We start from the raw sequence: 50,844 nt of genomic DNA on the forward strand, positions 1-50,844 counted from the left end.
ACAACATGGAGAACCACTATTAAGTACTACTACTTATCACGAAATTGCACCCCACATCGTATTAATGGCTTTCTTGCATCGTGTTGTCAACGGTGGTGGTTCCTTGGAACGGGAATATGCTATTGGCAGCGACAGGATGGATCTATGCTTAAAATATAAAACCGTCACCCTGGGAATCGAACTCAAGGTATGGCGCGAAAAGAAACGTGACCCCCAAGCAGAAGGAATAGAACAATTAGAATCATATTTGGCCCGTTTGGATGTAAATGAAGGTTGGTTGTTTGTCTTTGATAGACGCAAAAGTGCCCCACCAATTGAAGAACGTTTATCTACACAAGTTCTTMMCACMYMWWAWMMSYGWKATWWYMSYKWTWYKYGYKYKWSMMMAMMMMRMKCTYKWGMRSAGAGMKYKKGRGMRCMSMGARWRGGAAAAGAAGCAATTGAGTTTGGCGGCATTAAACGTAAGCATAATCAATCAATAATCCGTCGTCCTCCTGCACCCTGCTCCCTGCTCGGTGCCTTCTTCACATTATGGACATAGTTACAGCTAAAACCCTTATATTACAGGACTTTAGACACTCCATTCCACGAATTCCGATTTCCGGAGATGTTGCAAATATGTTGATATTGATTTAAATTAAGATTCCGAATTCATATCGGTTAATAAATAATCCAATTACAATATCGTGCATGAGAGTAGATTTAGAAAAGCAAATTGTTTTCCGAGCTAATCTTTTAATTCGAGTTCTTAAATTTAAGTGTTTGTTTTCTATTCTCTGCATATTATACTTACTGACAACATGGATTTCTGGAGCCAAGCAACGTTTATATGTGCCTAAAGCGTCCGTATAAAATCGAGTGATACCAAACGGTGAGAGTAAAGATTTGAGTTCGAGGAACACTTCATCTTTACGTAATCCAAACGTATAAGCTAAAACTTTACCAGTTCTATGATCAATTGCATGCCACAGCCAGCGTTCCTGAGACTTATTCCCTACATAACTCCACATTTCATCTATCTGGGATTCTTGTAGTTCCTGCTTTTCTTCTGGTTGAACCAATTGAATCTCGACTGTAACTTGTTCTGGTTTTAGTTGCTTTAGCAATGGTAAATTTACTTGCTGTATTTGGTTTTTCTTTTTTTAATTCTTTGAGTACAGTATTGGTGCTAATCTTTAAAACTCTTGCAGTATCTCTAACTCCACTGCCATTGACAGCCATATCTATGATTTTCTTTTTTACTTCTTTCGACTGACCTGCGTAAGAGTAATCTAAAATGAATGTTCTACCGTCACAAGGTTCTTCTCTGCATAAAAATCGTTGCTTACCTTGTCGGGTTTTACCATTTCTTACAATATCAGTGCCTTGACAATGAGGACAGTGAAGTATTTGTGTAATCACTTGTATTAACAATATTTTTTCTTCCTATACAGATTAGCACATCAACACCTTTAGAACACCTCCGAAACAGGAGAGGTGAAACTTAAAATTGCTGAAGCAGAACTGATTTCGACGAGTTCTCTAACCAGTAATGAATGGTATTACCTTGCTTGGCGTTACGATCGCACCACCAATATACATACGCTGTTTATCAAAAATGAAACCGTTTCCACTAGCGAAACTCTCGACACTTCGGGAATTTCTGAGGGTATACCGTTGAATTTAGGTGTATCGGGAGAAGAAATTGCCGAACTGCGAATTTGGAAAAATGCCCGAACTGATGAAGATATTGAGCAAAATTGGAATCAGATCATTTCAGAAACTAGCGATCTGACGGCACATTGGCAATTCGATCACGATCCGCGAACTCAGCTGGTTGATAGAACAGCAAATGCCTATTCTGCCTTAATTGAAACCAACGCCGAGATTGATGCGAAATGGGTTGAAGTTGAGGCTACCCCAGCCTGGACTCGTCAATCTCATGCTCTGCTTCTCAACGCCAACTCCGGTGTTACTCCAGACTTTATCGAACTGTCAACCTATTCAATTGCAGAAACCGGAACGATTGAACTTTGGGTACAGTTTGCATCCATGGGAAATGCCGTGTTACTCGATGCTTCCAATGAAACATCGCCGTTCCTGTTGGAAGTTCTCGACGGATTTGTGCAGTTCAAAGTGGCAGATACCTCAGATCTTGAATCGAGTGTTCGCCTTATGCTGCCAGATACAACGTCGTTCCACCATATCACCATCGCTTGGCAGTTCGACAGCACCGAAGGAGTAACGCAAATTCGACTTACTCTCAACGAACTCGAAGTTAGTTCTCAACAAACTGGTAATGGCGTTAAACCCGGCTTTGTCATCCCCTATCTCGGATTGAACCAGGGTGAAGATCTCAATGCAGTACAACCGTTTTACGGTGCGATCGCGCAGTTGCGAGGTTGGGATAGGATACAATCTCCTCAGGATTTACAACGATTGCAAGATGCTGACCTAGAAGGAAACGAAGACGGTTTGGTGACCTATTTACCCTTCGACGAAGGGACTGGAACGACAATTAGTGATATCGTTTCTGGGCATAACCTCAAACTCAAAGCTTTATCCGTTCTTCATCCCAACCCACAATGGAGAGTCATCGATTACGCCTTACAATTCGACGGCGTTGACGACTACATTGAAGTTGATAACTACACCCCAACAAAAGCTGGATCAATCGAACTTTGGGTGAAATTCTCTCCCAAACGCGATCAAGTTTTATTCGATGCCTCCATTGAGGTGAATAACAACAACAGAGATAGTAAGTACTTCATTCTCGATGTTGAAGATCAAAAACTGCGGTTCAACTTAGAAGATAGAAGTGATGATAACTTTAGAGCAGAAATAGATCTTAGGAATGTTTCACTGTCTGAATTCGACGTGCAATGGCATCACATCGTTGCCGTTTGGGAATATAAGCACGACCAAGAACTCAACGCCATATTATATTTAGACAATTTCGAACCGGAAGCGAGTGAACGCAACGACAGATCCAGACAAGGCGATAAAGATAAACCGAATTTCAACACCCTCTATATCGGCCAAAACCGCAGCAATTATGAGGTAGTGGAAAATGATCCACTAGAAGGACAAGTGCGCCAGGTGCGTATTTGGGATCGGATGCTTTCAGAAGAAGAAATTCAACAACTTCAACAATTGCCTTGGCAAGGAATTTCCTCTGGTTTACTTGTCAATCTTCCCATTGATGAAGGAACGGGAACGATACTTCGCAACCTCACCGGAGGTAGTCCAGCAAGCTTACATACAGGTCAAAATACCGACAACCCCAATTCAAAATGGCTGATTGTTGATCGCGCCTTAGAATTAGTTGGTTCGGAAACCTTTATTGATAGTGCGACGGTTCCAACAACTACTGGCTCGATCGAACTTTGGGCGCAATTCTCCCCCACAGGGTCTAAAATTCTCTTCGATGCTTCTAGTGAAAATACCGTTTTTCGCCTTGATGTCGCTAACGGACAACTCCGATTTTACGTGGGAAGTGAAAATGGCGCACAACTCGATCTCACCTCAGCTTCGGTCAACTTCGAGCTAGGATGGCATCATATTGCTGTAACTTGGGATTGGGATTCTCAAGTACAAAGCCTCAAGACACAGCTTTATCTGGACGATGGGGTTAACATCATCCACGAAATAACCTTATCTGAACTAACTTTACAAAATTTCTACCTGGGAATTTCTCGCCTTGAAGCGCCAACCTTAGAAGAATATCGCGCTTTCGACGGCAGCATTAGCCAACTTCGCCTATGGAACTATGTGCGATCGCCTGAGGAATTGAGACAATTCCGCTATGCCGAACTTATGGGAATGGAAATGGGACTGTTAGTATATCTCCCCATCGAGGAAGGTCAGGGTAATCAGTTGGAAAATCTAGCCGGAGGCGGTAACGCCAGCTTGAAATTGGGAGTTTTCGCGCAGCCGGACTGGATACAGCGACGCTTTAATCTGTTCCAATTCAATGGCGATACTGTTGTATTACCACCAGCGGCAAGCCTGGGTCTTGTCAGTGATGACTTCACCATTGAAGCTTGGGTGAACTTACCCGATGTGACAGGTTCCCATCCGATTTTGAGTTCCGTTACCAGTAAACTCGACCCCATCTCAGAAGCATGGAGTTTGAGTGTTGAGAACGGTCAACTTCGCCTTACCCTAGAGGGACAAGAACTCCTCACCAGCGATCTTTCCCTTTCTGCCAACACTTGGTATCACATCGTCTGTCGCTACAACCAAGGTACATTTACCCTTTCCCTTGGCGAAAAAACTAGCACAGGACAAACCAGCACACAAACTCTTACGGTCGACCCAGTTGCGATTGACCGAACCTTCTACATCGGCGTTTCTCGTCAGTGGGATGCTAACGCGGGAACTTGGAATGATAGCTTTTTCCAAGGATTCATCGACGAAATTCGCATCTGGGACACTGTTCGCACTGACGAAGATTTGCAACAACACCGCGATCGCAGGTTGCGAGGAGACGAAGATGGCTTAGTAACTTACTGGATTTTCTCAGATACTCAACACCGTACCCTATTTGATATTTCTGGTAATTATAAACTTGCATATTTGTCAACAGTTGCCGACGATAATTCATTTACCTCCGCACGTCCACCAATCTACACCCCGCGCCAATCCCCGATTCTCGATGGCTACAACGACTATCTCGCCTTGGGAAATACGACTGTTGATTTAACCCAACCCCACACCATTGAATTCTGGTTTGCCGAAGACGACGAACCGAACCAATGGCAATATATCGCGGCAGTTTATGGGGATAACGGAGCAATTTCGCAGATTTTCCACAGGGATAAAGGTGTTTCAGGGTCTCAACCCCCATTAGAATCTCAGCCGTCTTCAGTCTTAACTGACAAATTCAACGCTTTTCTTGCTAATGTCAGCGCAACTGAACATCCCGATCGCGTCACCTCCGGACAAATCGCAGAATTCCGGCTTTGGAATACGGCACGCACAGCCGAGGAAATCCAAACTAACTTTAATCGCTATCTTACTGGACGAGAACCAAATCTTTGTGGTTACTGGCATTTAGATGATGGCGAAGGCAGCCAATTACGGGAGACAACCGAATATTTACCCCCCGCCACCCTAGTTATCGGTTTAGAAAATACCGCCGAAAAATGGCAACCGTTTCCCCCAACCCTCAACGGTTCTGTCCTCAACGGTTCTGTTTCGGCGTTGTATTTAGATGGCAAAGATGACCGCGTGATTTTGTCCGACGTTGCCGAACTCAACTTGTCGGGAGATTTCACCGTTGAAGCTTGGGTGAAATTAGGAGAAACCAGCGATCAATCGATGCCGATTTTAGGCAGTGCCACCAACGCCAACACGGACAATCCGCCAATATTGAATTTGGGAATAGAAGCCGGAAAACCCAGCTTTAGCTTCGGCGCGGACACCACCTTCCAATCTGATCTTGCCTTGGATAGCGAATGGCATCACCTCACCTGGCGCTACGATGCTACCACCCAAACCGCAACCATTCTCGTCGATGGTAAACAGGTGGCACAGCGGGAAAACACCAGCGCCTTTGCAGGAGTAGGAGAAGCTTCCATCGGCTATGCACAACAATGGGATTCTGTCAATTCTACCCTCAGGGATAACCCCAAGGGGGTTCACCGAAGGTATCACTACTTCCACGGTTGGATTGGCGAAGTGCGAATTTGGCAAACGGTGCGAACCCCAGAGGAAATTAGTCAAAATTGGAATCGTCCCCTTCTGGTGAGTCAAGCCGTTCTCGCTAACCTAACCGCCTACTGGATTTTTGACGATCGCGCCGACACCCTCATTCTTAGTCAAGTTACCCAAGAGGAGAATTCCTATCAACTATTCTGGATGAGTGACCCAGAACGGGAACAACCGATTTGGAATGAAATCAACGACCACCCGATTCTGCTCAACCCGCTATCTCAAAACGCCTTATCCTTCAATGGAACGCGACAGTACCTTGCCACCGCTGATTTTGCCTTTCCTGAGTCTGACTTCACCCTGGAAGCTTGGATTCGCGTTGATAGTTTGACTCAAAATCGATCCATTCTTTGGTGGGGAGATATTCCTGATACAGGTGCCATTTCAACCCAATTCGAGTTACGACTTTTGACGACAGGAAAACTCGAATTTGAAGCGTTGGGAACAGTTGTTGAAACTCAAGATGCCGTTCAATTGGAAACCTTAACTCACGTGGCGGTAACATTGAGTGGCAATAGCGTCACATTATATATAGACGGAAAAACCCAACCTAACATCACCCCCAGCGCTACAATCCAACGCAACAACTTAATCTTAGAAATAGGTCACGGTTTTAGCGGCTTGTTACAAGAAGTGAGGGTTTGGGATATTGCTAAAACAGCAGAAACATTAGCACAAACAACTTACCATCCCGTCAGTGCAAGCGAGGAACATTTAGTCGCCGTTTGGTCGTTAAGCGTTGTCGAAACCGTCAATTCTCGACAAGTAACACCAAATCTTTTCGCCAACGGTGTTCCCCTGGAACTCGGTGGACTTCTCCATAGTCGCAAACCCTCTGGGGGAGAACCAACGGCGTTTCTCGATGCGCGTCGTTCTGTTCTTACCCTCCCGGTATCGGCAGAAATTACCATTCCTGCGGTCAAAGCGCAAGATTACGAACATCGCGCCCAGCGAACGATTGAGGTTTGGTTCTTATGCAAAAATCCCACCTTGTCAACGCGACAAACGATTTACGAAGAAGGGGATCAAACACGAGGTTTAAGTATATATGTTCAAAGTGGAAAACTCTACTTTGAAGGGGTTAACAACGTTGATAGTGAAAGCGGTTGGCAAGGCAGTATTATCGCCACAGAAAGGATTCAGTCTCGCCACTGGCACCACGCCGCAATTGTATTAGATGGTCGATCTGAATTGCGAGACGATGCGTTTTGTGCCTTACTCGACGGTCACGTTATCGACAAACAACCAGGTTCCCAACTTTGGGGAACCGCAGAGCAACTTCACATCGGGTTTACACCGTCAACAGATAAAAAACCGATCGCTGATTCTCTCAACGGTCAAATTGCCGAAGTTCGAATTTGGCAAACCGTTCGTTCTCAAGCACAAATCCGCGACAATCTGTACGGTCTTGACGATACCACAGTGCCAGAATTGCTCTTTTATTGGAATACTGCGACGGAATTACCCCTCAGTGTGGTTGCGCCAATGATTCTCCCAGAACTCACCGATTCAGGAAGCAGCAATCCGACAATTCCCTTAGTCGAACTCGCCTATCTCCATCAACTACAAAGTGAGTACAATATCGCGATCGACCGTCTTTGTGCGCTGTGGTCTAACCTCAAACATACGGGAGTCGGCGACAGTGAAACCCCCTACGACGACATCTTTAATCCTTCCACCACTTCGACAACTTGGTCTTACGCACAACGTCTGTATTGGCAGGTGAACAGTACTGAATCCGACCAACGGGAAATCCGAACTCGTTTGATGGGTTCGTTGCGCATTTCCTCTCAAGATGACTTGTTAGTCATGGTGTCGGCAATTAGTGGCGAAGATGCGGGAACTGTTATCTTAGACGGTCCTTATTTGACGCAATTGTATCGGATTAAGTTACTTTCAAGTATTTTGGCTCTTTCGATCGAAGAAGTGATACGACTGATCGATCTCCTGAAACTTGAAACGGTACGTACCGAGATACCGGTAGATACCGAGATACCCCTCAATAACCTAACCGAATTTAACATCCAAGACGTACTTACATTGAAAGAACGTAGCGATTGGATGCAGGAAACAGGAATCGATTTATCTGAATACGAATTTCTCGTCTACGATCGCCAAGATAACCGTGTGTCTAAACCGTTCACCGATGCCGACGTTATTGACGGTTCCACCACACTGCTAGATCAATCCCGTGGATTTCTCCTTACTCCCACCAGTTTCGTATCCGAGGAAGTTAGCGAAGCTGCTTCTCGTGCCATTTACGACTACCTCAAACAGCAAAGCAAAATCAACGGACTGACATTATATCTGCCATCTGCCGATGGCAGTACCGGGAATGAAGTAACCGTAAGTGTTGTACTTGATACCAGTTTCACCAAAGGCGAAATCGCTTTAGTCACCACCAAAGACGACGAAGACAAGATAATCCCCTTAACCACCCAATTGAACTGGTTGAGTACATTCCAAGGTCTTGCGATCGACGAAGGCACACTGCAAAATGCTGGACTTATCGACGATAGCGGTATGGTATTAACCGATAATCCCCTCGATTACAGCGTCGAAGCCTTGCGAACAATTGCCGGTTCAGACGACATCGAAACCGAAAAATTTGCTGCGATTCGAGATTTACTCGAGCGCCGCCGTCAAACTCAAAATACGCTACCGACGACAATTACCACCCAACTGGAAACTCTGCAACAAGGGTTGAACGTCACCATATCAGTTGCACTGGCGGATTTACTCGGCACCGATGTCGATCGCCTATCGATGCTACTCAAACTTACCACAGGCAAAACCTACGATCGGGGCACAATTAATGTGGTAGCGGTTTTAACTCAAACCAGTGCGATCGTGGAAAATCAAGCTGTTGACTCCGATTCTGACTTCGCCACCGATCTCGGTCGACTCAACAAAACCCTGTTCCTCCTGCAACAGTTCGACTTCAGTGACGACGAAATCGAACTGTTGCTCAGTCAACCGGAACTATTCGGATTATCCGCCCAGAGTCTTGTGAATCCCTCTTACAGCAATCTCGATCAATTGCACACCTTCGTCGAACTCAAAACCAAGCTCAACGATCCGGGGAACCAACTCGCCAAGGGCTTACAAGACAAAACCTACATCCTCAACTTAACCGAATGGTCTCAACTCGACATCGAAACCCTAACCCCACACTTGGCGAGCGAAGGCGATTACAACACTATTCCCAATCTCGATAAACTCACCGAAGCCTTCCAAATCGTCCAAACCTTAGGTGCAGATGTCAATTATCTCATCGACTTAGCACAAATCAGCGACCTCAGCTTTAGCTTCTACCAACGTCACGCCACAGCACTGTTCGATTTAGTCCGAGCCAAATATGATGAAACCCAGTGGTCGAACGTCTACAAACCCCTTCACGATCTCTTAGCTATTCAAAAACGAGATAGCCTCACTGCTGTTGCTTTAGAAAACCTATCCGCAGAACTCGTTACCAACCAAACTGCCGATATTCTTTACGAATATCTCCTTATCGACGTCCAGATGAGTAGCGAAGTTGAAACCTCTCGCATAGTGCAAGCTACCGCCAGTTTACAGCTTTACGTCCAACGCTGCTTAATGAATCTGGAATTAGGCGTTAATCCCGAACAAATTCCCATCGATGAATGGGAATGGATGAAAAACTATCGGGTTTGGGAGGCAAATCGAAAAGTTTTCCTATATCCGGAAAACTATATCGAACCCGAACTGCGAGACACCAAAACTGAACTGTTTAAAGCCTTAGAAGATGAACTTCAACAAAGCGAAGCCACAGAAGAAAACGTCGCCAATGCCTACACCCGCTATCTAGATAAATTTGCGGAAGTTAGTAACTTAACAATTGTCGGAAGTTACATCGACACCGACAATCTTCCCAAAAATTACGCACTCAAATTCGACGGTACCAGCCACTTTAGCATTCACCCAACACTTGCGACTATCAGCAACCAAATTACCAAACAGTTCACCCTAGAACTGTGGGTTAAACCTGATAGTCAACTTGTCGATGGTGGATTGATGAGTGCATACAATTGGACAAGCAGCGAACAGAAAGGATGGATGTTACGAGCGAATCAGAATAGTTTCTATATCTACCTTTCGACAGCAGACAGAAATCCCCCCGACTCCAGCTTGCTATCAAAAGTTTCGGCTTCCTACACCCCCAATCGTTGGTATCACCTTGCCGCCACCTACAATGGCTCAAAAGTCATACTTTATGTCAATGGAATTGAAAAAGATTCGGTAGAACGAACAGGCGATATCTTCTATCCCAACATCGACAATCCTAACATCCCATTCGTACTCGGGGGTCTAATAGATGAAGATACCAGCAACCTAGAATTCATCGGTGAAATGCGGGATGTTCGAATTTGGAATACTGCCCGTAGTGCTGAAGAAATCAAAGATAGCATGGCGTTTGGTGTACAAAACCCAGCCAACGAAACCAATCTTCTCTACTATTGGAAGATGAACGAAGGTGAGGGAGATACGGTCGAAGATTTCAGGGGAGTTATACAAGGTGTCAAGGAATCTCCTAAAGATTTACAAGTTCAATCAGGTATAACTTGGACATCAGCGCCTAACCGGGATTTAACAACAGTTTCTAACTCCGAAGTTACGAATACCCTCTATCTTGTTGGTCGCAACGAAAACACCCAAGAATACTATTTCCGGGAATGGGTGAACAGCCAACATTGGGAACCCTGGGAAAAAATCGATTTGACCATTAATGCTGAATATGTTTCGCCTGTCTTTGCCTTTAATAAATTATTCCTATTTTGGGCAGAAATTCCCGACAGCATCCGAGCTGAGGACCGCAAGTGGGTTGAAAACAAGTTCATAGATAACGTTAGCAGACCCGTAGACCAAAACGGAAAGGAAATCTTCTTAGGAGAGAAGGCTCAGCAGAAACATTCTCAAGAAGTTCCTGGAGGTCGAACTATTGAAATAGATGACTCCGCCGATGGTAGCGAAATCAACATAGCAAAACCCAGCATCAACTCAGATGATGGTGGAACTCTCAATCCTCAAACGTTAGTTTACAGCGACAAAAACAGCGTTATCGAACAAGTCAACGTCACCATCAAAACTCCCGTTATCAAATATTCCTACTACAACTTCAGCAAAACCTGGGTGCAACCGCAAACTTTGCAGGTGGACGAACTCAAAAGCGTCGAACTTGAAGACTGGCAACAACGCCAACCAAAATGGCAGCGGGTTTATGCTCAACGCTGGCGAACATCGGACGTGGCGTCTCCGGTACAGCGATCTGCCGAACCGTTGATGAGTTTAAAAGTGGCGCAACTTGGACCTAACTCTTACGCAGAAGAGACGTTACCTTCGTTTTTGATGGAGAAACTGAGTTTTTCGTTCTGGTTGCGGGCGAATAATCTCACCGAGACGACGTCGACGACGGAAATCCCGGTTCACACCTTTACTTTATTCAGTTACGAAGCCGACAGCAACAATCCTAATCCTCTGCAAGCTACGCTGACGCATACGCCGTCCGCCATTGGTCAAAAACCGGAAATTATGACGGCGGTGAACGAGTCGCAAACGGCATTTACACAGATCGAAGCTGCTATTCAAGCGATTCAGAGTTTCCGAGCCAGTTTGTCAACTTCACTCGACAATACCAAGTCAACTTTAATCGCACAACGTAGCACTACGAACAACGCGGCTAACGCGATTTCAAATAACTCTGAAAATGCCAAACAACTCGCCAGCGCTACCGTCACAACCATCGACAACACAACAACGGCAATTGACGATGCAGAAACCGCTTCCAATTCAAGCAATGCTCAAGATATTGCCGATTTAGCCAGCAGCGTCGCCACTGTTGCCAATCAAGCAGTGACAGCGGCAGAATACGCTCTCCCCGTTGCCAATTCTTCCAGTAGTGTATCAACAGCACTAACAAACGCCAAGGTACACCTAGGGAATGCTCAACAGGAAGCGAGCAATGCCGAAACCGAAGCAGCATTGAATACACCGGATACATCCAAAATCAACGGACATACAGACTCAGCTATCCAACACACGATTAACTGTTTGAGCGAACTGCTCAAAGTCCTTGCAGAAGCACAATCAGCAGAAGCCACCGTTCACAAGTACCAACGCGGCAATCTCGAACTCAAATTACAGGTTAAAACAACGACAAAAACGGTACTTGAATCTGTCAATTATAATACCTGGCAACAAATTGTATTTGTGTTGGAATACAACTCAACTGAATACCAACTCACCTCCTATATCTATGACAATGTTAGTGATAACTATGTCGCCGAGGGCACCAAACTAACCTTTCAAGTAACACCTCCCTTGGCTAGTGCCGGAATTCTTCAGATTGGGGATGCTGAAAATCCCCCCAGTACCGTTGAAAACGATGGTCAATATCAACCGTTAATGAGTGAGTTTCGCGTCTGGAACTATGTCCGTGAAAAGGCAGATATCGAAGCTGAGCGATTCCAACGCAAATACGGTAGGGAATTTGGTTTAGAATTGCACTTACCTCTCGATAGTCAACCTCAACTCACTCGCGCCACTCAAGACGAGTTAAGTCTGGAAAACCAGTTAAGTCTTGAACAAGTATTTGCATCGTCGGTTCCCGAAAGTACCCGCGAACGGATCGTTTTGATTTACGGTGACGTGATTCAAACCTTGCGGAACAATTTGAAAGATGTCGGATATCAATACACGTTGATTAAAAATTCCGACGCTGGCAATAGCTACAGTCTTTCCCTGGCTGAACCGCAATCGGGTGCGATTGTCGGTATTGAGGAGGAGGCAAAAATCGCGCTCGAGGACTACGTTCAAAATGAAATTTATCCGTTAGATCGCTTCGATCCCCAAGATCGCATTACTGTCCTCGACGAGAATACCAACGAACTCAGTAGTGCGATTACGGAATGGAATAACAACGCCAGCAATACCGTACTCCTAAACAATCGCGATAGTGGAGTGCAACTCAACATCACCGAATCCTATATCCTCGACGTTCACAATCAACCGGGTTGGTTCATTTTAGATATCGGTGACGAAATCTTTTTGGTGCAAATCTCGATCGATGACTGGCGCTTGCAAACGTCGGAAGAACGGTTGCGCTCAAATTCTTCTGCCAATGCAGGAGGTGGCGGGACACAAAAGCAGTTTGATCTGTATTTTGACCGCGATTTTGCCTTAGAAGTGGACAATGGTTCGGTGATTAAATTCAATTTCTTTCGTCTGAATACTTTCGCCGTTCAAACCTTAAGCGAAAAACTTTTCGGTGACGGAATTGACGGTTTGCTCAGTCTTGAGTCTCAAAACACCGAAGAACCAGATTTCTCAAATTTAGCCTTATTAGGATCCGATCTCGATGATCCCAATCTCGACATTCGCATCATCCCACCTAACGGCAACGAAACGACAACTAAACAGACATTAGACAACCGCATCGATTTCAAAGGTGCTTACGGACTGTACTACGAAGAAATATTCTTCCACATTCCCTTTCTAATTGCCAACCAACTCAACGCCAATCAGAAGTTTGCTGAAGCGCAAAAATGGTACCATTATATTTTTAATCCCACTGCCCAGGAAACAAACGTAAGCAGCACCGACTCGTCGAAAGATCGCTACTGGCGTTATCGTCCCTTCCGCAGCCTTTCCTTAGAAACTCTTTCGGAAATGCTGTCTGACGAAGACGCCCTCAATGCCTATCGTAACGATCCCTTTGATCCCCATGCGATCGCACGGCTTCGCATCAACACCTATCAGAAAACGGTGGTAATGAAATATATCGACAACCTGATTGATTGGGGCGATTACCTGTTCCGTCAAGATACACGGGAATCGATTACTGAAGCCACACAACTTTACGTGTTAGCTTTCGCGCTATTGGGACCAACTCCGCAGTCAAAACCTGCCCGTCAGTTAGAAGAGGTGGGAACTTACGAAGATGTTAAAGCAGATTTAGAGCGCAATCAAATTAATACCTTACCAGATTTCCTGATTGAAAATGGAAACAACGCTGCCCCAACGCCAGCCATTCCCTTTAACCCCCACCGCAGTGTGATTACTCGCTTCTGTGTTCCGGAAAACTCTCAATTCCTCGGATATTGGGATGTTGTCGAAGATCGACTCTACAAAATTCGCCACAGTCTCAACATTGATGGTGTTTTCCGCAGTTTGTCTCTGTTCCAACCGCCAATAAACCCAGCAGCACTAGTTCAAGCAGCCGCCAGTGGTTTAGCTGGCGGAATCGGAAGTGCACTAGCTGCCACGAATATCTCCGTTCCCCACTATCGCTATTCCTTTATGCTGGAAAAAGCTAAAGAAATGGTAGAGTATGTCATCGAATTCGGCGGTGCACTTCTGGAAGCCTTAGACAACAAAAGCGATGAAGAACTGACGCTACTGCAACATACTCACGAACTCGATATTTTAGAGCGGACAACTGAAGTGAAACAGTTTCAGCAAGCAGAACTCAATGCTAATCTCACCGCTTTAGAAAAAAGTCTCGAAAGTGCAAAGGAACGGTATCTTTACTACGATGAAACAGTGCGAGGAAATGGCAATCTCGGTCTGATCACTTTGGAACACTTACAATCAGGTGCTAGCATCACGGCTAACGTCCTTCAAAGTAGTGCTGCCATTTCCAAATCTATTGCCGGAGTGTTGGGGGGTACAGTTGATATTGAAGTGGGTGGATCGGGTTTTGGCGGAAGTCCCGTCGCGACAGTGAAATCTGGTGGTAGTAAGTTTGCCAAACCTGTCGATAAGCTAGGCGACGTTCTTGAAATTGCGGCGGGAATTTTCGATCGCACGGCTACCAATTTTGGGACACAGGCCGAATACGTACGTCGAAAACAGGAATGGGATCATAATAAAACATTAGCGCAGTTAGACATTGATGAAATTGAAAAACAAATTGAAGCCACTGTTGCCCAGATTAATGCTGCGAGTCGAGACTTGTTAATTCACCAAACAAGCATCGATCAGAATAAGGAGGTAGGAAACTTCTATCGCACCAAGTTCCTGAATAAAGAGCTTTACAACTGGATGGCAAATCGCCTGTCTTCGCTGTATTTCCAAACCTACAAACTCGCATTTGACGTGGCGAAACAAGCCGAACGCGCCTTCCAGTTCGAGTTCGGAACTGACGAAACCTATATTAGTTTCGGCTATTGGGACAGTCGCCGCAAAGGTTTGCTTGCTGGGGAAGCATTACGGTTAGATCTGGCACGTCTAGAAAAATCAGCCCTCGACCAAGACAGCCGCTATTTAGAAATTACCAAAACCATATCCTTGGCACGTCTCGATGCGATCGCCTTCTTACAATTACGAGATACCGGTCGCTGTCAGTTTACTTTAGGTGAATTACTGTTCGACCGCGATTTTCCTGGTCACTATTTCCGCATTATCAAATCCGTCTCACTCTCAATTCCAGCAGTGGTTGGTCCCTACGAAACAGTAAACGCTACCCTAACGCAAACGGGACACAAAACCCTGATGTCGCCTGATATTACTGGGGTAAAGTATTTACTCGGAGAAGAACAAAATATGCCCGATTCCATTAGAGTTGATTGGCGAGCGAATCAACAAATCGCCATTTCCACAGGTGTGGAAGATAGTGGCGTGTTCGAGTTAGATTTCAACGACGATCGCTATCTTCCCTTTGAAGGAACGGGAGCAGTTTCGACATGGTTGTTAGAACTTCCCAAACAAACCAACCGCTTTGATTTTGACACGATTACTGATGTGGTGATTCACCTGCGGTATATGTGCAAAATTGATAGCGGCTCCTTCAAACAGTCGGTGATGGATTTAGACGCGTTCAAGCAATATCGTGGCGTGCGTTTGTTTAGTTTAGCCCACGAATTCGCCACGAATTGGTATGCTTTCAAGAATCAAACCAACGTACAATCGATAACTCTCTCATTACCGAAAAATACGGTTCCCGCCAACGTCACTCCAACTGAAATCTCGGTTCGGCAGATTTACGACTTCTCCAATGGCGTTTTAACGGAAGTGGGCGATCAATTCGATATTAAGATTTCTGATGTCACAGCCGAACCAATGACAGTCGAGTTAACCGCGAAAAGTAACTTTAAGAAGGAGGAGTCGGAGAACTTGCTGGTGTTGTTAGCTTATACAGGAGATATTTAAAAAATGGGGGTGATTTTGTAGATGAGTTAATGGTATCCCCTCAATAATTCGGGGTAGGGAGTTATTCAAATTGCCACGACCAACCAAAAGGATTAGAAGAAGACTTCTCCTAAATAAGATTTACCAAAGGTGGGATATCTCCAATTTGAGAAATGCGGTCACGCATATATTCAAAAAAACTGATACCCAACTTATGAGTAGTAGCAACAAGAAACATAAAAATATCCCAAGAAGACGGTACCTTGTTGAGTTTGAGTTGCATAACTGATGTTACGTCGTTGCACCATAGTTCTGGCAGCTAACTCTGCCGGAACTATGGTGTAATGGTGTCGAGTACTACGCTTTTCGGAGTCTTGGCAACTTTTGGTGAATCAGTTTTTGTAATCTCAGATATGTTTGCGATGCGATAATGCAGTTGCGTTGGCTAACGTCATAAGCGGCAGACGTATGCGAATTTTGCAAGTTGTGCATAGCATCATCACATGCTTCTTCCACGTAATTCATCGGAATTATACTTTTGTGGAATAGAGTACTCAAAATCTTGTCACACAAGCATTCGAGGTAATTGCTGTTAACTATGTCCATAATGTTAAGAAGGTAGGGAGAAGGGGAGTATCGTCCGGGAATAATCTTGAATATTTTTGTTTGAACACACTGTGTGAACGGAAAGAACGGGACAGAAAATGATTGATGTATATTTATTATCCTTGAGTAGGAATAAAAGCACGGTTCTTCCTTAGTGTAAATGCTTGAATTATCAGATACTGGGATATTTTTGGAAGTTTTGAGATTGTTGTAATGTTCGTAGCTTGATTAATTTTGAGAGGGGTGAGAGAAGGTGTAGGGTAAGATATTGGTAGGTAGTGTAATATATAAAACATGGGGTTATCTGGTTCACAGCGTCAGCAATTGCAAGATGCTTTAATAGATGCTTTCCCTAAAAAGTCATCATTAGAGCAAATGTTATCTTTTCAATTGAATAAAAGCTTAGGTGTTGTTGCTCCAGTAGAAGGTAATTTAAGGGATATAGTTTTTGAATTAATAAAAAAGGCAGAAGCAGAGAATTGGGTCGGAGATTTAGTTGGTGCTGCGAGAGAGGAAAATCCTGGTAACCAAAGCTTAAGAACCAGTGCTGAAAGCTTGAGAGTTTTATTTGAATCAATGTCAACGCCAAAGTTCTCTGAAGCAGTTACTAAACCGCTTGTTAGAGATAGTTTCCAGTTACCTCGCAAATTGAGTATTCAAGAACTAAAACGATTATGCGATCTTTTCTTGCAATGTCAGTCAATGCAAAATCCACTAAGTCGCAAGGATATTATTTTAAATCCAATACCCGTGAATGAAATGCTCAAGCTGCCTTTGGAACAATAATTTCTAAATCTTTTTTCAAATCTCTAATTTCCGATTTATGAGTGGGATTTTTACGTTTAAATTTGGACATTTTGATTTTGACAACACGGGGATTTACACGATTTCTTCGGGGCCGGTCAATTTCTGATTGGGAAATTAAAAATAATAAATATTCGCTTTGGAGGTCTTTTAATTCAGGATTTATATAATTGACAAATTGGATAATATCTATTATTAATTGTAGAGAATTAAGAAAGCTTAATAATAGAGGGTCTTTTTCATATTGATTTGCAGATTGGTACATCAAGTCCCTAACTAAGGAGGCTCGCAAAAATAACTTCCTAAATTGGTTTGATTGAATAGTTCCATTCACCGTGGAAGTTGTCTTTGTGTAAGTTAAGTTGTTTCATTTCTCGGTCAGAGACTTTGATGCCGGTTTTGTAAATGCGTTCGTCAAGTTTGGCTTTTATTTTTAGACCTGTTGAAGTGGTGGTATTACTGATTAAACTTACAACAGTAGCGGTATCGAGCAGGGGTCTAGCACGCCAGTTGGAAGAGATAAAGCAAAACATCCGGTGTTCGATTTTATTCCATTTACTAGTGCCGGGGGGAAAGTGAGAGATATGTATCTCTTTACCAATTTCATTGGCGAATTTTTGTAACTCTTTCTTCCACAAACGATTTCTTGTGCCATTGCTACCACCACCATCGGCGTTGATATATATAGCTTTGGCATTTTGGTAGGTGTGTTGCCCCATCTCATACCACCAACTGCGAATGCTGTTAGTAGCAAATTCTGCTGTGTCACTGCTTATACCAACACTGACCCAGCCTTTATTTTTGGCTAAATCGTAGACACCATAGGGAGCAACTTTTCCTTTTTCTTTATCAAGAAAATCATAAACCTTAACTTCTGGAGACTGACCTTTCTTATGATGTTCACGTCCCCAATTTTTATAGTTACCAATCAACTCTTTTTTCTTGGTATCCACAGAAATCACCGGATGATTTTCTTGTATAAATGACTTTACTTTATTGTTTATGAAACGAAACTGTGCGTCTCTATCAGGATGATCACCACCTTCCTTGGTCTTACGATTGCTTTGCAGAGAATAACCCATCTTTTCCAACAGGGTATGCACACTGCGTTCTGAAATCTGGTAACCCTTTTTCCACAGAGATGAAGCGATATTTAAAGCGCTTTTACAGGTCCACTTGAGTGGATTAGAAGGGTCACCACAGGTGGAATCCTCCAGCATCGCTTCTAAATCTTTCTCAAGATTTGGATAATTGACTGTTAATAATTTCCGTCCACCTCCTGAGGTCCGAATCCTTCCTGACTCCAATCCATCACCATTTTCTATCTCTTTTATACCGCGATTGATGGTTTTGTAATCCAGCCCTGTCGCTCGGTGTACGATTCCTTTGCCTCCATGACCAAGCTTAATGGCTTGGAAGCCAGCCCACTTACGACGGCCCTTTTCGCTCAGTTCAAAAGAAAGAAGCTCATATTCTTTCTTTATATTTGTTTCTAGAATCAGTTTACTCTTCATATGAAGAGTGTACGGGAAATTATTTTTATTAGGAAGTTATTTTTGCGAGTGCCCTTACGGTTCGGACGGGTCCGGTACGCTAGAGCCTATGGCGTTGGCGGAGGGAGCCTCTGACTAACGTCACGCAGGGCGCGCTTACACGAGCCGCTAACCGCTAGATTGCTAACGCGTTGCAAAAAGAGTCAGGAGTCAGGACAAACCCCACCAAAAGCTAGCACACCTGGTTTCTAGGGTTTTAGGTGTATCTCACTTATTTACAATCCACGACAGGTTAGGACATTCGCTTGTCCATAGTGCTATATGTTATGTAATTCGTTATCAAAAAAGTAGGGGAATCTAATTCCCCGTTTATTGTTATTTGAGAGCGACAAAATCACAAATTAACAAAATCACAAATTAACAAAATTACAAAATCACAAATCAACGAAACAATAAAATTGGAATATGACATCTGCGCAGCATTTGAGCTGTTGTACTACCAATCACCAAATGGCGAATTCGATTATGTCCGTAAGCACCCATAATTAAAAAATCAATGTTATGTCTGTCCACATATTCGCCCATGATTTTTTCAGTTTCTCCATCAAACATTTGACAGATAGGCTTAAAATTACCCTGAATTGCTTTTAATTCTGCGGCTTTGAGATATTTTTCTGCAGAGTCCGTATCGTGATTTTTCGCAATTGTAATTATATGTAATTCTAGATCTTTAAATGTAGGAGAACCAACCAAAAACTTGAGGGCTTTATCACAGCTCTTACCACCATCATAAGCAAATAAAACCCGTTTTATTGGACTATAATCTCTAGGAGTGACTAAACAAGGTTTATTAGAAGTACGAATAATTCTCTCTAAGTTTGCCCCTAAATGTTCTGTCGCAAATCCTGCAGTTTCGCCACGTTTTCCTAAAACAATTAAATCTGCTTTTGCTTCAAATTCTTGGAAGCAATCTACTAAGAAGCCTGTACGATGGATTGAGTTAACTTGATTTACTCCATTTTCAATTAAAAATATTTTTGCTTCTTCAAGGATAATTTTTGCCCTTTGATGATTAACTTTTGCTGTTTGACTTTCTAATTCAACTAGTTGTTCGAGAAGCTTTTGATAAGCACCGACACCAATACTACCGCTAAAGTTTTCCGTCTGAGTAGCTTTTTGTTTGCGCAAATCTGTAACATATAGTACTTCAATCGAAGCATTCATACGTTTTGCGATCCATGCAGCATACCCATAACCAATTTGGGAAAAATTGGAACCATCAGTACAAAGGAGTATATTTTTCATCATTGGTTGTTTAGTAATAAAAATTATGTTGAGAAATATATTGAGAAGATATCTTCCAACTTACAAGTTTCAACAAAATATCTCTAGTAATATTTTTTCAACAAGGCGAAAAATTCCCCACTTTGGCTAACCAGAGGAACTGAGGGTGCTGAGGAGAAATTCAGAAAAGATAAACTTTTCCCCTGATATTATGATATCTAATCGGTTTCTTTGCTTCCTCTGCTTCCCCTGCTCTCTGTGCTTTATCTAACTCCTTACCCCTGACTCCTTAGTTGCTAATTTTTGTACTCTAAGGTCTTCCAAGTCTTGTACTTTGTCATGAACAGCTAGCCTATCAATTAGGGTAGAACTTGCTTCATTTAAACCAAATAACTCTACTTCAGTACCTTGACGCCGGAATTTAAGCACAATTTTATCAATTGCAGCAATAGCTGATTGGTCCCATAGATGAGCGTTAGTTAAGTTGATTTTGACATGCTCAATATCTTCACGAAAATCGAAAGCGTTTAAAAAGTCATTCACAGAGACAAAAAATATTTGTCCAGCTACGCTATAGGTTCTGCTAGTACCGTCAGGATTGAGATAACTATCAACAAACACTAATTGGGCAATTTTACGAGAAAAGAAGATTGTACTTAGGGCACTTCCTACTAATACACCCATAGCCAAATTCTTAGTCATAACAGTGATAAATACGGTTGTTAACATTACCGCAGTCTCACTTTTAGGAAAAATCCGAATATTTTTCAAAGAAGCCCAATTAAATGTACCGATGGAAACCATGATCATCACTGCGACTAAAGCAGCCATCGGAATTTTCTCTACCCAGTCTCCTAACACTAACATAAAAAAGAGTAATAATATCCCTGCACTGAAGGTAGACAGACGTTTTCGACCGCCCGACTGGATATTAATTACAGACTGACCAATCATGGCACAACCAGCCATTCCACCAAAAAATCCCGTAATAATATTTGCAATTCCCTGACCGCGAGCTTCCCTATTTTTGTTGCTGGGTGTATCGGTCAGATCGTCTACTACATTGGCTGTTAAAAATGAAGCTAATAGGCCCACCATTGATAGAGCCACTGCATAGGGAAGAATAATCTGCAAACTTTCTAGATTGAAAGGAATATTGGGAATGCTAAAAACCGGTAGTTGTCTAGGTAGTTCTCCCATGTCACCGACGGTAGGGACATCGATCCCCAAACCATTAGAGATGATCGTCAGAACAACAATTGCAACTAAGGGAGAGGGTAATACTTTGGTGACCCGAGGTAATAGATAGATAATTGCTAGACCTCCCGCGACCATCGGATATACTTGCCAAGGGACATTCTGCAGCTGCGGTAATTGAGCGTTAAAAATCAGAATTGCCAGAGCATTGCTAAAACCCACCATCACAGCGCGGGAGACATATTTCATTTGGCGATCAATTTTAATTGCAGCCCAAAGAATTTGGAAAATACCTGCAAGAATGGTGGCTGCAAATAGGTATTGCAAGCCATACTCGGGATAGTCTTTTACTAAGTTAGTAACAAGTAGCGACATACTACCTGTAGCAGCAGAAATCATGGCAATTCTACCGCCAAGAAAAGCAATAACTACAGCCATCGTAAAAGAGGCATACAGACCTACTTTCGGGTCGACTCCTGCAATAATGGAAAAGGCGATCGCTTCTGGAATTAGCGCCAACCCCACTAGTACACCCGCGAGTAAATCTCCCCTGACATTGGAAAACCACTCATGCTTAACAAAAATATTCTTCAAGGGTTCCTCTTTAATTCGGTCACACTAGATCTATAATTCTAAATCATGATTGTAACCATTTAAACTATCAATAATGACTGCAAAACGAAGTGATTTGTGGTAATAGTCAACAAATAGAGAAAAATGTTGTGATTTGATTATAAACTGACATTTTGACTGTTCAAAAACAAACAATAATTCACTAAATTCAAACTTCCCAATTTATCGTTTACTGCCTATTATTGACTACTCTCTATGGCTTCTCCTTACTACTACGTAAAGTTCTGGTTTGGTAGAAGCAAGATAACAGAGGCAAAAACAAGGATGAAAAATATTAGGCTACTTATTGTTATTTAGCTTATACTTTTTACGTATTTTTTTTTGTTTCTTATTTATTTTTTTGGCTTATATTTCAGACCTCCATTATAAATTAATAGATGCACACCTTCAAAGTTATATTGAAACTATATTTAATTCATATGTATCCGTTATTTTATTAATAACGAATTATTATAAAACCTCCTATTTAGTGAGTATAGTTTATCCAAATAGAGAGCTGATTAACTAATTCTGGTTAATAAATTCTAATTTATCGTCTATGGGAATATACCTTGGCTGGGATTTTACGCGCTCCAACCAAGCCTGAATTGATGGAAATTCACCCAAATCAAAGTCACCCTCATCAGCAACATGGGTGTAAGCAAACAAGGCAATATCAGCAATTGTATAACGCTCTCCGACGAAAAAAGAATGGGAACGTAAATGATCCTCCATTACTTGCAGAGCTGCATAACCTTTTTCCTGCTTAGATTTTAGTTCTTCTTGATATTCTTTTCCCCTTTTGAGAATAGAAATCCAAAATCTTGATGTAGCAATAAATGGTTCGTGACTATATTGCTCAAAAAACAACCATTGAAACACCTGTGCGCGTAAAAAACGGTCGTAAGGAAGAAATTCTGTTCCCTCAGCTAAATGAATCAATATGGCATTAGATTCTGCCAAATATCTATTCGGCTCAATTTCTAAAACTGGAATCTTTCCATTAGGACTTTTGTTCAGAAACTCTGATGTTCGGGATTCTCCTGCCAAGATATTTATATCTATTCTTTCAAATGGTACTCCTAACTGTATTAATAAAAGACGTATCTTATATCCATTGCCAGAAGGTAAGAAATCGTACAAACGTAGCCGGTTCATCATCATAAATAGGGTAAACAAGTTATTGAATAATGATCAAACAAAATACAACAATTTATCAATTAAAAAAATATATATACAATAAACTTTATTGAGAATATTATGATGGAAATTAAAAACATTATTTCATAAAATTAATGTAATTAAATCATAAGAGCATAATTTAATTTTTATGACTTAAACTCTAAATATTAAATTGCTATTAGAGGAAATAAAATATGTGTGGAAGATTTACTCTGAGTGCGAATCCAGAAACTATAGCGGAAGAATTTAATATTAAAAATTTTCCCGATTTCAAACCAACATATAATGTCGCGCCGACACAAAATGTACTAGCTGTACTAAATGAAGAGAAAACTCTCCAGCGTCAATTTAAAAAATTACGTTGGGGATTAATTCCTTCATGGGCTAAAGATTTTAGCATCGGTGCTAGGCTAATTAATGCAAGGTCAGAAACGGTCGCAGAAAAACCCGCTTTTCGCTCTGCTTACAAGCGCCGACGTTGTTTAGTGGTCGCTGATGGTTTTTTTGAGTGGAAAAAGCAAAAAGATAAAAAACAACCGTTTTATTTTCTACTTCAAAATCAACGTTTATTTGCTTTTGCTGGATTATGGGAAAAATGGACTTCTCCCCAAGGAGAGGAAGTGCACAGTTGTACGATTTTGACAACTACAGCTAACAGATTATTGCAACCTATTCATCATCGAATGCCATTACTCCTGAAGCAACAAGACTACGAATTATGGCTAGACCCACAAGTACAATCCCCCGTTTTATTACAGGATTTATTATCCCCCTATCCTTCTGAGGATATGAAAAGCTATGAAGTTAGCTCGTTTGTAAATAATCCTAAACATAATAGTCATCAATGTGTTGAAGCCGTTGCTTAAACAGCTGCATCTAACATTTCGCAATCCTTAAAAGGGCGAATTACCAGCAATTTTTTTAGTTAGAGTTAGTAAAAATTTTAGTTAGCAAAAAATTTACTTGAAATCAGCCAACTAGATTACGATCCATGTCCATTTTAAAAACTGGACTTAGATCAGTTACATTAACAATTAAGCAATCTCAGCCACTGATTCAAACATCAATTAAGCAGTTATCCGAAGCTCATAGAGGCGAATATGCCAAGAACCCAGAAAAACGATAATTTTATCGATAAATCCTTTACTGTGATGGCAGACTTGATTTTAAAGCTACTGCCAACTAATAACAAAGCCAAAAAAGCTTTCGTTTACTACCGCGATGGAATGTCGGCACAGTCTGAAGGTGAGTATGCTGAAGCCCTAGAAAATTATGAAGAAGCTTTGTTATTAGAAGAAGATTCTCAAGATCGGGGCTTCATATATTACAATATGGCATTAATTTACGCAAGTAATGGAGAACATGATAAGGCTTTGGAGTTATATCACCAAGCCCTTGAAAATAATCCTCGCTTACCTCAAGCTTTAAACAATATTGCCGTCATCTATCACTATCAAGGCGAAAAAGCCAAAGAAGCTGGCGATGAAGATGGTGGAGAAGCACTGTTTGACCAAGCTGCAGATTATTGGATTCGAGCCATACGCATGGCACCGAATAACTATATTGAAGCCCAAAATTGGTTGAAAACCACTGGTAGAATGCAAGTTGACGTATTCTTTTAATCATTGTCGTTAATCTTATTGGTCATTAGTCCCTAACTTTATTTATTAATTAAGTAATGACTAACGACCATATTCTTTTTGCTGAAATACTAACAGTAAAGATAACGCTAATAATAACATGTGTTTGTTGCAAAAACCCATGTCAATAAAGCAAGAATAAGCAATTAGTCGCTAACACTTACAAATTACCAAACTATGATAGACCGCGAACAAGTACGTAAAGTCGCACATCTAGCTCGTTTAGAATTAACTTCACAAGAAGAAGAACTGTTTACTACCCAGCTGGGAAGTATTCTTGATTATTTTGAGCAATTAAACGAATTGGATGTAGAAAATGTGAAACCAACAACACGAGCAATTGATGTTAGTAACGTTACCCGTCAAGATAAACTCCAGCCTTACCCAGATCGGGAAGAAATTCTCCAAGGTGCGCCAGAACAAGAAGGGGAATATTTTAAAGTTCCAAAAATTATCAATCAGGAATAATTATTTAACAGTTTACAGTTAACGGTTTATAGCTAATGACACCGTTCTACGGGCTTTAGCTATTAGAGATTTTTTAAGAACTTATCCAAATTTCCACGTGCAAGCTAACGCTTACGTGGAAGCAATTGGTGATGTGGTCCCAATTTAAGGACAATGGCAAATATTTTGATTACGTGATCCCCAAATATTGGTGAATATTAGAGAATATTGGGGAATATAAAATTTTAAATACTCTCCGATGGAAAATAGGCAAGTGAATGTAAGTATTGGGTATTATTTGATAACTAGTGTACGCATTAGCATTTTTAAGTCGTTTTTGGAGAGATAAAATATTTCCTAAGATGTAGGAAAATTGTTCGTAGTAATGTAATGTCGGCTACACCTTACAAATCTTGATAATTCTAGTCAAGTATTTCCAGTATTAATTTGTTGCAGAAATCTTCTTACTTGATGATAATATCTGTGATTTTTATAGTGAAAAATCCTGATTATAGTGAAAAATACAAAAATTAATTATTGATGTAAAAAAAATAGTTATACTAATGTCACAAAAATAATTTTAAATCAAAATGCTTTCGGTTTTATAGTATCGAGGACAATATACAAGTGAATACAATTACAACCAATAAAGTAAGATTCAAGAAAACTTTAGCATGTATCGCACTTGGGGTTGGTTTGCTCATGAGTGCTTGTTCTACAGGAGGAGAAGAACAAACAACTGGAGATACATTAGAGAATATTAAGCAGCGTGAAAAAATAGTCGTAGGTGTTAAGACTGATTATACTCCTTACGGATTTATAGATAAAAATGGTAAAAATGCAGGACTAGAAATTGATATAGCAAAATATATTACTAATGAATTACTGGGTTCTCAAGAAAAAGTAGAGTTTGTACCTGTTGTTGCTTCTAACAGGATTGAATTTCTCAAACAAGGGAAAATAGACTTAGTGATTGCAACAATGACTAAAACCCCAGAACGTGAAAAAGTTATTGATTTTTCTGAAGAATACTACTCTGCTGGTACTGGGCTTTTAACTCGCAAGGATAGTGGGATCGAGGAGTGGGACGATCTAAAAGGGAAGAAAGTCTGCGGTATCCAAGGTTCTTTTTACAACAAGGAACTAACACAAAGAGGTATCCAAATGGTAAATTTCCCCGGTACAGCTGAAGCGTACAAAGCACTTCAGGAAGGACGTTGCATTGGCTTTGCTTATGATAACTCGGCTTTTGTTGGGAAATTGTTAGAGCCATCATGGATAAAAAATTGGCATCAACCTTTACCTGTTATTCTTGAAAAGCCTTGGGGTATGGGGATACGTAAAAACGATCAAGCATTTCTAGATGCTGTAAATGCAGCCATTACTAAAATGGAAGCGGAAGGATTTATTGTTGATGGTGAGAAGAAGTGGAAAATTCCGCCAACAGAACATGCTGATAAACGTATGAAAAAAGCACAGAGTAATAAGTAATAAGTAATAAGTAATAAGTAATAAGTAATAAGTAGTAAATTATCAATTACCAATTACCAATTACCAGTTACCAATTAACAATTACCAGCTAAATTTACTTGTACGTCACTATCCAATCATCAAAAATGTTTCTCAACCTTGACTTCTCTTGGTTAAGTGACCCCACTTACCAAAATTGGCTTAGAGAAGGTATTGTTACTACTATTTTGCTATCTATTGTTTGTGTTTTTTCTTCCTTAGTAATTGGTTTCATCGGGGTTTGGCTGCAAGATTTACCTATTAAATGGGTGCGTGGAGCGATCCAAATCTATATCCAGATTTTTCGTAACACTCCCCCTTTAGTACAGTTATTTTTTTTGTTTTTTGTTTTAGCAGCTCTTCTACCAAAGGTTTACGATCCCACAACGGGAGGAGAAAGACCGATTCTTAATTCTTTTAGCAGTGCAGCGATCGCACTTTCACTATTTGCTGGTGCGTTTAATATTGAAATTTTCCGCTCTGGAATTGAAGCCGTACCGAAAACAATGGTAGAAGCATGTGAAAGTTTGGGTTTTTCTCGAAGTCAAAGTTTTTTCTTAGTAATCTTACCTCTAGCTTTTCGAATATCTCTTCCGGCATTAAACAACAATTTAGTTAATCTGATTAAAACTACTACTCTTGCTTCTGCGATCGCAACTCCGGAATTACTTTATTTTGCAGGACAAATATATGCCGATAATTTTGCAACTTTAGAGGTTATGTTATTTATTTGGGTGATATACGTTACTTTAGTCGGAATATTACTTGCCCTGATGCATTGGTTAGAATTAAAACTGCACATACCGGGCTATGGAAATTAAAGATAAAAATACCAATACAACTAAAAACATTAAGCTGACTTGGAAATTAATTTTGGGTTTGATTCTAGTAACTATTTTATTAGTAATTACTATTAATACCTTAATGGTAAATTTATTAACTATGGAGGAATGGCAAACTCTCCTCCGTCGTTTGCCTTATATATTAATTGGTAATCAAGAAAACTGGACTGTTAAAGGTGGTTTTGCACTAAATATCATCATTAGTTTTGCTTGTATGATAATTAGCACTATCTTAGGTGTAATCCTAGGATTAAGTCAGATATCTTCACAGCGAGTAGTTCGATGGTTTGCTTGGTTTCTGACCCAGTTTTTTCGTAATTCTCCTTGGCTAGTCATCCTTTATGTTGTGCTTTATTTGTTCCCATTTCAAATAAATCTAGGTTTTGCTAGGGTTGAGTTTTCCCCGGTTGCAAAATCAATTGTTGGTTTATCTTTAGTGGTCGCAGCCAATATTTCAGAAATTGTCCGGGGTGCTATTCAATCAATCCCTTCAGGACAATGGGAAGCAGCAAAAGCCATGGGTTACACAAATAATCAAATTTTACTATTAGTAATTTTTCCCCAAGCTTTCAAGCGTATGATTCCTCCTTGGATGAATTGGTATGCAATTTTAACAATGGGTACTACCCTTACAAACTTAGTTGGCGTACCGGAAGGATTGACAAGTGTGCGTCAAGTTTTAGAACTTGAAGGGGAACGTTTTGCCATACCACTTTACACTATTCTGATGTTGCTATTTTTCCTATACTGTTACCCAATTGCTTGGTGGACAAGAAAACTGGAACAACGACTTGTGAGTAAATGAGAAGTCACTATTCAAAATTCAAAATTCAAAAGTAATAAGTAATAAGTAATTATCCATTAGCAACTAATCCACAATCCCCAGTCGCTATATATCCCTAATCCCTAGTCCCCAATCCCCAATCGCCAACCCATGACAGAAACACTAGTATCTCTCCGTGATGTACACAAATCCTTTGGCAAAGTTGAGGTCTTAAAAGGAATTTCCTTTGACGTAAACCAGGGAGAAATTATCTGTATTATCGGACCTTCTGGTTCCGGCAAATCAACAATTCTTCGCTGCATTAATGGTTTAGTTGAGATTAATGATGGTTTTATTCGCGTTGGAGATTTTTTCGTTCACCAATTGAAGTCTGACAGGGAAAAAATCCGTCTGCGGCGTATTGTCTCAATGGTATTTCAACAATATAATTTATTTCCCCATCGTACAGCTTTAGAGAATGTGATGATGGCACCAATTCATGTTCTTAAACAAAATTCTAAAGAAGTAGAAGAACACGCCTATCAGTTGCTCAAAAAAGTTAGACTCCAAGGTAAAGAAAAAAATTACCCCGCAGAACTTTCCGGAGGACAACAACAACGAGTTGCGATCGCGCGTTCCCTAGCTATGAAACCTCAAGTTATGCTATTCGATGAAGTAACAGCAGCTCTTGACCCTGAAACTGTCAAAGAGGTTTTAGTTACTATCCGAGAATTATCTGAAGAAGGAATGACTTGTTTGCTAGTAACTCATGAAATGGGTTTTGCTAGAGAAGTCGCCGATAAAATTCATTTTATGGATCGTGGTGTAATTCTTGAAAGTGAAGCACCTGTTGAGTTTTTTAGCAACCCCAAACATGAAAGGACAAAGGAATTTTTGAGTCAGGTTTTATGATTTACATATATATTATCTGATTGCTGTTGAATTCCATAAGCAGCAAAATTTGGAGATTCTCTTTGTTCATCAAAACATAACTAGGGTAAAAGAATCTATCTCCCCAAGTGCTTATTGTCTTTATAGTTTCCCATCTTTATTAAAGATATTGGAACTCTTGATTAACGCTTATGGTTTTTATCAGAAAAGTATTTATTTCTATTAATATTAATTACCTGTCCAACAATAATAAATTACTCACTAAATCCTGACCTTCAAGAACATAAACGCCACTGATAACATTGCAGGGAATATCTATATCACCTCTGGTAAAACAAAGTATCGGAGTCACCCAGCGTACCCGTTTTAGATTTCTCACTTCTTTTGCTTGACCTTTGACTTTACGAAGTAGATCGCCTTCCTGAAAATCATAAGTATTTCTACCGTAGCGCTTTCTTAAACGTCCACCTTCATAAACCTTGGTTCCATCATGGGACTTAACATCGATGACATACCAATTATCTTGGGGAGAATGCAGCACTACATCTGCATCACCGCATTTTTCAATGGGTAAGTTATGCTCTATTTCCCAGCCCTTATATTTCAAACTATCTAATAATTCAGCAATCTCAGCTTCTGCTCTTGCACCACGCTGAGCATCCCTAGACCGTTTCATCAAGTAACGCCCATTTTGGTACAGATAGTAGGAAGCTACGAAACCTCCACATGCAAGTAAAATTCCCAACAAAGAAATCCTGAGTGTACTTATTAACAGGATTGTCCCAATGAGAACAGCCACGGAATAAATGTAACGGGAAATAGCAGACCGATGTCTTGTCTGACTCAACTTGAGTATATACTCCCCTAGTCCTCTTTTTGTCTGTGACAATTTTCTTGGTAGATGGTGTAAACTGACATATTTGAAGCTTACATCTTTTATGAGAATAAAAATCAAGTAATCTAGTACACAATTGGGGATAGCACTGCGTGCCACCTTGCGGTATAGAGCCTGCGGATCTGCCGACGCCGCAGGTGACGGCTCCGGATCCGTAGGTAGCGCAGCTATAGTCAGAGCTTCGGCGTCGGCTAGCCTCTAGCTTCTGGGGACTAGGGGTTAGGGATTGGGAAAGTTTTTAAGCCTGGGAGGAAAAACGACACGGGGTAATTTATTACCCGTTGCATCAATGATTAGTCTTTGGTAGCTACTAAAAATTCTTGAGGAATTTTAGATTGTACGCCTGCAAATTCTGAGGTTGGTTGACCATTTTCATCTAAAATTTTTCTCAGTGTATATCCAAAGTTATCGAAAAGCCCTCCAAACCAAGAATTTTTTCGATCCCAAGTTTTCTCGTCAATTTGAACTAATGAGAACTCAAAAAGCCATTTGGGTACGCGCAATCCTAATATTATGGGAATAATTTGAGCACTTTTCAAACTATCATCGAAATGGATCTCGTAAATTGTATTCGTCAATTTAGCTGAATAAAACAATAGACGTCCGCTATTTGAATTAGCAAATGTCCACTGAAGGGGAGCAAAGACAGGTAACTTTAAGACTTTACTAGTCTCATCCCATGCTGCACCATCAAATTTTATAAAATCATCTGGTAAAGGATTTCCATCCATAAAGAAAATACCCCGCAAAATTTCTGGCAAATTATTTGTTTTCTCTCCTGAAAGCAAATTTGCCAGATTCTCAACTTGCCAAACTTCTGTTTTAAACATAACTTTTCCGTTATTTTTATGGTAATTAAATCTATTTTTGAGAAAAATTATCCAATACCAAGTTCTCAGGCGTAAATGCGCCGAACCGCTTCATATCCCATTCAACTTCAGATGAACAATTCCACTGATATTTCTTGAAAGCATAAAGACAAAATAGCTTAATTAAAGCAATAGATAAGGATTGACCGGGACATTTACGCTCGATATTTTCACCGTTCCATGACAAAATATCACTATAATCCCGTTCAATATCGAAATCATCCGGGTTTTTATACTTTTGCGAATCACGATTAGCTGTAAAAATTGAAGCAACCAGACGGGTTCCTGTTTGAAAAGGGCATTTTTTCCCCGCAAATTCAATTTCCTGTGGGGATTGAGAAAATTGACTAACGAAGCGGACTGGTGGATAAAGACGTGCAGTTTCTAAAATAATCTTTTCAGTTATTTTTAATTCGTCGACCGAACGCGTGTTAGGTGTTTCATTACCATCCCAAACCAAATCTAACTCGGATATTACGTTAGCTTTTAATTGTTCATCTAGACACAAAACCCCAAAAACCGATCCCAGCAAAGCGCTCGTACCTGCAGTCCCTGCAATATGGATGGTATCAAATATATTATTTAATACCTCTTGTTCGCTTAACTGATAATTTGCTCCAATAGTTAAATATTCTTGGTAGCGAGGAGATTTTTTATAAGTTGCAATTAAATTTTTGCGATGCTGAATATGCGATCGCGTCTGACTGTTCAAAACCGTAGTATGAATTGGATTGGGAACAGTAGCCAAACCCAGATTATCAATATAAGCTACCGAAGCATTTATTTCTTCTTCAGATAATTTAATTTCAAATATCAGTTCGTGTAAAAGTGCTACCATCAATTTCGGTATATCGTCTTTTACATGTAACTTTCCCCAACCAACTGCACGAGCTAGGGCTAGATCTACAAGATGGGCTAATATTTCTGTTGTTTGCGATGGGTCCGGTAAAGCTTGCAATATTAAAGCCCTAATACCATCATGTTTTTCACCATTAGTTCCCAAACTCAAGGGGTTACCTAAAAAATAACTGCGAGCATCTATTCTTAAGGGACCAAGATAATTACCTCGTTTTTGGGGAACCGTCTCGACTAATTTCTTCACCCCTGCATAGGAAGTATAAATAATAGCCCGATCCAAACCAAGAAATTTGTCTGAAATATGTTCTTTGCGTTGGTAAAGATAATCTCGCCAATTCTGAATCAATAGTGGTAGATCCGTGAAATAAGCTGATAGGGTTAGAAGTTGACCTAGGGGACTACTAGAACCAACTTTGGCGATCGCTCGTGCAAACCAAAGTTGACGTTCGTGTGCTTTAAGAATTTTGCGTTCGTTCATTTATAAGACTCGGGTAAGGTGGAATTGATACAGATTAATATTTCTAAAATAATATTTCTCAAGCTATAAAGTAATTTTTAGAAAATAATGTTTAAAGAATAATGTTTCAGAGAATAACGATTTATAACCACCAATATAATAGAAACGACCCGTTCCCCCGGAGAAGTTAAGAGGGATTTAGGTCGTCTCTGAAAATATTTATTTTTTACAAATAATTTAGGATTGCTACTTTATGTTGAGGAGATTACCAACTGTATTTAACAATTTGCGCTGAAATCTCTTTACTCTAGATGTCTGTACTTTAGCTATCTCTACGTTAGATTTTTCTATTTCAGGTTTTTTTACTTCAGATTTCTCAGCTTCAGATTTATTTAACAAATTCTTTTCAGTTTGATAAAGAGTAGCATTGTTAGCTATCTCTAAATCCTTTTCGAGGATTGAATAATCATCATGACTTAAAAGAATAGCAATCCCAACATCGCTCATGCTCTGTGATGCTTTGGTTGCTCCTCCCACATAAATATGCCAAGATATTTCCACATCACTCTCAAAAATTGGTTGCTCAATTGCTGTAACAACTCCATCTCGCTTCGGATGAATTGAGTAAGCACTGTATTTCCAATCTTTTTTATCCTTGACTTGAATATTAGAAGAATCACCAATTTGTAATTGCAAATGCAATTCATTTAATTTTATCCCCTGATATTTCTCAAACATTTTTGACGCACAGGTACCAGGACTACCTAAATTTATTTCCATGAGAAGCGGTTCTTCACCATCTTCTGTTAAAAATAAATTGATGTTAACTACACCATTTTTAGGATAACCATGCTCTAAATTTTGTAATGCTGCAATTGAAAATTGTTTGAGTTTCTGGAATTCTGGCTCTTCTTCCCTGATAATAATACTGCTGATTGAATGACCGTAAAGAAAATTGTCATTAAATCTATTGTATTTACAAGCAGCAAAATATTTAGCCTCACCATCTTCGATTGCAACGGTTGTAGTATATGGCTGACCTCTAACTAATTCGTTAAACTCAAATTCTCGATCCGAGTTTATATTATTTTCACACCAAGCTTTGAGTTCATCAACTGTGTGAATTCTTCTGACTTGTTCGCCTTCATTTCTATTAACTGATTTGATAAATATATTATCACCCAGTTCTTGAACAACAAAATTGAGATAGGAAAGTGGTTCTTTACTATGTTGATTGCGATCAAAAATCAGATGTTTTGGTAGTTTAATTGAAGAATTTTTCAGGGCTGATTTGAGAGAACTCTTATTCGTAAACTGGCTGACAACAGTTTGGCGATCGCCATGAGTTAGGTTTAAAGTCTCACGCAACTGTGCTGTTAACAGCATTAAATGCCCGTCATTGGTTACAAACTGACAGTTACTATCTTTGAGCCCATAATCAGCTTTAATCTGCTGATAAGTTTGGAGTATATTTTCCAAATTAAATGGCTCAATCATTCTTACCAGTTCGAAATGTTGATACTGAGAAGGTACAACTTTACTCAACCCTCTTCTACTACAAAGTAAAACTAAGTTTCTCCTGTCAAACTTAATGCTACTAAAGTCAGTTTTCGCAGAAAGCGTATCATGCAGTACAAATACAGTTTTCTGATTGACATCAATCCGATTATTTAAAGAGATAGATTTATCTACTTCCTCACAAAGGGCTGTTTGTACTAATTCGACAATTTCCTCCGAGCATCCCCATGACAGAGTGACTCCAGAACCACCATGACCATAGTTGTAGAAAATTTTGGTGTTTGGAACTCTTTCTAAACAAACATTCTTCTTCGTACATGGTCGCAAACCAGTCCTGACAGGCTCTTGTTCATCTAATGGGAGGTCTCTCAATTCCTCTAAAAACTGCAAACAGCCATCATACATCTGGCGAATAATTGGTATGTCAAGGGACAGTTCTGTACTCCATTTATCTGGCTGTGCCAATCCTCCCAAAACAACCAAATCATCACCTCTAGGAACAATGAAAATGATATCTTGTTCGTTTGTAGAAGAGCGTTCGTGAGAAATACAGTGGGCGTCCTTTACCACACCTCCTTTATTCTTCACCCTGACAAGGGCACCCCTTAAAGGATGCATTGAAGAATCCCCTGTCGTCACAATCGATCCAAGACCTGCACAGTTAACAATTGCCGATACATTGAAACGACGAAGCAATTCTTGTTCGTTTTCAACCACGTTAACAGTGATTTTTTCTTTTAATATTTCACATCCAATTTCAATAGCATGTTTCAGTAACCACTTCATGTAAACATCTGTGTTTACCATTGGAGACATATGTTTATAAGCATCTTTTATGCCTCCTTGGAAATTTAAATCAATACTGTCTTTGACAATCTGCAAGCCTCTTTCAAAGCCATCAACCTTATCCTTCAATTCATTCATTTTGTTGAGGTCGAAGGGTTGATTTTCCAAGACATCCTTGAAGTAGAAATACACATCTCTTAGATAAATACCTGTTTCTTCTGAGCCGAAATCTGCGTGCATTTCCTTGAACTTCTCGTAGGAAGTCATACACCATTCTTTAGAGCGCTCCAAAGATCTGGGGGCACCATGATGACCACAAACTGCTGGTGGCCATTCCCACAAAGCACCTGCGACTACAGAAGTTAAATCAGGAGCAAAGCTATCAGCTGCGATGGTAACATTAAAGCCTGCTTTTTTCAGAGATATAGCAGTTGTTAAACCACTGACCCCTGCTCCAATAACCAAAATGTTTGCGTCCTGAATAAGGGTTAACTTTTCTTTCATATCTAACCCTATATTTTCATTCGATCGCATAATATTAATAACCTCACCAAGGAAAATTCATATTGTTGAATGGCATTAATCTTAAGAACTCTGCAGGGTCAAGTAGGGAACACACATCTGGCAAACCTTTATCTTTAACAATTATCAATTTCACAGGCCTTGTAGAACAAGACTTGCTAATGATGCTTGTCTCTTTCACTTTTAGCCAATACTTCAACACTAAATAAGTAAAACACTAACAAATGTTTGCTAATCCCAGGTTTTATCTTTATGATTAGCTTTTAAAGAAACATGAAGAAACAGTTAAGTTAATACATCTGAAGCTAAATCTTTTTGCCGCATAAGTTTTACCTAGAATTACTATCTGAGACTTTAATTCTGAAATTTAATAAGAACTTGCTAAACATTTTCAATTTTAGAAAATGATTAGAGTTTTTTGAATTTAAAATGGAAACGATTGGATTGATTAAAAGTTACTCCTTTATTTGTGACTTTTTTGACAAATTACCTTAATAATTCCAAAGGCAATAAATGTGTTCGCTAATCATATATTTAGGATTGATTCACTGAGTTTGAAAGAAAACCCGGTTACTTTGAAAGCCTAATCAATTGGCACAGCACATTTTTTACCAATTAGTTACTCCTTGATTTTGTCCAAAGTCTAAATGATATTTTTCAAGTTTATGTTTGATTGAAATGACTTCTTAAGTAATTATCGTACTTTAGATAGATCCAACTTCAGAGATTCTGTTTTAGATATATAAAAGGTACTATAAATTCTTAAAATGTCACTGCCTACTATAACAAGAAGAAAGCTTTATTACAATCCAAATTATGAGATAGTCAAACATGATTTCTCAATCATGCATTCCTTTTTGGTGTAATATTAGACTCTTGATTATGGCATAAATATCAATTAAAATCGCAAATCATTTTAAATGAAAGTGTATTATTTAACTTTTAGTTATCAAAATAATATTCGAATATTCAATCAAAAATAAAATCAATTTAATAATGGCATATATCTTGAAAGCCGATATTAGTTGTATTTTTAAGAGATTAATTAGAATAAAGGTAACGCACCATGGGGTAAATGGTGCGTTATTCTCATTCTTATATACTGATACTATTAAGAACTAAAGAAGGCTTGAGGAAGTTATATTCAACCAAGCGATTTTTGTTACGTAACTCAATTTTACGTTCCACCTGATTTAAATCTTGTTGAAATAGTCTGACAACTTCTTCAGCATGAGGATCGCTAAATTCTCGGTCGTAGTAACCCAAGCGGTCATAACGATAAGCTGATAATCCGTAAATAATTTGTAGTTGATCTGCAGTTTGATTGGGTGGGGGGAGAAACGCCATTAAACTTTTCAGATCCATGTTGGGATTAGAATCCACAGCTTGGTAACCTGCGAGGGGCATATTCGGAACAAATGCCATATATTCATATTGGGGATAATTTACAGCAGAGTGCTGAGGTCCGCATGTAAAAATAATGCCAGTTACAACGTCGATTAATTGTTGCAGATTTTCAAATTGTGAGGGTACCCCTTTTACTCGTCCACCATCAGCAGCAACTAATTCTGCAGCCCAAGCTTGCAGTTCGCGATCATCTTTAATGTCCCCTGGATTTGGATAATATATACTCAAATAATTCGATACAAATTTCTCGATCGCATTCCACAGTAACATTCCATCATCTCTGTAGGGGTAGTGGGGTAAGCGATCAGTATCATCTAAGCCACGATTTGCGATTTCTTTAGGTAAAGCAAATTCGTCTAAGCTCCAAAATTCTTCAGCATTTTTAAAGTAAGCATCCCGGACAATTTGTAGGGATTCTCTTAAGGTTCCCCCAAGGAGATTATCAACGTACCCACCTTGATTAATTAAATTTTTACGGGCTAATTCATTGTTGTGGAGCATGAACCGGAAGTGGGGACGCAGCAACAAACCCAACGGATGATTTTCAGCTAGCTGTCGAGCTGTTACAACTGCGAAAGGTTCCATCACTAGGTGAGTATGACATAAATGGCTACTCATTTCATGATGATTTGCATCTGCAATCTGCATACAAATTTTGGCATATAACCAGTTAAGGTGAGAATCAAAAGGAGTTAAAATTCTACTTCCCGTACCAAGTTCCGGTACTAGTTGAATAGCGATTGGGGTTAATTCTCCGCGATCGCAATAACCAGAATTACGCCAGCAAAATAAGGCTATGGGTGCAGGTAAAGACTTTCGACCCCTAAGATAGCTTCCTCCCCGAACAAATGAAAGACTGGTATAGTCTGCGATATATAGATTTCCGTTGTTCAGTTCTTGCTCTAAATTTAGGGATGTACCAAATTCAGCCTGTAAATCTCGGATGGAAAATGCAAAGTGAGGGGGTAGTTCCTTAATACTGCGTATTACCATAGGATTTACTCCACTTAGCCTTTGTTCGGCAAAGTATTCGTCATTTTGGTAGGTCTTGAGTAATTCCGGTGTTGGTAAAACAGGGAAAAAGTCCTCATAATCTTGGAATTCATCAAAAGGATCCCAAAAAGAGCGAAGTCTAATTCCCAAGGTATTAGCAGATAATTTACCGAAAGTTAAAGGTAAGCGTTCTGCAAGGTATTTAGGGGAAAAAGCCTCATTATTAGGAACATCATCAATTAATGGGAGGGGAGAAAGATAATTGAAGTTAAATTGGTACTCTTCACGATTTTTATTAAGCCAATCTTTCCGCTTCTCAGGGTTAGGGTCATTTTGAGGAAGATAGGGTTTCATTTATTAAGAGCTATAAAGTTTACATTAGACAACAATAGATTACGAGTTATCGAAACTTACTTATCTTATCTTTGAAGAACAGGATAGAGTTCAGATAATTAAAGTTTTCAGGGTATAACCAAGAAAGCGCAACAGCAAAGCTCCGCGCAAAATTGACCTTGAGCCAGAACGGTACCAGTACTTTGTCCTATAAAGTCTTATACCAATTTGGAAAATAATGAGACAGATAGATTTCTTAGGAGACGTTGCAGAGGCTAACGCCGACGCCCTTACTGCTCTGCAACATCTCTACCGGAGAATCTGTTGCAATGATTTATCGAATTGGTATTATATCTGCCCAAATTTAGGGGTTTGGGCTTATCTATCAGTTCAAAGAACTTGGATGAATCCTGATGATGTTACTTAGGTTTAGCATCTACAGAAAATGCACCGGATACTTTAATATAGGTAAATTTTTACTCGTACCTTCAGTAAGGATAAACTTATCTTATTCTAGCTACCGTTCTTGCTGCTCAAGGTATAACAAAAATTTAATACAATATTTGCTGTTTTATTAAGATTAATTTAAATGTAATAAAAATTACTAACGATATTGATATATAAGAATGCATAATGCACTGAAGTCTAATCAATGGTGCGTTACGCTGTCGCTACGTGTTTTTTAAGGGCGAAGCGCAGGCTGACGCCAACAAAAATCAAATATGATTCCTATATGTGGGTTTCGATTACAACTAAAACCCTACCGATCTATCGGGGTTGCGCCAATTTTGGGACGATTTTACCCCTCGCCGATTTATCGTGATGATATTAACCTATGGAATAAATATGATAAAAGTTTAAACAATACCCACTGAACTTTAACACCAATTAACCATTACCCATTACCTATTACCTATTACCTATTACCTATTACCCATTACCCATTACCCATTACCATTACCACATGAAATTTATCGGTATCGACCTGGGCTGGAAATCGCAACCGAGCGGTTTATGCTATCTAGAGTTAATGGATAATAAACTAGAAATCCTAGATCTAGATCGCAAAGAAAGTATTGCAGATATCCTTGATTGGATAGATAATTGCGTTCAAAAAAGTGAAAGTGCTTTAATAGCAGTCGATGCACCCACCCTAATCCCTAATGTAACTGGGAGTCGTATATGTGATAAGCTAACCCACAAGTATTTTGGTAAATATCATGCCGGATGCTATCCTGCTAATCTTGGTTTACCCTTTGCCGAGCGTACCGTGAACTTTGGTTTACAACTCGAATCTCGGGGTTACAGTCACGCACCAAAGATTGAAGCCCAAAAACCTGGAAAATATCAGATAGAAGTTTTCCCCCATCCTGCTATAGTTCATTTATTTGGTTTAGAGCGCATTCTTAAATATAAAAAAGGACGCCTTCACGAACGTCGTTTAGAACTTCTCAAACTTTATAATTATATTCTAGAAATTTTACCTTCCCATTCTCCTCAGCTATCTACTGCAAATCTTGGCAATTTTATTTCTTCTATTCCTACTAAGGGAAGAGAACTCAAGGCTGTTGAAGATAAGCTTGATAGCATTATTTGTGCTTATGTTGCAGTTCACTGGTGGTATTGGGGAGAACAACGCAACCTTGTTCTTGGTGATGAAACTACAGGTTATATTGTTGTCCCCTCACAACTCAAAACTGCTTCTTGTTTGGCGTAATGAACTTGAATTTGAGCTTTAGCTTTAATATCATTTCCGATAAACCACTTGTGATAAGGTTCTTAGTAGCACTTTCGCACCAAGATTTGTCTATGGCGCTAAAGCGCTACTACGAACAAACATATTTTTCAACAAGCAATTAAGCAGACATAATATAATTGGAATTATTCTGCCCAAACAATTAATCTTGGTTCATAAGGATTAGAAAGATGTTTATGTTTTGGTAATACCCGCAGGGATAAACCTTGTAAACCAGAGGTCTTATAGGTTATGTCGGCGGTGTAAATACTCAAGTTACTTGGATCTTCACCTTGGTAATCCATCACGACAGGAACCCCATTAACAATATCACCATCAGCATTAATCGCACCCTGATATAACTCAACTCGTACATCATTGTTTGTCAAGCTTGTTAAATCAATTTTGGCTTTCACTGCTACGGTTTGATTTACTTGGATATCTGGGCTGGAAGATACATCAATGTCTTTGATTTTGATGTTATACCAGTTTTCTTTGAGGTTTTCTTCCCAAGCGGCGACTTCTTTAGCTGGCGTATAGTTATTGGAACTCAGGCTGTAGTAGCGATCGCTAGCAGGAAAATATCCTCTTTGGGCATATTCTGCTAACATCCGCGCTGTATTAAAAAACGGACAGTTCAAGCGAATTGCATCTTTCATTTTAGCAATCCAGCCTCGGGGCAAACCATCGCCATCGCGGTTATAAAATAAAGGCATTACTTCTTTTTCTATGATGTCGTAAAGAGCATTTGCCTCAATTTCATCTTGGTAGTTAGGATCTTCATAGGTTTCCCCATGTCCGATCGCCCAACCAGTAAGAACATAATTGGCTTCATCCCACCAACCATCAAGCACGCTTAAATTTGGTAGTCCGTTCATAGCTGCTTTCATCCCACTGGTACCGGAAGCTTCGCGGGGACGACGGGGTGTATTTAACCAGACGTCGCAACCTGAAACCATCAATCTAGCAATGTGAATATCGTAGTTGGGAACAAATACAACTTGTTTTTCCAAGCCTTGCTCACGAATAAAGCGATTAATATCGCGAATTAGTTCTTTTCCGGGAATATCTTTTGGGTGGGCTTTACCAGCGATTACAAATTGTAACTTACGATTTTTATCACCCAGCAAAATCTTTTTAATTCGCTCTAAATCCCGCATCCAGAGAGTAGCACGTTTATAAGTTGCAAAACGACGAGCAAAACCAATAGTTAAGACTTTGGGGTCGAGAACTTCTTGAGCTTGAGCAATTTCTCGGGGGGATGCTCCCCGATCACGTAAATGTTTTACTAACCGTTGCCGTACATATAAGGTCATATCTAAGCGGCAACGTTCGTGGTTTCGCCACAATTCCTCGTCGGGAATGACTTCCATTTTACCCCACATGGGGCGATCTGCTGGGGTTGAAGACCAATTTGGTCCCAGGTAGCGATCATATAATTCTTGAGTTGATTTAGCAACGCAACTTCTAGCATGGACGCCATTGGTAATAGCCGCGATCGGTACTTCGTTAACGGGTAGATTGCGCCACAAACCTTTAAACATCTGCCGCGATACTTTACCATGTAGCTGTGCTACACCATTTGAGAATACAGCCATTTTTAACGCTAATACCGCCATACTAAAAGGCGATGACAAATCTCCTGTATTTTCTCTTCCTAAAGCTAAAAATTGGTCTTTGGATAAACCAAATATATCCCCATAGTATCCCAGATAGTAAAGTACCTTATCAGGAGGGAATAAGTCGATTCCTGCTGGTACTGGGGTATGGGTAGTAAAAATATTACTTGCAGCGACTACCTGTTTTGCTTGAGCGTAATTTAGCCCTTGTTCTTGAATTAATATCCGGATGCGTTCTAAAGCAGAAAATGCTGCATGACCTTCGTTCATGTGGTAGGCTGTGACGTCATAACCTAAGGCTTTCAACATTTGTACGCCACCAATACCCAACATAATTTCTTGGTGGATGCGCATATCAATATCACCACCATAAAGTTGGTCGGTAATATCGTGGTCGTAGGTTTTGTTAGGTTCAATGTTGGTATCCAACATATAAAGGGGAACCTTTCCTACCTGTACCCGCCAAACTCTAGCATATACCTCACGTCCGGGATAGTTTACTGCAATTCGCAGTTCCGAACCATCTGCATTCCGTTCCAAATGCAACGGCATATTATAAAAATCATTGATGGGGTAGCGTTCTTGCTGCCAACCATCAGCATTGAGGTATTGGGCAAAATAACCCTGCTGATAGAGTAAACCAACACCTACTAATGGTAAACCAAGATCGCTGGCAGATTTTAGGTGATCGCCAGCTAAAACACCCAAACCCCCAGAATAAATCGGTAAACAGTCCGTAAGACCAAATTCAGCCGAAAAATAGGCATAACATTCTTTTGGTTTATCAGAACGCTGTTTTTGGTACCAAGTGTGCTCTTTGAGATAATCTGCTAACTGTTGCGCGGCTCGATCCATTTGAGCCAGAAAACCATCATCTTCAACAACTTCCATCAACCTTTTTTGGCTGATAGTACCGAGCATTAAAACCGGATTATGGCGACTAGATTCCCATAATTCAGGATCCAAGCGATTAAATAAATCCTTAGATTCAGCGTTCCAGTCCCAGTGGAGATTATATGCTAATTGCCGCAACGGCTCTAACCTTTGTGGCAAGGAAGGAGAAACATTAAAAGTGCGAATGGGCTGCATAGATCGGCTAAACTCCAACTACCGCTATGGATATTGTTGACCTTATTCACCTAAACTTGCCAATTCTTACTTATATCTTTGTAAAGAATAGATATTTTTGACCCTATTCACTCAAACTTGCCAATTCGTACTTATATCTATGTAAAGAGATGATAACTTGGTATAGTATCACAAATATTCTTTACAATTAGATTGTATTATTTAACATAAATCAACAGTCATTATACTGTATCGTAAAAAACCTAGCGGCTTCTAGCTAAGTCCACAAGCGAGGATAGGTTAAATAAGTGAGCAAAATTACTTATATATTTACTATTGAGTTAGATTCCTTGTTAAGAGTTTCCTGTTACCTACACTGACAAAATGTTAAATTAATTCTGCTCTGATACTTGTATCTATTTATCCTCTCCTACTTTCTCCAAATAACTTAGAAAGGAATTAGCAAAAATTGCTGCTTGGGTGCGATCGCGCAAATTTAATCGACTTAAAATATTTGTGACGTGATTTTTGACCGTACCTTCAGAAATATAGAGTTTTTCAGCTATTTCTTTATTGCTAGCACCAGATGTGATTAACTTGAGTACCTCTTTTTCTCTGGGTGTAAGTTCAGTTAAACCTAAGGGTGGTTCAGTTTGATTTGAACGATTTTTAATTTCAGAAGAAAACTGATTGAGAAGTTTTTTGGCAATACCTGGTCCTAATTGGGTGTATCCTTTATGAACAGCACGAATTGCAACTGCAACCTCGCCGGAAGGTGTATCTTTAAGAAGATAGCCCGTTGCACCATTCTGTAGTGCCTTAGTTACATACTCATCATCATCAAAAGTTGTGAGAACGAGAACTTTTATATTGCTAAAATTTTGCTGAATTTCCTTTGTTGCTGCAACTCCATCCATTACTGGCATTCTAATATCCATCATCACCACATCAGGTTCGAGTTGGGGAATGACTCTAATAGCTTCTTTTCCGTTTTCTGCTTCTCCAACAATTTGTAAGTCAGTTTCTAATTCTAATAATGCTTTTAAACCCTGACGAATTAAATGTTGGTCGTCTACCAATAATACTTTAATCATATTTCATCACTTTATTGATAATTTCCCACATACAACTTATTATCAGTTATCAGTTACCAGTTACCAGTTAACAGCTACCAGTTAACAATTTATGGCTAACGCCACGCCCTTACGGGCTACAGTTATCAGTTACCCACTACTCATTACTTATTACTTATTACTTATTACTCATTACTTATTACTCATTACTTATTACTCATTACTTATTACTTATTACTTATTACTCATTACCAATTACCAATTACCCATTACCCATTACCAATTTACTAAATTAAAGGAATCTCAACTATTATTTTGCACCCCGAGTTTGGAGCAGTTTTTATATTTAAATTTCCTCCTAATGCTAAAGTGCGATCGCGTATACTTTGAAGACCAAATCCACTAGTATTTTGCTTTACATCAAATCCTTTACCGTTATCTTTAAGAACTAACCGTAAGTTATTTATTGTTGTAGTTATTTTGAATGTAACTGCCGTCGCTTGAGAATGTTTAGAAATATTTGTTAACGACTCTTGAATAATACGATAAATAGCAGTATTAATTTCTATAGATAAAGGATGCTCAATTTTGATTTGATACTTTGGTAAAATATTGTTAGTTTTTTGAAAATCTTCTATAAGTACAGCAATAGCTTCCTCCAGTGATTTATACTGTAAGGTATTAGAGCGTAGTGTGGAAACAGAATTACGGACATCCTGTAAAGCTTGAGAACCTAATTCCTTGGCTCTAGCTAAAAAATATTCTGCTTTTTTAGGATTTAACTCCCATAGTTTAATAGCAGTTTCTAATTGTAAATTTAAAGCTGTAAGAGAATGTCCCAAAGAATCATGAATTTCTCTGGCAATTCGGCTGCGCTCTTCTAAGGTTGCTTGATTTTCTATTTTTAAAGCATACTGACGTAGTTTTTCATTAGCAATTAGTAGTTTGTCTCGACTTTGACGTTCAGATATAATTGCATTCATAAATAAAAGAATAAATAAGAAAGTCAAACCAAATGGGAATATAATATTTATCGGTAAAAATCTAAGTTTTACTTGGGCACAATTCATATATTCTTTACCATGCAAAATATTAATAAAGGTAAAAGAAAAAAGAGCAAATGATATTAAGCTGACTGCAATACGACCAAGCCATTGAAACATTAAACAACTACGAATAACCATAATTATGTAGAGAGGAGCAAATAATCTGATACTTTTGCTCGAAAATATGGCGAGGAAAATTAATAATACTTCCGCTACTATATAAATTATTTTGGTACTTTGATTAGCTTTTGGTAATTTCAAACCTATTACGGCAAAAATTACCAAACAAATCAAGTTTAATATTGGCGATTCGATAGCACCTTGGAATGGTTTATATGTAGAGACTAATGGTGTTTTTATGGGAATAAACTCAATTAAAATTGCAATTGTTAGTAAAGTCCACTCTAAATAAAGTAAAAATTTAAATGGGTGATTTTTAAACGTAATTGAATCATTCATTCTGAAACTTCTCCAATTTAGAGCTTTTACTTTACATTTATTTACTTGTAATCTTTAAATACTTTATTAGTCTGAATCATTACAAGTCCTATTAGTCCTCAAATATCCATTACTAAGGTCATATATGCAGACATGACTTTATCTATAGGTATCTATCGACTATTGGTGACCTTATTCTCATGCGTATATCGGGGTTGAATTTTTATGATGATGACATCAACACAAAATAATCAGCAACCCAATCGATGGAATTCAAAAAAATATCCCTCATTATTACCGCAATTACTCTTAGTGTTGCAACTACACCTTTGGTTGCGAAAGCACAAAGTGAGATAGAAGTACCACAGGTAGCACCAATTCAAGTAGCCCAAATCCCCACAGAAGTACCTCCTAAATTCCAAAAATTAAACTTAACTGATAATCAAAAGTCTCAAATTATTGAAGTTGTTCAACAAGGACGTCAGGAAATACAAGACATTCTTACTCCAAAACAACAACAAAAATTCAAACGTGCGATCGCCAACGGTCGGGAAAAACGTCAAGCTCTTCGCTCTTTGAATCTCAGCAATAACCAAAAACGAGAACTTAAAGCGGTTATGCAATCTCAAAGAAGTGAAATTGAATCTATTCTCACTGACGAACAGAAAGAAGATTTACAGGAACTGAAATCGAATTTTCCCAGACGGGGTGCTGGACTCTTTAACCGTTAATTGAACTAAATTGCACTGGTGCATATTGTCTCTTGACACGCTCACCCTTTTTGGCAAAATTACCTTCCCTTGCTCCTTTTGCATCTTCATTTTTATTCACTTTAAATTTTGACTCGGAGTATAAATTATGTTGACTTTCAAAAGAATATTCTCGATCGCATTCACATCTGTTACCCTCGGTTCCATGATTTTTGCAACTGCTGCAAATGCAAAACCTTCAGTTAGACGGGAAGTTCGCCAAGAAATTCGTGAAGAAATCAGAGACGATCGTCAAGACCGATTTCGAGATCGACGGGATCTTCGTGAAGAAGTTCGTGAAGAAATTAGGGACAATCGTAAGGACCGGTTCCGCGATCGACGCGATATTCGTAAAGAAACTCGTGAAGAAATTCGCGACAAAATAGAGGACTTACGCGATTAGTATCTAATTAATTCCTTCTAGAACCATACGCGGTATCAATAAGTTATCCTTTGATTCGCCAATCCCTAAAAATCGTCCATCTTCATGGTAAATCCTTAAATTTCCCAGTATTTCTGTATCGGTGTTCATCCTTTGACCTTGACACCATCTCTTAGCAGATATTTCTTCTAAAGTTACTTTTGGAAGATGTTCTAAAACGCCATCGGGGGGGATAAGTTGAAAGGTTCCCCCTTTTAACTGAGCTTCTAATTCTTCGATGGTAATACTATTTGCTAAAGTAAATCCGCTACTTTTAGTCCGTTGTAAAGCTGCTAAAGTTCCACCTGTTCCTAAAATTTCTCCTAAATCACGAGCGATCGCCCGAATATAGGTTCCCCCACCGCAGGCGATCGCAAGATCTACTTCGGGAAATTCTCCTGATCGCCAGTCTAAGATCTCAATGCTAAAAATTTCCACAATTCGAGATGGAACTTCCACAGCTTTCCCTTGACGGGCTAAGTCATATAATCGTTTTCCTTCTACCTGAATCGCACTGTATTTGGGTGGAATTTGTTCTATTTTCCCCTCAAATTGTGGAATAGCAGTTTTTACTGTTTCTAAGGCTAGATCCTTTACAGCTGCTTTGTTGATGATTTCCCCTTGTAAATCATCTGTTGTTGTTCTGATACCAAACCTGACGGTTGCTTTATAAGCTTTTCCTGAAGGTAGGTATTGTAAAAGTCTGGTTGCTCTCCCAACTGCGATGGGTAATATTCCAGTTGCAGCTGGGTCTAAAGTTCCAGCATGTCCGACTTTTTTGGTACGCAGAAGTTTACGGGTTTTGGCGACGCAGTCGTGGGAAGTCCAATTGTATGGTTTATTCAGGTTGAGGAAACCGAGCACTTTAAATATTAAGAGTTAAGATGACAGGTAATTCAGAGTATATATCGAACTGAAAATTAAATAACCTGAGTTTATTAGTGCTGGTTAATTTGTGTTTAACGGCTGATGACGATCAGAGGTAAAACCGAAGAGCATTATAGACAAAACCCGCAATCGCCAAAGACAAGCCGAAGATTTTATTTATTGGAAGGCCCAGCCCCTAGTGTGGCAATTTTAGAAATAGCATCAAGAGCAAAATCAATATCAGGGCGGGAAATATCTAAATGAGTGACAGCTCTAATAGAGTGACCAACAGCTCCCATTTTTACACCATGTTCTTGTAAAATAGTAAGAAACATACCTGTGTCAAGTCCGAGTTTGGAAACATCAAAGAAAACAATGTTTGTCTCGGGATTTGTGTCTCGAACTGTAATTCCTTCGATTTGACTCAGTTGTTGAGCAAGGTAATTTGCGTTGTCATGGTCTTCTTGTAAACGTTCCACATGATGGTCAAGTGCATGAAGACAACCTGCTGCGACAATGCCAGCTTGGCGCATAGCGCCACCAAAAATGTGTTTATATCGACGTGCTTCAGATATGAACTCCCGTGTACCAGCAAGAACAGCACCAATTGGTGCCCCTAATCCTTTAGTAAAATCAATCCAGACAGAATCAACACAGGCTGCAAAATCTTTGGCTGTAGTTTGAGTTGCAACAACTGCGTTCAAAAGTCTTGCCCCGTCCATGTGAGTGGCTAAACCTTTTTGACGGGAGAAATCGCAAACCTCACGTAGTTGATCGAACTGCCAAACCGAACCCCCTGCAAAATTGTGGGTTTGCTCAACGCATAATAAGCGTGGAATTGCACGGTAAAGATAAGGAGCAGTAGAGACTCTTTCAAGTGCTTGCTCGAAAGCATTGACTGTAAAAATTCCTCGTTTGCTAGCAATAGGTTCCATTAATACACCAGAACTGAGTGCAGCACCCCCCGATTCAGCTCGAATAATGTGTGACATCTGCTCTGCTAACACCACATCAGCAGGGCGAGTATGGGTTTTGATTGCCACAAAGTTGCAAATGGTTCCACAGGCAAAAAAAAGAGCATCTTCTTTTCCTAGCAAATCTGCAACCCGTTCTAATAATAGGTTAACGGTAGGATCTTCTCCTTTTTGCTCATCTCCAACAGGTGCATGGGCGATCGCCTGCCGCATGGCTTGTGTTGGCTTTGTTTCAGTATCACTTGTCAATAAAATCATAATTCCTCCTAAAGCATGTATATAGTCGTTTTCAGTTAGATTTATCTAAAGGCGCTCATTTGCCCATGAGACAATTTGTGAGCCTTTTTGGCTAGTAGTAAGTTTTTAGTTAGTTGTTTTAGAGGAAATTCTGCTGTTTGGTAACCAATACTTCCTGATTTGGGGTTAATTAATTGACTCAATATAATGGTTAGATATTTATCCTTGACTAAGCAAGAACCTCAGGCAAAATTTTGTGTAGTTAATTGAGTCTAACTACTTAGAGTCTAAATACTTATAATTGAGGCACTCTTTATCCGGGTGAGAAATAATTCGACCAGGTATACCAACTACTGTAGAGTTTGGCGGTACATCTTTTAGGACTACGGTAATAGCACCAATACGGACGTGATTGCCAATATTAATATTGCCGAGAATTTTTGCTCCCGCACCGACAGTAACATTACAGCCCAAAGTGGGATGACGTTTACCAGTTTCTTTACCAGTTCCACCGAGGGTTACACCCTGATAAAGCAAACAATAATCTCCTACCACTGCGGTTTCGCCAATAACTACTCCCATACCGTGGTCGATAAATACACCTTTACCAATAACCGCGCCTGGGTGAATTTCAATTCCTGTTAGGAAGCGAGCGAGATGGGAAATAAAACGGGGCAAAAATAAAACGTCTAAATTATGAAGCAAATGGGCTATGCGATAGAGGATTATCGCTTGAGGACCTGGGTAAAGAAACAATACTTCTAGCCAGTTGCTTGCAGCCGGATCTCGCCTCATAGCAATCCCATAATCTTCAACTAAAGTTTCAACTAAAGTTTCCCAACCTTTCTTGAGGACAAACCAACTTTTTTGGTAAGAATAAACACTAGTCATATTTAACAAGTTCTTTATTGTGGTTTTTTCGAACTGATGATGAAAAGGGTGCAGTTCTTTTGGGAAGACACTTACCTATGTTTGTATTACACACAACGGATCTACTCTGCATATAATTTTCTATTTTTGGTCTTAAAATGGATAACATTAAGCAATCGCACCCAAATGAAACGCAAAGCACTCATATTAATGTGTAATACGATACTACGCAAAAGATATGATTTCATTTTAGAAATTTGAGTAAGCCTATTTTTAGAATAATTAAAGTTTGTAATGCCTTGTCTGTAGTGATTGTAAGCTTTGTACCACAAATGAAAGCATCTTTCTAAAAAGAACTGCGCCCATGTGAAAATTGCAGTTAGTAATACAAGATTGCCTTCATAGTATCTTCATGAAAAGGAAATCCTGGCTTACTTGTTATTTTGTTCTAATAACATCCAGGACTTTGGCTGACTTTTTCCCAACGAAAGTATTGTTGAGCATGGTATGGGAATCATCAGTTGGACCAACATCAGAATCAGGATGATAGATAATAATTCTCAAGGAGTCATCAATTGCAGAGAAGCTATGTAACTTGTTTTCAGGAAGACAGAAGACCGTTCCAGGTTCCATTTTGAAAGTTCCTTCATCCACCTGACAAGTTCCACTACCCGAAGCAACAAGTCCAATCCGCAATGAGGGATGGGTATGGGGAGTTTGTGATATACCAGGAGGAACGTAAAGAAAATTTAAGCAGGGTTCTGTGCGTCTTAAAGGATTAATCAAAACTGTTGAAGAGCAACCATCAATATATTTCAGCCGCCCAAAAGATTCAATCGGTCCTCCAATTGTGAAGAGTCCAGTGTAGTTGAGGAGGGTTGCAACTAAAACTTGTCCTGAACCATCTAAAGAAAAATTCCCTGGAACCATAGCAAAGCTTTTTTCTGCCAGTAAGAACTCTCCGTTACTGCTTTTAAGCATAACTTCACCCTCAGAAACAAATAAGAAATGGGTGTCGTTTTCACTTTGATCGACTTTGATAGAATTGATTACCCAACGAGCAATCGATGGATGACTCGCCATCGTGTAGTCTAGCTTCATGGTATTTAGGAAGCGCTGGCAATAAAACTTTTGTGTTTCTGTAGTTGTCATAATAAATCTCACTTCAATCAAATAGATAGATTTTTCTTTCTAATTTTGAATAGAGTGAGCAAATTTAATTTATGCACGATTAAAAAAAATTGGGTGAGGAAAAAATATGGGAAGGATAGATGGTTTGACTAAATTTTATTATCTTCCCTTTTTCTTCCCGATTACTTTTTAAATTGAAATTAATGTACTTCCAATTAATAAGATATCCAATCCTTGGGTTTCCCTTTTCTTTGATTTTCTTACATCTAACAAGGGAAATCAATATAAATTTGGCTTATTGTCTACATTATTATAATAAATATATCCCAATTGAAAGAAATTGAGATGTATTAGAAAATCATTGGAATGGTAGTATTTTATGTAAGATGTATACGGTAATAAATTTTACCTGTACTATGAAATTTAAGGCTGAGAATCAAGTTGTTAAATTACTAATTAAAACTAATAAAAGTAGAGTTAAGCTTAGTAAAAAGCTATGTGGAAAATTTAAAGATACATCCACATTCTGACTGACTCTAAATATGAAGAATTTACAAATTTAGGAAAATGGTTTATCGATATCTGTTGTGGAATAACTGGTTAAGATAGCCACACCCAGAACGTCAAGTAGAAGCAGCTTTTGAGTTGATTTGGTCGGAATGAAGTGAGTTCACTCAAGAGTTAGGTTATTTTTTAAGTTTATTTGCTTTGACACTCATTCATTGTTCATTAGTGGAAGCTGTACTCATATTTGCCTTCAAAAATAAAGCTTCGCCTAATTAGATACAGCAGATTGCAGGTAAATGAGGTACACTAGCTCTGGTGCGTCAACGGGTAAAATGAAAGCTTACTCCATAGACTTACGAGA

General features: G+C 39.6%; 32 protein-coding genes and 1 pseudogene. 14 read left to right on the top strand and 19 right to left on the bottom strand.

Translation table 11 applies throughout. The features are described 5' to 3' along the window. Positions 1–541, top strand: a pseudogene (locus BC008_RS51955) (hypothetical protein); the annotation flags it as partial. A 91-nt stretch (positions 542–632) separates the two neighbouring features. On the opposite strand, the gene BC008_RS51005 reads toward BC008_RS51955, so the two are convergent. Next, positions 633–1,061, bottom strand: coding sequence for an IS1 family transposase (locus BC008_RS51005; RefSeq protein WP_036266146.1), 429 nt, complete (start codon positions 1,059–1,061; stop codon positions 633–635). Continuing rightward, a complete protein-coding gene (locus BC008_RS52890) occupies positions 1,012–1,401 on the bottom strand; it encodes an IS1-like element transposase (protein WP_063800873.1) in 390 nt (129 codons plus the stop codon). The genes BC008_RS51005 and BC008_RS52890 overlap by 50 nt, the downstream gene beginning before the upstream one ends. A gap of 75 nt (positions 1,402–1,476) precedes the next feature. Between BC008_RS52890 and BC008_RS43910 the strand changes: the two genes are divergently transcribed. Together BC008_RS43910 and BC008_RS51015 are read left to right on the top strand one after the other, a co-directional pair. Continuing rightward, on the top strand, positions 1,477–15,861 hold the full coding sequence (locus BC008_RS43910; protein ID WP_027844225.1) for a LamG-like jellyroll fold domain-containing protein: 14,385 nt from the start codon (positions 1,477–1,479) through the stop codon (positions 15,859–15,861). A gap of 879 nt (positions 15,862–16,740) precedes the next feature. After that, positions 16,741–17,232 carry an effector-associated domain EAD1-containing protein gene (locus BC008_RS51015; protein ID WP_036266144.1) on the top strand — a complete coding sequence of 164 codons (492 nt, stop codon included), beginning with the start codon at positions 16,741–16,743 and terminating at the stop codon, positions 17,230–17,232. Here the strand turns inward: BC008_RS51015 and BC008_RS43920 are convergent. The 5 genes from BC008_RS43920 to BC008_RS43940 form a co-directional block, all read right to left on the bottom strand. Further along, a complete protein-coding gene (locus BC008_RS43920; RefSeq protein ID WP_058184797.1) occupies positions 17,210–17,515 on the bottom strand; it encodes a hypothetical protein in 306 nt (101 codons plus the stop codon). The two genes, BC008_RS51015 and BC008_RS43920, sit on opposite strands and share 23 nt — an antisense overlap. 37 nt (positions 17,516–17,552) lie before the next feature. Continuing rightward, positions 17,553–18,764 carry an ISAzo13 family transposase gene (locus BC008_RS43925; RefSeq protein WP_027847075.1) on the bottom strand — a complete coding sequence of 404 codons (1,212 nt, stop codon included), beginning with the start codon at positions 18,762–18,764 and terminating at the stop codon, positions 17,553–17,555. A 420-nt stretch (positions 18,765–19,184) separates the two neighbouring features. Next, complete coding sequence (locus tag BC008_RS43930; protein WP_321170113.1) at positions 19,185–20,051, bottom strand: universal stress protein; 867 nt, start codon at positions 20,049–20,051, stop codon at positions 19,185–19,187. A gap of 243 nt (positions 20,052–20,294) precedes the next feature. Beyond that, positions 20,295–21,818, bottom strand: coding sequence for a SulP family inorganic anion transporter (locus tag BC008_RS43935; protein WP_058184799.1), 1,524 nt, complete (start codon positions 21,816–21,818; stop codon positions 20,295–20,297). Positions 21,819–22,361: 543 nt separating this feature from the next. Next, positions 22,362–22,994: a glutathione S-transferase family protein gene (locus BC008_RS43940; RefSeq protein WP_027843965.1), complete on the bottom strand. Its 633-nt coding sequence runs from the start codon at positions 22,992–22,994 to the stop codon at positions 22,362–22,364. Positions 22,995–23,212: 218 nt separating this feature from the next. On the opposite strand from BC008_RS43940, the gene BC008_RS43945 reads away from it, so the two are divergent. The 7 genes from BC008_RS43945 to BC008_RS43975 all read left to right on the top strand — a co-directional run bounded on the left by BC008_RS43945 (position 23,213) and on the right by BC008_RS43975 (position 29,131). Then, positions 23,213–23,884, top strand: coding sequence for an SOS response-associated peptidase (locus BC008_RS43945; RefSeq protein WP_027843964.1), 672 nt, complete (start codon positions 23,213–23,215; stop codon positions 23,882–23,884). 234 nt (positions 23,885–24,118) lie between these two features. Further along, positions 24,119–24,640, top strand: a complete 522-nt coding sequence (locus tag BC008_RS43950) for a photosystem I assembly protein Ycf3 (protein WP_027843963.1) — start codon at positions 24,119–24,121, stop codon at positions 24,638–24,640. A 195-nt stretch (positions 24,641–24,835) separates the two neighbouring features. Then, entirely contained in the window at positions 24,836–25,126 is a 291-nt protein-coding gene (gene gatC / locus BC008_RS43955; protein ID WP_027843962.1) for an Asp-tRNA(Asn)/Glu-tRNA(Gln) amidotransferase subunit GatC, read from the top strand. A 606-nt stretch (positions 25,127–25,732) separates the two neighbouring features. Continuing rightward, entirely contained in the window at positions 25,733–26,596 is an 864-nt protein-coding gene (locus BC008_RS43960; protein ID WP_058184801.1) for a transporter substrate-binding domain-containing protein, read from the top strand. A gap of 125 nt (positions 26,597–26,721) precedes the next feature. Next, positions 26,722–27,435 (top strand): amino acid ABC transporter permease, encoded by a 714-nt coding sequence (locus tag BC008_RS43965; RefSeq protein WP_036265849.1) that lies wholly within the window; start codon positions 26,722–26,724, stop codon positions 27,433–27,435. Further along, positions 27,425–28,261 (top strand): amino acid ABC transporter permease, encoded by an 837-nt coding sequence (locus BC008_RS43970; RefSeq protein WP_027843959.1) that lies wholly within the window; start codon positions 27,425–27,427, stop codon positions 28,259–28,261. Before BC008_RS43965 ends, BC008_RS43970 begins: the two co-directional genes overlap by 11 nt. A gap of 129 nt (positions 28,262–28,390) precedes the next feature. Then, positions 28,391–29,131, top strand: a complete 741-nt coding sequence (locus BC008_RS43975; protein WP_036265847.1) for an amino acid ABC transporter ATP-binding protein — start codon at positions 28,391–28,393, stop codon at positions 29,129–29,131. Between the two features lie 211 nt (positions 29,132–29,342). On the opposite strand, the gene BC008_RS43980 is transcribed toward BC008_RS43975, so the two are convergent. From BC008_RS43980 to BC008_RS44000, 5 genes are all read right to left on the bottom strand, one after another. Then, entirely contained in the window at positions 29,343–29,786 is a 444-nt protein-coding gene (locus tag BC008_RS43980) for a nuclease-related domain-containing protein (RefSeq protein WP_153009758.1), read from the bottom strand. Between the two features lie 512 nt (positions 29,787–30,298). Further along, on the bottom strand, positions 30,299–30,835 hold the full coding sequence (locus BC008_RS43985) for a hypothetical protein (protein ID WP_027843957.1): 537 nt from the start codon (positions 30,833–30,835) through the stop codon (positions 30,299–30,301). A gap of 31 nt (positions 30,836–30,866) precedes the next feature. Next, entirely contained in the window at positions 30,867–32,210 is a 1,344-nt protein-coding gene (locus BC008_RS43990; protein ID WP_027843956.1) for a cytochrome P450, read from the bottom strand. 225 nt (positions 32,211–32,435) lie between these two features. After that, complete coding sequence (locus BC008_RS43995) at positions 32,436–35,027, bottom strand: FAD-dependent oxidoreductase (protein WP_063800874.1); 2,592 nt, start codon at positions 35,025–35,027, stop codon at positions 32,436–32,438. A 1,083-nt stretch (positions 35,028–36,110) separates the two neighbouring features. Then, positions 36,111–37,769, bottom strand: coding sequence for a lipoxygenase family protein (locus tag BC008_RS44000; protein ID WP_027843955.1), 1,659 nt, complete (start codon positions 37,767–37,769; stop codon positions 36,111–36,113). 217 nt (positions 37,770–37,986) lie between these two features. Here BC008_RS44000 and BC008_RS49100 point away from each other — a divergent pair, with 217 nt between their 5' ends. Both BC008_RS49100 and BC008_RS44005 read left to right on the top strand, forming a co-directional pair. After that, positions 37,987–38,175 carry a hypothetical protein gene (locus BC008_RS49100; RefSeq protein WP_153009759.1) on the top strand — a complete coding sequence of 63 codons (189 nt, stop codon included), beginning with the start codon at positions 37,987–37,989 and terminating at the stop codon, positions 38,173–38,175. A gap of 537 nt (positions 38,176–38,712) precedes the next feature. Then, positions 38,713–39,465, top strand: a complete 753-nt coding sequence (locus BC008_RS44005) for a DUF429 domain-containing protein (RefSeq protein WP_027846512.1) — start codon at positions 38,713–38,715, stop codon at positions 39,463–39,465. Between the two features lie 164 nt (positions 39,466–39,629). On the opposite strand, the gene glgP is transcribed toward BC008_RS44005, so the two are convergent. The 3 genes from glgP to BC008_RS44020 form a co-directional block, all read right to left on the bottom strand. Next, positions 39,630–42,191: an alpha-glucan family phosphorylase gene (glgP, locus tag BC008_RS44010; protein ID WP_027846513.1), complete on the bottom strand. Its 2,562-nt coding sequence runs from the start codon at positions 42,189–42,191 to the stop codon at positions 39,630–39,632. A 395-nt stretch (positions 42,192–42,586) separates the two neighbouring features. Then, positions 42,587–43,264: a response regulator gene (locus tag BC008_RS44015; protein WP_027846514.1), complete on the bottom strand. Its 678-nt coding sequence runs from the start codon at positions 43,262–43,264 to the stop codon at positions 42,587–42,589. Between the two features lie 266 nt (positions 43,265–43,530). Beyond that, on the bottom strand, positions 43,531–44,748 hold the full coding sequence (locus BC008_RS44020; RefSeq protein WP_027846028.1) for a sensor histidine kinase: 1,218 nt from the start codon (positions 44,746–44,748) through the stop codon (positions 43,531–43,533). 245 nt (positions 44,749–44,993) lie between these two features. Between BC008_RS44020 and BC008_RS44025 the strand changes: the two genes are divergently transcribed. Together BC008_RS44025 and BC008_RS44030 are read left to right on the top strand one after the other, a co-directional pair. Continuing rightward, positions 44,994–45,458 carry a Spy/CpxP family protein refolding chaperone gene (locus BC008_RS44025; RefSeq protein ID WP_058184805.1) on the top strand — a complete coding sequence of 155 codons (465 nt, stop codon included), beginning with the start codon at positions 44,994–44,996 and terminating at the stop codon, positions 45,456–45,458. A 127-nt stretch (positions 45,459–45,585) separates the two neighbouring features. Then, a complete protein-coding gene (locus tag BC008_RS44030; protein ID WP_153009761.1) occupies positions 45,586–45,879 on the top strand; it encodes a hypothetical protein in 294 nt (97 codons plus the stop codon). Between the two features lie 3 nt (positions 45,880–45,882). Here BC008_RS44030 and truB read toward each other — a convergent pair whose 3' ends face one another. The 4 genes from truB to BC008_RS44050 all read right to left on the bottom strand — a co-directional run bounded on the left by truB (position 45,883) and on the right by BC008_RS44050 (position 49,997). Beyond that, complete coding sequence (truB, locus tag BC008_RS44035) at positions 45,883–46,761, bottom strand: tRNA pseudouridine(55) synthase TruB (RefSeq protein ID WP_027846026.1); 879 nt, start codon at positions 46,759–46,761, stop codon at positions 45,883–45,885. Positions 46,762–46,937: 176 nt separating this feature from the next. Next, a complete protein-coding gene (locus BC008_RS44040; RefSeq protein ID WP_027846025.1) occupies positions 46,938–47,996 on the bottom strand; it encodes a threonine aldolase family protein in 1,059 nt (352 codons plus the stop codon). A gap of 255 nt (positions 47,997–48,251) precedes the next feature. Beyond that, positions 48,252–48,866, bottom strand: a complete 615-nt coding sequence (cysE, locus tag BC008_RS44045; RefSeq protein ID WP_058184809.1) for a serine O-acetyltransferase — start codon at positions 48,864–48,866, stop codon at positions 48,252–48,254. Positions 48,867–49,283: 417 nt separating this feature from the next. Then, positions 49,284–49,997, bottom strand: a complete 714-nt coding sequence (locus BC008_RS44050) for a cupin domain-containing protein (protein ID WP_082650751.1) — start codon at positions 49,995–49,997, stop codon at positions 49,284–49,286. Between the last annotated feature and the right edge of the window lie 847 nt (positions 49,998–50,844).

Source organism: Mastigocoleus testarum BC008, from assembly GCF_001456025.1.
Classification (GTDB): domain Bacteria; phylum Cyanobacteriota; class Cyanobacteriia; order Cyanobacteriales; family Nostocaceae; genus Mastigocoleus; species Mastigocoleus testarum.

Coding starts and splice junctions, on each gene's coding strand:
- BC008_RS44025 (WP_058184805.1), top strand. CDS start 44,994: ATGGAATTCAAAAAAATATCCCTCATTATTACCGCAATTACTCTTAGT.
- BC008_RS44040 (WP_027846025.1), bottom strand. CDS start 47,996: ATGATTTTATTGACAAGTGATACTGAAACAAAGCCAACACAAGCCATG.
- BC008_RS44050 (WP_082650751.1), bottom strand. CDS start 49,997: ATGACAACTACAGAAACACAAAAGTTTTATTGCCAGCGCTTCCTAAAT.
- BC008_RS44020 (WP_027846028.1), bottom strand. CDS start 44,748: ATGAATGATTCAATTACGTTTAAAAATCACCCATTTAAATTTTTACTT.
- BC008_RS44030 (WP_153009761.1), top strand. CDS start 45,586: ATGTTGACTTTCAAAAGAATATTCTCGATCGCATTCACATCTGTTACC.
- gatC (WP_027843962.1), top strand. CDS start 24,836: ATGATAGACCGCGAACAAGTACGTAAAGTCGCACATCTAGCTCGTTTA.
- BC008_RS49100 (WP_153009759.1), top strand. CDS start 37,987: ATGAGACAGATAGATTTCTTAGGAGACGTTGCAGAGGCTAACGCCGAC.
- BC008_RS43940 (WP_027843965.1), bottom strand. CDS start 22,994: ATGAACCGGCTACGTTTGTACGATTTCTTACCTTCTGGCAATGGATAT.
- BC008_RS43920 (WP_058184797.1), bottom strand. CDS start 17,515: ATGTACCAATCTGCAAATCAATATGAAAAAGACCCTCTATTATTAAGC.
- BC008_RS43950 (WP_027843963.1), top strand. CDS start 24,119: ATGCCAAGAACCCAGAAAAACGATAATTTTATCGATAAATCCTTTACT.
- glgP (WP_027846513.1), bottom strand. CDS start 42,191: ATGCAGCCCATTCGCACTTTTAATGTTTCTCCTTCCTTGCCACAAAGG.
- BC008_RS51015 (WP_036266144.1), top strand. CDS start 16,741: ATGGGGTTATCTGGTTCACAGCGTCAGCAATTGCAAGATGCTTTAATA.
- BC008_RS43930 (WP_321170113.1), bottom strand. CDS start 20,051: ATGATGAAAAATATACTCCTTTGTACTGATGGTTCCAATTTTTCCCAA.
- BC008_RS44000 (WP_027843955.1), bottom strand. CDS start 37,769: ATGAAACCCTATCTTCCTCAAAATGACCCTAACCCTGAGAAGCGGAAA.
- BC008_RS44005 (WP_027846512.1), top strand. CDS start 38,713: ATGAAATTTATCGGTATCGACCTGGGCTGGAAATCGCAACCGAGCGGT.
- BC008_RS44015 (WP_027846514.1), bottom strand. CDS start 43,264: ATGATTAAAGTATTATTGGTAGACGACCAACATTTAATTCGTCAGGGT.
- BC008_RS43975 (WP_036265847.1), top strand. CDS start 28,391: ATGACAGAAACACTAGTATCTCTCCGTGATGTACACAAATCCTTTGGC.
- BC008_RS43945 (WP_027843964.1), top strand. CDS start 23,213: ATGTGTGGAAGATTTACTCTGAGTGCGAATCCAGAAACTATAGCGGAA.
- BC008_RS43990 (WP_027843956.1), bottom strand. CDS start 32,210: ATGAACGAACGCAAAATTCTTAAAGCACACGAACGTCAACTTTGGTTT.
- BC008_RS43995 (WP_063800874.1), bottom strand. CDS start 35,027: ATGCGATCGAATGAAAATATAGGGTTAGATATGAAAGAAAAGTTAACC.
- BC008_RS43985 (WP_027843957.1), bottom strand. CDS start 30,835: ATGTTTAAAACAGAAGTTTGGCAAGTTGAGAATCTGGCAAATTTGCTT.
- cysE (WP_058184809.1), bottom strand. CDS start 48,866: ATGACTAGTGTTTATTCTTACCAAAAAAGTTGGTTTGTCCTCAAGAAA.
- BC008_RS43970 (WP_027843959.1), top strand. CDS start 27,425: ATGGAAATTAAAGATAAAAATACCAATACAACTAAAAACATTAAGCTG.
- BC008_RS43965 (WP_036265849.1), top strand. CDS start 26,722: ATGTTTCTCAACCTTGACTTCTCTTGGTTAAGTGACCCCACTTACCAA.
- BC008_RS43925 (WP_027847075.1), bottom strand. CDS start 18,764: ATGAAGAGTAAACTGATTCTAGAAACAAATATAAAGAAAGAATATGAG.
- BC008_RS43980 (WP_153009758.1), bottom strand. CDS start 29,786: ATGAAACGGTCTAGGGATGCTCAGCGTGGTGCAAGAGCAGAAGCTGAG.